Source organism: Bradyrhizobium ivorense (assembly GCF_900696085.1).
GTDB lineage: Bacteria > Pseudomonadota > Alphaproteobacteria > Rhizobiales > Xanthobacteraceae > Bradyrhizobium > Bradyrhizobium ivorense.
In genome coordinates this window covers 1,471,902-1,528,721 of sequence record NZ_CAADFC020000004.1, presented here as the reverse complement: position 1 = coordinate 1,528,721, position 56,820 = coordinate 1,471,902, and the positions used below count along the sequence as shown (strand labels likewise).

Annotated in this window: 50 protein-coding genes (2 of these 50 running past the window's edge); 37 read left to right on the top strand and 13 right to left on the bottom strand. The window is 65.4% G+C overall.

The features are described from left to right. Positions 1 to 811 carry the 3' portion of a cytochrome P450 gene (locus CI41S_RS07910; protein WP_139858299.1) on the top strand. Its footprint begins 392 nt before the window's first position, so the window shows 811 of its 1,203 coding nt (coding positions 393-1,203); its start codon lies off the left edge, out of view; the stop codon is at positions 809 to 811. A gap of 41 nt (positions 812 to 852) precedes the next feature. Then, positions 853 to 2,064 carry an ABC transporter substrate-binding protein gene (locus CI41S_RS07905; RefSeq protein ID WP_139858297.1) on the top strand — a complete coding sequence of 404 codons (1,212 nt, stop codon included), beginning with the start codon at positions 853 to 855 and terminating at the stop codon, positions 2,062 to 2,064. A gap of 254 nt (positions 2,065 to 2,318) precedes the next feature. Here the strand turns inward: CI41S_RS07905 and CI41S_RS07900 are convergent, their stop codons facing one another. Continuing rightward, complete coding sequence (locus tag CI41S_RS07900; RefSeq protein WP_139858295.1) at positions 2,319 to 3,593, bottom strand: NAD(P)/FAD-dependent oxidoreductase; 1,275 nt, start codon at positions 3,591 to 3,593, stop codon at positions 2,319 to 2,321. 114 nt (positions 3,594 to 3,707) lie between these two features. Continuing rightward, positions 3,708 to 5,117 carry an MFS transporter gene (locus CI41S_RS07895; protein WP_139858292.1) on the bottom strand — a complete coding sequence of 470 codons (1,410 nt, stop codon included), beginning with the start codon at positions 5,115 to 5,117 and terminating at the stop codon, positions 3,708 to 3,710. A 182-nt stretch (positions 5,118 to 5,299) separates the two neighbouring features. Here CI41S_RS07895 and CI41S_RS07890 point away from each other — a divergent pair, with 182 nt between their 5' ends. Both CI41S_RS07890 and CI41S_RS07885 read left to right on the top strand, forming a co-directional pair. Next, positions 5,300 to 5,608, top strand: coding sequence for a hypothetical protein (locus tag CI41S_RS07890; protein ID WP_139858290.1), 309 nt, complete (start codon positions 5,300 to 5,302; stop codon positions 5,606 to 5,608). A gap of 35 nt (positions 5,609 to 5,643) precedes the next feature. Then, positions 5,644 to 6,537, top strand: a complete 894-nt coding sequence (locus CI41S_RS07885) for a sigma-70 family RNA polymerase sigma factor (protein ID WP_139858288.1) — start codon at positions 5,644 to 5,646, stop codon at positions 6,535 to 6,537. Positions 6,538 to 6,673: 136 nt separating this feature from the next. Here the strand turns inward: CI41S_RS07885 and CI41S_RS07880 are convergent, their stop codons facing one another. Continuing rightward, a complete protein-coding gene (locus CI41S_RS07880) occupies positions 6,674 to 7,213 on the bottom strand; it encodes a DUF805 domain-containing protein (RefSeq protein WP_139858285.1) in 540 nt (179 codons plus the stop codon). A gap of 391 nt (positions 7,214 to 7,604) precedes the next feature. Between CI41S_RS07880 and CI41S_RS07875 the strand changes: the two genes are divergently transcribed. The 5 genes from CI41S_RS07875 to CI41S_RS07855 all read left to right on the top strand — a co-directional run bounded on the left by CI41S_RS07875 (position 7,605) and on the right by CI41S_RS07855 (position 12,395). Continuing rightward, the gene (locus tag CI41S_RS07875; RefSeq protein ID WP_139858283.1) at positions 7,605 to 8,777 is read left to right on the top strand and encodes an ABC transporter substrate-binding protein; all 1,173 of its coding nucleotides are present in this window, start codon (positions 7,605 to 7,607) and stop codon (positions 8,775 to 8,777) included. 290 nt (positions 8,778 to 9,067) lie between these two features. Next, positions 9,068 to 9,985, top strand: coding sequence for a branched-chain amino acid ABC transporter permease (locus CI41S_RS07870; protein ID WP_139858267.1), 918 nt, complete (start codon positions 9,068 to 9,070; stop codon positions 9,983 to 9,985). Beyond that, the gene (locus CI41S_RS07865; RefSeq protein ID WP_139480366.1) at positions 9,982 to 10,929 is read left to right on the top strand and encodes a branched-chain amino acid ABC transporter permease; all 948 of its coding nucleotides are present in this window, start codon (positions 9,982 to 9,984) and stop codon (positions 10,927 to 10,929) included. Before CI41S_RS07870 ends, CI41S_RS07865 begins: the two co-directional genes overlap by 4 nt. After that, a complete protein-coding gene (locus CI41S_RS07860; protein WP_139858263.1) occupies positions 10,922 to 11,689 on the top strand; it encodes an ABC transporter ATP-binding protein in 768 nt (255 codons plus the stop codon). Before CI41S_RS07865 ends, CI41S_RS07860 begins: the two co-directional genes overlap by 8 nt. Further along, a complete protein-coding gene (locus CI41S_RS07855; protein WP_139858260.1) occupies positions 11,682 to 12,395 on the top strand; it encodes an ABC transporter ATP-binding protein in 714 nt (237 codons plus the stop codon). Before CI41S_RS07860 ends, CI41S_RS07855 begins: the two co-directional genes overlap by 8 nt. Positions 12,396 to 12,583: 188 nt before the next feature. Here CI41S_RS07855 and CI41S_RS07850 read toward each other — a convergent pair whose 3' ends face one another. Next, positions 12,584 to 14,020, bottom strand: a complete 1,437-nt coding sequence (locus CI41S_RS07850) for a glutamine synthetase family protein (RefSeq protein ID WP_139858257.1) — start codon at positions 14,018 to 14,020, stop codon at positions 12,584 to 12,586. A 184-nt stretch (positions 14,021 to 14,204) separates the two neighbouring features. Beyond that, entirely contained in the window at positions 14,205 to 15,563 is a 1,359-nt protein-coding gene (locus CI41S_RS07845) for an aromatic ring-hydroxylating dioxygenase subunit alpha (RefSeq protein WP_139858253.1), read from the bottom strand. 111 nt (positions 15,564 to 15,674) lie between these two features. On the opposite strand from CI41S_RS07845, the gene CI41S_RS07840 reads away from it, so the two are divergent. Continuing rightward, complete coding sequence (locus CI41S_RS07840) at positions 15,675 to 16,460, top strand: IclR family transcriptional regulator domain-containing protein (protein ID WP_139858250.1); 786 nt, start codon at positions 15,675 to 15,677, stop codon at positions 16,458 to 16,460. Between the two features lie 123 nt (positions 16,461 to 16,583). On the opposite strand, the gene CI41S_RS07835 is transcribed toward CI41S_RS07840, so the two are convergent. Beyond that, a complete protein-coding gene (locus tag CI41S_RS07835; protein WP_139480360.1) occupies positions 16,584 to 17,492 on the bottom strand; it encodes a helix-turn-helix transcriptional regulator in 909 nt (302 codons plus the stop codon). Positions 17,493 to 17,650: 158 nt separating this feature from the next. Between CI41S_RS07835 and CI41S_RS07830 the strand changes: the two genes are divergently transcribed. From CI41S_RS07830 to boxB, 4 genes are all read left to right on the top strand, one after another. Next, positions 17,651 to 19,192 (top strand): benzoate-CoA ligase family protein, encoded by a 1,542-nt coding sequence (locus tag CI41S_RS07830; RefSeq protein ID WP_139858247.1) that lies wholly within the window; start codon positions 17,651 to 17,653, stop codon positions 19,190 to 19,192. A 278-nt stretch (positions 19,193 to 19,470) separates the two neighbouring features. After that, positions 19,471 to 20,277, top strand: coding sequence for an alpha/beta fold hydrolase (locus CI41S_RS07825; RefSeq protein ID WP_139858244.1), 807 nt, complete (start codon positions 19,471 to 19,473; stop codon positions 20,275 to 20,277). A gap of 151 nt (positions 20,278 to 20,428) precedes the next feature. Next, positions 20,429 to 22,117, top strand: a complete 1,689-nt coding sequence (boxC, locus tag CI41S_RS07820) for a 2,3-epoxybenzoyl-CoA dihydrolase (protein WP_139858240.1) — start codon at positions 20,429 to 20,431, stop codon at positions 22,115 to 22,117. A gap of 196 nt (positions 22,118 to 22,313) precedes the next feature. Next, the gene (gene boxB, locus CI41S_RS07815) at positions 22,314 to 23,765 is read left to right on the top strand and encodes a benzoyl-CoA 2,3-epoxidase subunit BoxB (RefSeq protein WP_139858238.1); all 1,452 of its coding nucleotides are present in this window, start codon (positions 22,314 to 22,316) and stop codon (positions 23,763 to 23,765) included. Between the two features lie 396 nt (positions 23,766 to 24,161). On the opposite strand, the gene CI41S_RS07810 is transcribed toward boxB, so the two are convergent. Continuing rightward, positions 24,162 to 24,962, bottom strand: a complete 801-nt coding sequence (locus CI41S_RS07810) for an SDR family NAD(P)-dependent oxidoreductase (protein ID WP_139858235.1) — start codon at positions 24,960 to 24,962, stop codon at positions 24,162 to 24,164. A gap of 297 nt (positions 24,963 to 25,259) precedes the next feature. After that, complete coding sequence (locus CI41S_RS07805) at positions 25,260 to 26,318, bottom strand: polysaccharide deacetylase family protein (protein ID WP_139858233.1); 1,059 nt, start codon at positions 26,316 to 26,318, stop codon at positions 25,260 to 25,262. 168 nt (positions 26,319 to 26,486) lie between these two features. Here CI41S_RS07805 and CI41S_RS07800 point away from each other — a divergent pair, with 168 nt between their 5' ends. The 13 genes from CI41S_RS07800 to phoB all read left to right on the top strand — a co-directional run bounded on the left by CI41S_RS07800 (position 26,487) and on the right by phoB (position 38,584). Beyond that, on the top strand, positions 26,487 to 27,881 hold the full coding sequence (locus CI41S_RS07800) for an OmpA family protein (RefSeq protein ID WP_139858231.1): 1,395 nt from the start codon (positions 26,487 to 26,489) through the stop codon (positions 27,879 to 27,881). 2 nt (positions 27,882 to 27,883) lie between these two features. After that, positions 27,884 to 28,180 carry a hypothetical protein gene (locus CI41S_RS07795; protein WP_139858229.1) on the top strand — a complete coding sequence of 99 codons (297 nt, stop codon included), beginning with the start codon at positions 27,884 to 27,886 and terminating at the stop codon, positions 28,178 to 28,180. A 101-nt stretch (positions 28,181 to 28,281) separates the two neighbouring features. Continuing rightward, positions 28,282 to 28,872 (top strand): TetR/AcrR family transcriptional regulator, encoded by a 591-nt coding sequence (locus CI41S_RS07790; protein ID WP_139858227.1) that lies wholly within the window; start codon positions 28,282 to 28,284, stop codon positions 28,870 to 28,872. Continuing rightward, positions 28,869 to 29,780: a haloalkane dehalogenase gene (locus CI41S_RS07785; RefSeq protein WP_139858225.1), complete on the top strand. Its 912-nt coding sequence runs from the start codon at positions 28,869 to 28,871 to the stop codon at positions 29,778 to 29,780. The genes CI41S_RS07790 and CI41S_RS07785 overlap by 4 nt, the downstream gene beginning before the upstream one ends. Before the next feature lie 10 nt (positions 29,781 to 29,790). Beyond that, a complete protein-coding gene (locus tag CI41S_RS07780) occupies positions 29,791 to 30,018 on the top strand; it encodes a SelT/SelW/SelH family protein (protein ID WP_139858223.1) in 228 nt (75 codons plus the stop codon). A 453-nt stretch (positions 30,019 to 30,471) separates the two neighbouring features. Then, positions 30,472 to 31,527, top strand: a complete 1,056-nt coding sequence (locus CI41S_RS07775; RefSeq protein WP_139858221.1) for a lysylphosphatidylglycerol synthase domain-containing protein — start codon at positions 30,472 to 30,474, stop codon at positions 31,525 to 31,527. 82 nt (positions 31,528 to 31,609) lie between these two features. After that, entirely contained in the window at positions 31,610 to 32,914 is a 1,305-nt protein-coding gene (locus tag CI41S_RS07770; RefSeq protein WP_139858219.1) for an ATP-binding protein, read from the top strand. Positions 32,915 to 33,050: 136 nt separating this feature from the next. Continuing rightward, complete coding sequence (pstS, locus tag CI41S_RS07765; protein WP_139480344.1) at positions 33,051 to 34,061, top strand: phosphate ABC transporter substrate-binding protein PstS; 1,011 nt, start codon at positions 33,051 to 33,053, stop codon at positions 34,059 to 34,061. A gap of 224 nt (positions 34,062 to 34,285) precedes the next feature. After that, positions 34,286 to 35,275, top strand: coding sequence for a phosphate ABC transporter permease subunit PstC (pstC, locus tag CI41S_RS07760; RefSeq protein ID WP_172626647.1), 990 nt, complete (start codon positions 34,286 to 34,288; stop codon positions 35,273 to 35,275). A 4-nt stretch (positions 35,276 to 35,279) separates the two neighbouring features. Next, entirely contained in the window at positions 35,280 to 36,125 is an 846-nt protein-coding gene (gene pstA / locus CI41S_RS07755) for a phosphate ABC transporter permease PstA (protein WP_139858217.1), read from the top strand. Next, positions 36,122 to 36,940 (top strand): phosphate ABC transporter ATP-binding protein PstB, encoded by an 819-nt coding sequence (pstB, locus tag CI41S_RS07750; RefSeq protein WP_139480341.1) that lies wholly within the window; start codon positions 36,122 to 36,124, stop codon positions 36,938 to 36,940. Before pstA ends, pstB begins: the two co-directional genes overlap by 4 nt. A 103-nt stretch (positions 36,941 to 37,043) precedes the next feature. After that, positions 37,044 to 37,760, top strand: coding sequence for a phosphate signaling complex protein PhoU (phoU, locus tag CI41S_RS07745; protein ID WP_139480340.1), 717 nt, complete (start codon positions 37,044 to 37,046; stop codon positions 37,758 to 37,760). A 113-nt stretch (positions 37,761 to 37,873) separates the two neighbouring features. Continuing rightward, entirely contained in the window at positions 37,874 to 38,584 is a 711-nt protein-coding gene (gene phoB / locus CI41S_RS07740; RefSeq protein WP_016844067.1) for a phosphate regulon transcriptional regulator PhoB, read from the top strand. 83 nt (positions 38,585 to 38,667) lie between these two features. On the opposite strand, the gene CI41S_RS07735 is transcribed toward phoB, so the two are convergent. Next, the gene (locus CI41S_RS07735) at positions 38,668 to 39,180 is read right to left on the bottom strand and encodes a GcrA family cell cycle regulator (protein WP_139480338.1); all 513 of its coding nucleotides are present in this window, start codon (positions 39,178 to 39,180) and stop codon (positions 38,668 to 38,670) included. Positions 39,181 to 39,665: 485 nt separating this feature from the next. On the opposite strand from CI41S_RS07735, the gene CI41S_RS07730 reads away from it, so the two are divergent. The 3 genes from CI41S_RS07730 to CI41S_RS07720 all read left to right on the top strand — a co-directional run bounded on the left by CI41S_RS07730 (position 39,666) and on the right by CI41S_RS07720 (position 42,906). After that, on the top strand, positions 39,666 to 40,865 hold the full coding sequence (locus tag CI41S_RS07730; protein ID WP_172627941.1) for an aspartate aminotransferase family protein: 1,200 nt from the start codon (positions 39,666 to 39,668) through the stop codon (positions 40,863 to 40,865). Then, a complete protein-coding gene (argF, locus tag CI41S_RS07725; RefSeq protein ID WP_139480337.1) occupies positions 40,865 to 41,791 on the top strand; it encodes an ornithine carbamoyltransferase in 927 nt (308 codons plus the stop codon). The genes CI41S_RS07730 and argF overlap by 1 nt, the downstream gene beginning before the upstream one ends. A gap of 113 nt (positions 41,792 to 41,904) precedes the next feature. Next, positions 41,905 to 42,906 carry an Hsp33 family molecular chaperone gene (locus tag CI41S_RS07720; protein WP_139858213.1) on the top strand — a complete coding sequence of 334 codons (1,002 nt, stop codon included), beginning with the start codon at positions 41,905 to 41,907 and terminating at the stop codon, positions 42,904 to 42,906. 162 nt (positions 42,907 to 43,068) lie between these two features. On the opposite strand, the gene apaG is transcribed toward CI41S_RS07720, so the two are convergent. After that, positions 43,069 to 43,464 (bottom strand): Co2+/Mg2+ efflux protein ApaG, encoded by a 396-nt coding sequence (gene apaG, locus CI41S_RS07715; protein WP_139480335.1) that lies wholly within the window; start codon positions 43,462 to 43,464, stop codon positions 43,069 to 43,071. 312 nt (positions 43,465 to 43,776) lie between these two features. Between apaG and CI41S_RS07710 the strand changes: the two genes are divergently transcribed. The 7 genes from CI41S_RS07710 (at position 43,777) to CI41S_RS07680 (ending at position 51,442) form a co-directional block, all read left to right on the top strand. After that, complete coding sequence (locus CI41S_RS07710; RefSeq protein WP_139858211.1) at positions 43,777 to 45,030, top strand: OpgC domain-containing protein; 1,254 nt, start codon at positions 43,777 to 43,779, stop codon at positions 45,028 to 45,030. Continuing rightward, positions 45,027 to 45,791 carry an SGNH/GDSL hydrolase family protein gene (locus tag CI41S_RS07705; RefSeq protein WP_139858209.1) on the top strand — a complete coding sequence of 255 codons (765 nt, stop codon included), beginning with the start codon at positions 45,027 to 45,029 and terminating at the stop codon, positions 45,789 to 45,791. Before CI41S_RS07710 ends, CI41S_RS07705 begins: the two co-directional genes overlap by 4 nt. 40 nt (positions 45,792 to 45,831) lie before the next feature. Beyond that, complete coding sequence (locus CI41S_RS07700) at positions 45,832 to 46,857, top strand: GDSL-type esterase/lipase family protein (RefSeq protein ID WP_139858207.1); 1,026 nt, start codon at positions 45,832 to 45,834, stop codon at positions 46,855 to 46,857. Positions 46,858 to 47,125: 268 nt separating this feature from the next. Next, positions 47,126 to 48,628, top strand: a complete 1,503-nt coding sequence (glpK, locus tag CI41S_RS07695) for a glycerol kinase GlpK (RefSeq protein WP_139858205.1) — start codon at positions 47,126 to 47,128, stop codon at positions 48,626 to 48,628. 220 nt (positions 48,629 to 48,848) lie between these two features. Further along, positions 48,849 to 49,976 (top strand): penicillin acylase family protein, encoded by a 1,128-nt coding sequence (locus tag CI41S_RS07690; protein WP_244626423.1) that lies wholly within the window; start codon positions 48,849 to 48,851, stop codon positions 49,974 to 49,976. Further along, positions 49,924 to 50,778 carry an AIPR family protein gene (locus tag CI41S_RS07685; RefSeq protein WP_139858203.1) on the top strand — a complete coding sequence of 285 codons (855 nt, stop codon included), beginning with the start codon at positions 49,924 to 49,926 and terminating at the stop codon, positions 50,776 to 50,778. The genes CI41S_RS07690 and CI41S_RS07685 overlap by 53 nt, the downstream gene beginning before the upstream one ends. A 37-nt stretch (positions 50,779 to 50,815) precedes the next feature. Continuing rightward, positions 50,816 to 51,442 (top strand): glutathione S-transferase family protein, encoded by a 627-nt coding sequence (locus CI41S_RS07680; protein ID WP_139858201.1) that lies wholly within the window; start codon positions 50,816 to 50,818, stop codon positions 51,440 to 51,442. 283 nt (positions 51,443 to 51,725) lie between these two features. Here CI41S_RS07680 and maiA read toward each other — a convergent pair whose 3' ends face one another. The 3 genes from maiA to metF form a co-directional block, all read right to left on the bottom strand. After that, positions 51,726 to 52,385 (bottom strand): maleylacetoacetate isomerase, encoded by a 660-nt coding sequence (maiA, locus tag CI41S_RS07675; protein ID WP_139858199.1) that lies wholly within the window; start codon positions 52,383 to 52,385, stop codon positions 51,726 to 51,728. A gap of 161 nt (positions 52,386 to 52,546) precedes the next feature. Further along, the gene (gene metH / locus CI41S_RS07670) at positions 52,547 to 56,398 is read right to left on the bottom strand and encodes a methionine synthase (RefSeq protein ID WP_139858197.1); all 3,852 of its coding nucleotides are present in this window, start codon (positions 56,396 to 56,398) and stop codon (positions 52,547 to 52,549) included. A gap of 3 nt (positions 56,399 to 56,401) precedes the next feature. Then, positions 56,402 to 56,820, bottom strand: the final stretch of a protein-coding gene (metF, locus tag CI41S_RS07665) for a methylenetetrahydrofolate reductase [NAD(P)H] (RefSeq protein WP_139858195.1). It continues 487 nt past the right edge of the window; only the last 419 of its 906 coding nucleotides appear in the window; its start codon lies beyond the right edge, outside the window; the stop codon is at positions 56,402 to 56,404.

The following is a 56,820-nucleotide window of genomic DNA, read 5'->3' as shown; positions in this document are numbered from 1 at the left end:
GGAGAAGCGCCGTTTCGACGCGATCGAGGATCTCGCCGAAGCCTATCCGTTGTCGATCTTCCCCGATGCGCTGGGCCTGAAGCCGGAAGGCCGCGAGCATCTGCTGCCCTACGCGAGCCTGGTGTTCAACGCCTTCGGGCCGCCGAACCAGCTCCGCCAGGAGGCGATCGAGCGGTCGGCGCCGCACCAGGCCTACATTGCCGACCAGTGTCAGCGCGACAATCTCACCCCGGGCGCCATCGGCGCCTGCATCCACGCCCACGTCGACAGCGGCGCCATTACGGCCACGGAGGCGCCGCTGCTGGTGCGCTCGCTGCTGTCGGCCGGTCTCGATACCACCGTCAACGGCATCGGCGCGGCGGTCTATTGCCTGGCGCGTTTCCCCGACCAGTTCGAGAGGCTGCGCGGCGATCCGACGCTGGCGCGCAACGCCTTCGAGGAAGCGGTGCGGTTCGAAAGCCCGGTCCAGACCTTCTTCCGCACCACCACCCGCGACGTGGAGCTCAGCGGGGCCACGATCCCGGAAGGCGAGAAGGTGCTGATGTTCCTCGCCGCCGCCAACCGTGATCCGCGGCGCTGGGACAAGCCCGACAGCTACGACATCACCCGCCGCACCTCCGGCCATGTCGGTTACGGCTCGGGCATCCACATGTGCGTCGGCCAGCTCGTCGCCCGCCTCGAAGGCGAGGTGATGCTGGCGGCGCTGGCGCGGCGCGTCGCCAGCATCGAGATCACCGGCGAGCCGAAGCGCCTTTTCAACAACACGCTGCGCGGGCTCACCAGCCTGCCGGTCGAGATCACACCGGCCTGACGAACTGGCTGGCTCAGGAACGACACAAGGGAGGGGATACGATGAGGGGCTTTGGGATCGGTCTGGCGCTGGCAGTGGCATGTGCCGCGGGCAGCGCGCGTGCGGAAATTTCCGGCGACGTGGTGCGCGTCGGCGTGCTCAACGACATTTCCGGCATCTTCCAGGACACTAACGGCATGGGCTCGGTGGAAGCCGCGCGCATGGCGGCGGAGGATTTTGGCGGCGGCGGCAAGGGCATCAAGGTCGAGATCGTCTATGCCGACCATCAGAACAAGGCCGACGTGGGCTCTGCGATCGCGCGCAAATGGCTCGATGTCGAAGGCGTCGACGCCATCGTCGACGTGCCGAACTCGGCGGTCGGCCTCGCGATCAACACCATCCTGCGCGACAGCAAGATGACGTTCCTGGCCTCGTCGACCGCGAGCTCGGACCTCACCGGCAAAGCCTGCTCGCCGAACACCATTCAGTGGGTCAACGACGCCTGGGCGACCGGCAACACCACCGCGGCCGCGATGATGCAGCGCGGCGGCAAGGACTGGTATTTCGTCACGGTCGACTACGCGCTCGGCAAGGGCATCGAGGCCGAGGCGACCAACTACATCGAGAAGCACGGCGGCAAGGTGCTCGGCTCCAGCAAGCACCCGCTCGGCACCTCCGACTTCGCCTCCTTCCTGCTGCAGGCGCAGAGCTCCAAGGCCAAGGTGATCGGCCTCGCCAATGCCGGCGGCGACACCATCAACGCGGTGAAGCAGGCGGCCGAATTCGGCATCCAGCAGGGCGGCCAAACCATGGTGGCGTTCCTCTTGTTCGTGAACGACATCCACGGCATGGGCCTGAAGGTCGCGCAGGGCCTGCAGCTACTCGAGGCTTTTTACTGGGACATGAACGAGGACACCCGCGCGTTTGCAAAACGTTTTGCGGCGCGCCCCGGCATGAACGGCAAGATGCCGAGCGGCAACCAGGCCGGCGTCTACGCCTCGACGCTCGCCTATCTCAACGCCGTCGCCGCCACCGGCAGCGACGACGCCAAGGCCGTGGTGCCGCAGATGAAGACCTTCAAGGGCAACGACAAGCTGTTCGGCGAGACCACGATCCGCCAGGACGGCCGCGTCATCCACCCGATGTATCTGTTCGAGGTAAAGAAGCCGGAAGAGTCGAAGTACCCTTACGACTACTACAAGCAGATCGCGACGATCCCCGCCGAGCAGGCATTCCGCCCGCTGGCGGACGGCGGCTGCTCGCTGGTGAAGTGAGCAGCGCGTACCGCGGCTCTGCTCTAAGTAAGGAGCGCACCGGCGAGTGGGCTCCCTCCCCCCTTGCGGGGGAGGGTTGGGGAGAGGGGTACCACACGGGTGGTCTCAACATGAGCTTCGACGATACGCGGTTGGAATCGCACGAGCGACGCGTCTATCGATCAACTCACCCGCGGCCACCCCTCTCCCCACCCTCTCCCGCAAGGGGAGAGGGAGCCTGACTATGGTGCTCACCTCACTTGCGCGCGTGACGCCTATTGCGCGACCTTGCTGCTGCCCTGGGTGATCAGCCGCGCGGCGCGCTGGTTGCGGGCGTGGATCCAGAGCCAGTTCAGCGCGACCGCGATGCGGTTGCGCAGGCCGATCAGGAAGTAGATGTGGGCGATGCCCCAGATCCACCACGCCAGCGCGCCGCGCAGCTTCATCCAGCCGAAATCGATCACGGCGAGCCGCTTGCCGATCTGGGCGAGGTTGCCGGCGTGCTTGTAGCGGAACGGCGGCAGCGTCTCGCCGTTGAGCCGCGCCTTGATCAGCGCCGCGGCGTAGCGGCCCTCCTGCTTGGCGGCCGGCGCGATGCCGGGCACCTGCTTGCCGTCGGGGCCCTTGATGGTGACAGTGTCGCCGACCGCGAAAATTTCGGGATGGCCGGGCACGGTCAGATCAGGCTCGACCTGCAGCCGCTGCGCGCGGTCGGCCGGCGCGCCCAGCCATTCGGCGGCGCGCGAGGCACGCACGCCGGCGGCCCAGACGATGGTGCGCGCCGCAAGCTTGTTGCCGCCATAGACCACGCCGTCGGCGGTGCATTCGGTGACGGGCTGACCGAGCACCACCTCGACCCCGAGGCTCTCCAGCGCGCGCTGTGCATAGGCGGAGAGATCATCCGGAAACGCCGGCAGCACGCGCGGGCCGGCCTCGATCAGCACCACGCGCGCCATCCGCGTGTCGATATGGCGGAAGTCGCGCGGCAGCGTGTCCCGGGCGAGGTCGGCGATGGTGCCGGCCATCTCGACGCCGGTCGGGCCGGCGCCGATCACGACAAAGGTCAGCAGTGCCGCGCGCACCTCCGGATCGGTCTCGCGCTCGGCGCGCTCGAACGCGACCAGGATGCGCCGCCTGAGCGTGGTGGCGTCCTCCAGCGTCTTCAGTCCGGGCGCGAACGGCTCCCATTCGTCATGGCCGAAATAGGCGTGGCGCGCGCCGGTGGCGAGGATCAGCGTGTCGTAGGGAACGCTGCCGCCGTCGTCGAGCAGCACGCGCTTGTTCGCCGCGTCGACGCCGCCGACATTGGCAAACAGCGTCGTCACTTCGGGCCGGTCGCGCAGCAGATAGCGGATCGGCCAGGCGATCTCGCTGGTCGCCAGCGACGCGGTCGCGACCTGGTAGAGCAGCGGCTGGAACAGATGATGGTTGCGGCGGTCGATCAGCGTGATCTCGACCGGCGCGCCCTTGAGCCCGAAGGCGGCTTCGAGCCCGCCGAAACCGGCGCCGACGATCACCACGCGATGGGGTCTGGCCGGCGCTTGCGTCATCTGATGTCGCCTCGGTTCCGAACGGCTTCGTCATTCGATTATGTATTCATTCGCAGCCTCATTCCAATACGCATTGCCTGATCGCCCGATAGCGAAAGCCAATCGCTGCAAGCCTTACGCATCCTGCGGCGTGGCGGTGGCGGCGACAACGCGCCGCCGCGTCGGCAGGAACAGTCCCGCGACCGCGCCGGCCAGTGACAGCGTTGCCGCAAGGCTCATCGCCGCCGCGAATCCGCTGCTGAAATGTCCGGATGAATCGGCGGCACCATTGGCGGAGAAACTCGCCACCAGCGCCGCGATGCCGAACATCCCGCCGAGGAAGCGGCCCATGTTGAAGATGCCCGACGCCTTGCCCATCTCGCTGACCGCGACCGCGCTCAGCACCGCGTTCTGCGCGGCCGGCATCGCCATCGACACGCCGACGCCGGCAAGCACCAGCGGCGCGACCAGGGCGGAATAGGATACGGCCGGGCTCACGATCTCGCTGATCCAGCCGAGACCGATCGCCTGCATCAGCAGCCCGGTGACGACCAGCGTGCGCTCGCCGAACCGGTTGACGGCGGCGCCGGCGATCGGCGCCGTGACGAACAATGTCGCGGTCCATGGTACCAGACGGAGCCCGGCGCCGAAGGCGTCGAAGCCGAGCGCGATCTGCAGGAACTGCGGCAGCAGGAACAGAACGCCGTACATCGCGGCATAGAACAGCACGCTGGCAGCTATGCCGGACGCAAACGGTCGTGCCGCGAACAGGCGCATCGGCACCATCGGGCTGCTCGCACGCAGTTCCCACAGCACGAACGTCACAGCCAGCGCGGCGCCGGCGATCAGCGCGCCGGTCACCTCCGCGCTTGCCCATCCGACGCTGTTGCCGCGCAAGAGAGCCCAGACCAGCGCCAGCGCGGCGAGCGCGACCATCGACAGTCCGGCGACGTCGAGCGGCGCTGGCACGCCAAAACTTTCGCGCAGCCGCGCCATCACCAGCGCGATCGCGACCAGGCCGATCGGCAGGTTGATCCAGAAGATCCAGCGCCAGCCGAGATGCTCGGTGATGAAGCCGCCGATCGCCGGGCCGATGATCAACGCGCAGCCGGTGATGCCGCTGAAAATGCCGAGCGCGCGGGCGCGCTCCTCGCGGCCAAACGCGCCGCTGAGGATCGCCATCGCCAGCGGCATCACCAGCGCCGCGCCGGCGCCCTGCAAGGCGCGCGCAGCGATCAGCGCCGCGGCGTTGCCGGCCAGCGCGCAGGCCGCGGATGCCACGACGAACAGCGCGATGCCGGCCGCGAACATCCGGCGCCGCCCGAAACGGTCGCCGAGCGCAGCGCCAGTCAGCAGCAGCACCGCGAAGGTCAGATTGAAGGCGTTCACAGTCCATTGCAGCGTCTCCACCGGGCTGCCGAAATCGGCGCGGATGGTCGCGAAGGCCGTGGTCATGATCATGGCGTCCAGCGCCATCATGAAGGATGCCAGCGCGGTGAGGCCGAGCACCCAGCGCTGTTCGGCGCGCTGCTGAGGGGTCTGCATGGTCGTTCTCCGTTGGCGTGCCGCAGGGTTGCGGCGCGCTTCGTCGGCAAGGACGATCCGGAACGGGCAAAGGATGCGGGGCAAAATTGTTTTTGCCGGACCGCATCCTTTGCCGGCCGGCAAACGTCCTTGGGGGTGACGCGGCCTTTCAGCGGCCGCCAAACCAGGCCAAGGAAGCTGCGATGAGACGGACCCTGATCAGGTACAAGGCGAAACCGGAGATGGCGGAGAAGAATGCCGAGCTGGTTTCGGCGGTGTTCGCCGAGCTGAAGGCGGCAAGCCCGGACGGCGTGCGTTATCTGACGCTGCGGCTGGAGGACGACACCTTCATCCACATGGTCGAGACCGCGGCCGCGGACGGTTCGAGCCCGATCCCGAAGCTGGCCGCGTTCCAGGCCTTCCAGGACGGCATCCGCGATCGCTGCGCCGAGCCGCCGCTGGTTCGCAGTGCGGTGATCGTCGGCAATTATCGTATGCTGGATGAGCCGTGAACCGGCGAGCCATCAACCGATCCGGCGGAGCCATCATGACGTCACCACCTCAGATGCCCCGAGCCGACGTCGACGCGCTGCTCGCGGCGTTGCGGCCCAGGCTGCATCGCTATTGCGCGCGCATGGTCGGCTCGGTGATCGACGGCGAGGATGTGCTGCAGGACGCGCTGATCAAGGCGGTGGAGGCGTTCGCGTCCGCCGCCCCGATCCAGAACGTCGAGGCCTGGCTGTTCCGGATCGCCCACAACACCGCGCTCGATTTCCTCAGGCGGCGCAACCGCCAGGACGCGCTCCACGCGCCGGAGGAGGTGGACATGATGGCCGGAGAGCTTGACGACATCGCCCGCCGCGAGATCGCCGCGAGCAGCCTGCGCACCTTCATGCGCCTGCCGGTGGCGCAGCGCGCCAGCGTGATTCTGATGGATGTGCTCGGTTGCTCGCTGCAGGAGGTCTGCGGCATCATGGACTTCAGCCTGCCGGCAGTGAAGGCGGCGCTGCATCGCGGCCGCACCCAGCTGCGCGTGCTGGCGCAGGAGCCGGACGACGCGCCGCGGCCCGGCCTGTCGGAGGCTGATCGCAGCCGGCTGAACGCCTATGTCAGCCATTTCAATGCCCACGACTTCGATGCCGTCCGCGCCATGATTGCCGACGACATCAGGCTCGAGCTCGTCAACCGGACGCGCCTGAACGGCAAGGCCGAGGTGTCGCGCTACTTCACCAACTATTCACGCGCCACCGATTGGCATCTGGTGCCGGGGCAGGTCGAAGGACGTCCTGCGATTCTTGTGTTCGACCCGGCCGCGCCGGGTGCTGCGCCGAAATCATTCATGCTGCTCGCCTGGTCCGCCGACAAGGTCGCCGCGATCAGGGATTTCCGCCACGCCGCCTACGCCATCGACGGCGCTGATTGGGCGGTGGATGAGGGGTGATCGTCATTGCGAGGAGCGAAGCGACGAAGCAATCCATGCTTCCGCGTATGAGGCTCGATGGATTGCTTCGCGGAGCCTGTCATCGGGCGCGCGTTCGCGCGACCGGTTGGCTCGCAATGACGCGGAAAGAGTCTCGTTACCGCGCCTTGCCGCCGAATTCGCCGCCGGCGATCCGGGCGATGCGGCTCGTGGCTGCGGCTGGTGGCACGCTTGGCCAGGCGCCGTCACTGCCGGCATCGTCCGGCTCCTGTTCCTTGTAGAGGCCGCCACTCGGCCAGAACAGCAGGACGAGATTGAGCGCAGCATTGGCAAGCGCGCCGACCGCCGTGCCGGTGTGCTGGTAGGTCAGGGCATATTCCGGGAATTTTTGCGCGACGGTCCAGTCGATCACCATGAGGGCGATCCACCCGGCCATCACGCAGACCGGATCCCATCCGATGTCGCGCACGCGCATCGATTGCAGCATGAAGCAGATCACGAGCACGCCGTAGAAGGCGAACAGTAGCGGCTGGCTGGCCGATGCCTGCGCCAGCAGCACATCCATCCTGCCGCTCGACGGCACGTTGCCGGTGGCCCCGTAGGCCAGCATCACAAAGCCGACGCCGACCACGAAGGAGGAGAAGAAGAAGGCCAATCGGCCCATCCTGGCGTTGAAGCCGAACAGGTAATTCAACATGTGAAACGCCCCTATCCGGCCGACCCTCGCTTCGGAATGCTTTCCGGACCATGAAGGGACGGCCGGCCGGCGGGGGCGTGGTTTCCGATCGCTTTCCCGAATGCGTAAATCTCGCTCGACCCGCCTCGAGCGGCTTGGGCCTGCGACAATCGTTGCCCTCGCAACCGGCATTATATTTCTTGCCATGGCCGGATTGGACGAATTATGGTGCAAGGTGCTGGGGTATGCGCCGAAGGTTCTAACGCCGGGCCCTCGGTTCGTGCTTGCTGCAGAGTTGCGATTTCGCGCACAAAACAGATCATGAGAACCGCGCGGACAAGCGCGGCGCCAGACCGGCTTCCAAGGGCTGCGAAGGGCTGGCGGGACATTTTGGTTGAGGAGGGGAGTGAATATGAAAAAGGCATTTTGGCTGGCAGGCGCCATGGGTTTGGCGCTGGCGCAGCCCGCGACGGCGGCTGACAGCGTCAAGATCGGCTTCGTCTCGACCTTCAGCGGCCCGACCGCCGTGATCGGCAACGACATGCGCAATTCGTTCGAGCTCGCGCTCGACCATCTCGGGCGCAAGATCGACGGCAAGCCGGTCGAGGTGATCTACGAGGACGACCAGCAGAAGCCCGATGTGGGCAAGCAGAAGACCGAGAAGCTGATCCAGTCCGACAAGGTCGATTTCATCGTCGGCTATATCTGGTCGAACGTGCTGCTGGCCTCGCTGAAGACCGCGGTGGATTCCAAAACATTCCTGATCTCGGCCAATGCCGGTCCGTCGCAGCTCGCGGGCGAATTGTGCTCGCCCTATGTGTTCTCGACCTCCTGGCAGAACGACCAGACGCCCCAGGCCATGGGCACCTACATGACCCAGAAGGGCGTCAAGTCGGCGTTCCTGATCGGCCCGAACTATGCCGCAGGCAAGGACATGCTCGCGGGCGTCAAGAGCACTTTCAAGGGCCAGGTGGTCGGCGAGGAGTATACGGTGTGGCCGAGCCAGCTCGACTTCTCGGCCGAACTGACCAAGGCGCGCAACTCGGGCGCGGAATCGATCTTCGTGTTCTATCCGGGCGCCGCCGGCGTCCAGTTCCTCAACCAGTACACCCAGGCCGGCATCAAGCAGCAGATCCCGCTCTATACCGCCTTCACCATCGACGAAACGACGCTGCCGCTGCAGAAGGACAATGCGATCGGCGTTCCCGGCACCCAGCAATGGGTCAACGACCTGCCGAACGAAGAGAACAAGAAGTTCGTCGCCGACTACCGCAAGAAGTATCCCGGGCTGCGCCCGTCGTTCTACGGTGCACAGGCCTATGATGCGGCCAACCTGATCAACAGCGCTGTCATCGCGGTGAAGGGCGACCTCACCAAGAAGGACGCGATGAAGGCGGAGATGGAGAAGGCGAACTTCAAATCGGTGCGCGGTCCGTTCAAATACGGCAACAACCACATCCCGATCCAGAACTTCTATCTGCAGGACGTGGTCAAGGACGCCGACGGCCAGCTCTCGCTGAAGACGGTTGCGACCATCGTCAAGGACGATCAGGATCGCTTCCACGACAAGTGCCCGATGAAATAACCACTGGGCAATCTTTGGCCCGCGGCTTGCTTTATCTTCACCTCGCCCCGCTTGCGGGGAGAGCATAGGCCGCCTCCGGCGGCCGTTCTTGAAGAAGGACGCCGAAGCATAGCTTCGGCTATGTGCGAAGCAATCGGGTGAGGGGGACTCTCCGCGAATCTAATCTGTGGAGATAGCCCCTCACCCCGCCCTCTCCCCGCAAGAGCGGGGCGAGGGAGAACAACAAGCCGTATAAGCGGCGGCGTGCTCGCGCTGCCGCTGTTTTCATTTGAAGGTGACGTAGCCTCACGATGTATCTTGTCATCGAACAACTGCTGAACGGCCTGCAATTCGGGCTCCTGCTGTTCCTGCTGGCGGCCGGCCTGACGCTGGTGTTCGGCATCATGGACTTCGTCAACCTGGCGCACGGCTCGCTCTACATGATGGGCGCCTATTTCGCCGCGACCTTCGTAGCCTGGACCGGCAGTTTTGTGCTCGGCGCGCTGCTGGCGCTTGGCGCCACGCTGCTGCTCGGCATCGTGCTCGAATTCAGCGCGCTCAGACATCTCTACGGCCGCGACCACCTCGACCAGGTGCTGGCGACCTTCGGCCTGATCCTGTTCTTCAACGACGCTGTCAGGCTGATCTGGGGCCCCGCCGGCCTGGCGCTGCCGCTGCCGACCTGGCTGACAGTGCCGGTGCAGATCATCCCGGGTGTCTACTATCCGGCCTACCGGCTGATGATCATTCTGGTCGCGCTCGCGGTCGCCGCGCTGCTCTACCTCGTCGTGATGCGCACCCGCGTCGGCATGCTGATCCGCGCCGGCGCCTCCAACCGCGAGATGATCGGCGCGCTCGGCATCAACATCAAGCTGCTGTTCACGCTGGTGTTCGGCCTTGGCGCCGCGCTCGCCGGCCTTGCCGGGCTGATGCAGGCGCCGATTCTCACCGTGCAGATCGGCATGGGCGAGAACATTTTGATTTTGGCCTTCGTCATCATCGTGATCGGCGGCATCGGCTCGATCCGCGGCGCCTTCATGGCCGCGATCTTCGTCGGCATGATCGATACGCTTGGCCGCGCCTTCCTGCCGGATCTCTTGCGCAAGGTCTTGAGCGGCGCGGCGGCCTCGACCGCGGCGCCGGCGCTGTCCTCGATGCTGATCTATCTGTTGATGGCGATCGTTCTCGTGGTCCGGCCTGAAGGGCTGTTTCCGGCGGCCAAACGATGAAGCCCAAGCTCAACGCCTCCAGCGCCGTCGCGGCGCTCGTCTGCGCCGCCCTGGTGCTGCTGCCGGTCTATTCGGCGGCGACCGGAAACATCTTCATCCTCACGCTGTTCACCCGCATCGTGATCTTCGCGCTGGCCGCCGCCAGCCTGAACCTGATCATGGGCTATGGCGGCATGATGAGTTTTGGCCACGCCGCCTATCTCGGCATCGGCGGCTATGCGGTCGGCATTCTCGCCGCCGAGGGCATCGGCTCCGGCTTCATCCAGTGGCCGGTGGCGCTCGCGGCCTCGGCGCTGTTCGCGCTGGTGGTCGGCGCGCTCAGCCTGCGCACCCGCGGCGTCTACTTCATCATGATCACGCTCGCCTTCGCGCAGATGGCCTATTACATCACCTCCGGCCTGTCGCGTTATGGCGGCGACGATGGCCTCACCGTCTACAAGCGCAGCGATTTCGCCGGCCTGATCAACCTGTCGGACCGCAACCAGTTCTATTATCTCTGCCTCGCCTGCCTGTTCGGCGGCCTCTATCTGATCTGGCGCATCGTCAATTCGCGATTCGGCCTTGTCGTGCAGGGCGTCCGCTCCAACGAGCAGCGCATGCAGGCGATCGGCTTCCATGCCAACCGCTACCGCCTGGTCTGCTTCGTCATCGCCGGCACCATCTGCGGCCTCGCCGGCGCGCTGCTCGCCAACAACACCGATTTCGTCAGCCCGGCCGTGATGTACTGGACCCGCTCCGGCGACCTGATGGTGATGGTGATCCTCGGCGGCATGGGCTCGCTGTTCGGTCCGGTGATCGGTGCGATCGTCTATCTCCTGCTCGAGGAGCTGCTGTCGCAGTTCACCGAGTATTCGGGACTGATCCTCGGCCCCGTGCTGCTGCTGATCGTGCTGTTCGCGCGCGGCGGCATCATGGGCCTGCTCGGGAGGATGAGCCGTGGTTGAATCATTGCTCCGCGTCGACAATCTGGTGCGCCGCTTCGGCGGCATCACCGCGACCGACAATTTGTCGATGGAAGTCGTGCCGGGCGAGCTGCACGCCATCATCGGCCCCAACGGCGCCGGCAAGACCACGCTGATCAGCCAGCTCACCGGACAATTGATGCCGAATTCCGGCACCATCCATTTCGGCGGCCGCGACGTCACGGGGCTGCCCTCCTACAAGCGCAGCCGGCTCGGGCTGGCGCGCTCGTTCCAGATCACCTCGCTGCTGAAGGATTTTTCCGCGATCGACAACGTCGCGCTCGCAGCCCAGGCGCATGACGGCCACTCCTTCCGCTTCTGGGGCAATGCGCGCAAGGAGAGACATCTGCGCGACGCCGCGCGGGCTGCGCTGGAGCGCGTCGGCCTCGGCAAGCGTGCCGATATCGTGGTGTCGCAGCTCAGCCATGGCGAGCAGCGCGAGCTCGAGCTCGCGGTCGCGCTCGCGACCAAGCCCAAGCTGCTGCTGCTGGACGAGCCGATGGCCGGCCTCGGCGTCACCGAATCGGCGCGGATGGTTTCCCTGCTCAAGGAGCTGCGCAAGGAAGTCACCATCGTGCTGGTCGAGCACGACATGGAGGCGGTGTTCGCGCTCGCGGACCGCATCACGGTCTTGGTCTATGGCCGCGTCATCGCCTGCGACGTGCCGGACGCGATCCGCAAGCACGACGAGGTCAAGCGCGCCTATCTCGGCGAACAGCATGCGGTGACGCGTCATGGCTGACAATCTGCTCGAAGTCGATGCGATCGAGACCTGCTACGGGCTGAGCCAAGTGCTGTTCGGCTTGTCGCTGCAGATCAAGGCCGGCGAGATGGTCGCGCTGATGGGCCGCAACGGCATGGGCAAGACCACGACCATCCGCTCGATCATGGGCCTGACGCCGGCCCGCGCCGGCGCCATCCGCTTCGCCGGCGAGGCGGTGCGCGGCCTGCCGTCCTACAAGATCGCAAAACTCGGCATCGGCCTCGTGCCGGAGGGACGCCAGATCTTCCCGAACCTCACGGTGCGCGAAAACCTCGTCGCCGCCTCGGGCAATCGGCTCGGCGCCTCCGATCCCTGGACGATCGAGAAGATCCACGCCCTGTTCCCGCGGCTCGCCGAGCGCACCAGCAACATGGGCGTCACGCTGTCCGGCGGCGAGCAGCAGATGCTGGCGATCGGCCGCGCGCTGATGACCAATCCGAAGCTCCTGATCCTCGACGAGGCGACCGAAGGCCTCGCGCCCTTGATCCGCGACGAGATCTGGAGCTGCCTGTCGATGCTGAAGGGCCGCGGCCAATCGGTGCTGGTGATCGACAAGAACGTCGAAAACCTCGCCCGCATCGCCGACCGCCACTACATCATCGAGCGCGGCAAGACGGTGTGGAGCGGGACGAGCGAACAGCTGATCGCCGAGCCCGATCTGCAGCACAAGTATCTGGGGATTTAGCCTGAGGCGAAGTCTTTCACCGTCATCCTGAGGCGCGAGCCCTTGCGAGCCTCGAAGGATGCACGGCCACCATCCGGGCCGATTCATCCTTCGAGGCTCGCCGAAGAGGCTCGCACCTCAGGATGACGGGTTGGGCAGTGGTGCAACATACCCCGGCGTCGTCCCGACCTTCGCCGGGACGACAAAACTCAAAACATCTCGAAATATTCGCGCTGCTCCCAGTCCGAGACCTCGGCCTGGAAGCGCTCGATTTCCGCGTTCTTGATGTGGACGTAGTAGTCGACGAACTCCGGCCCCAGTGCCTGGCGGAAGAACGGATCGTCGTCGAGCGCGAACACCGCCTCGCGCAGCGACTTCGGCAGCAGCGCGGCCTTGGTCTCGTAGGGCGTATCGGCCGACGGCCCGGGATCGAGCTTGCGGTCGACGCCGTCGAGGCCGGAGAGGATTTGCGAGGCCATGTAGAGATAGGGATTCGCCGCCGGCTCGCCGATCCGGTTCTCCAGCCGCGTCGCGGAATCGCCGGCGCCGCCGAGCACGCGAATCATCACGCCACGGTTGTCGCGGCCCCAGATCGCGCGGTCCGGCGCCAGCGAATAGGAGCGGTAGCGCTTGTAGCCGTTGATGGTCGGCGTCGTGAACACGGTGGATGCGCGGGCATGCTCGATCAGGCCGGCGAGCCAGGCGCGGCCGAGCGGGCTCAGGGGTTCGCCGGTCTCCTTTGCCATGAACACGTTCTCGCCGCCCGCGCGCGACACCAGCGACTGGTGCAGGTGCCAGCCGGAGGCAAACACATTCAGTAGCTTCGGCCGGCACATGAAGGTGGCGTGAGTGCCGTGGCGGCGCGCGATCTGCTTCACCGCGGAGCGGAACAGCACCATGGTGTCGGCCGGCGCGAGGCCTGTGGTCGGTGCGAAGGTGAATTCGCACTGGCTCGGGCCAAACTCGACCTCGACCGAGCGCAGCGGCAGGCCGAGCGCGATGATGTCGCGGCGGATGCTCTCGAGCGCCGGCTCCATCAAATCGTAGCGCTGCTCGGAAAGATACTGGTAGCCGTGCCACAGCAGGCTGACATCGGGCGGCCGTCCGGGCTGGCCGGCATCCTCCGGCGCCATATGGGCGTCGTTGAGCTTGAACAGATGGAATTCAACCTCGAGGCCGGCGACGAAGTCGTAGCCGCGGCTGGTGAGCTGATCGAGCACCTTGCGGTACAGATTGCGGGTTGCGAACGGCACCGGCCGTCCGTCGCTGAAATGGAGATCGCAGAGCAGCCAGCCGGTGTTTTCGGCCCAGGGCAGCACGCGGAACGTGGTGGGGTCGGCGACCATCAGCACGTCGGCCGCGCCCTCCATCTCCTTCATGCCGAAACCGCCGCCGGCGCTGAACACCGGAAACACCGTCTTGTGCGAGGTGTCCTTGGCCAGCAGCGACGTGGTGATGGAGCAGCCGCCTTCCAGCGCGCGCACCGCTTCGGACGCGATCAGCGTCTTGCCGCGCAAGATGCCGTGCTGGTCGGGGAACGACAGGCGGATGACTTCGAGGTTTTTCTCCTCGACGATGCGGCGGAGGCGGTTGGCCGCCTCCTTCTGCTCATCCGACCACAGCCCATGGCGCTCGACGAAGCTCACGGCGTCGCTCCTTCTTCTCCCTCGCCCCGCTCTTGCGGGGAGAGGGTCGGGGTGAGGGGCTCTCTCCACAGGGGTGATCTGTCGATAGACCTGTACCCCCTCACCCGGATCGCTGACGCGATCCGACCTCTCCCCGCAAGCGGGGCGAGGTGAAGGGGGGAGCGTTGCAGCGCTGAGGTAAACATCACTCGGCCGCCGTCAGATGCTGCACCTTGCCGGCGATCTCGCGCGGCACCGGGGCGGCCCACGGCGCGCCGCGGCGGCGCTTGACGTCGACTTCCATCCAGTAGAGCTCCCAGCCCTGCGTCGGCCCGATGCCGTCCATCGTCGCCGGGCCCTGGATACTGCGCGCGCTGGCCGCATCGAGGAACAGCAGCGGCTTCTCGCCGCCGGCAACCTTCTCGATCTCGGCCCGCAGCAGGCGGCGATACTGCACGATCGCCTTGTCGCTCTGGCCGAGATGCTCGTTGGTGCGGTCCTGGATCGCGCCCATCGATTCCACCGCCCACTGGTCGTGCACGTTGATGTCGGCGCCCATGCCGGTATAGGTCTCGGTCGCCTGCTCGTGCGGATCGAAGCCGTAGTCGTTGCTCTTGTTCTTGCGCGATTTGTAGTCCGGCAGCTCGTAGAGCTCGAGCCGCTGCTCGCGCATCTTCTGCTTGTCGACCGGGTTCGTGAAGCTGGTGAAGATCGCGTACCAGTAGCAGTTCTCGTCATCGACCGGCACATGCCACTGCGTGATCGTCATCTCGGTCGACATCGGCAGCACGAAGCCGTGCGGGAACACCTGGTTGGTTACCCGCACATGGGTGCGCTCCTCGTCGATCTGGCGGAGCGTGATCAAGCGCAGGCCATATTCGGTGTGCTCGACATTGATGATGGGACGGTCGAACTCGCGCATGATCTTGGTCATCGGCATGTCGGTGCCGGCGGAGGCGCCGCGGAACTGCTTGCCGTAGGCGGTCGAGGTGTCCTCGTCCTCGAAGAAGCGATGCAGGAAGGAGGCGTGCGACGGGTCGATGCCGACCTCGAGCGCCTGCAGCCAGTTGCAGCCCCAATGCCCCTTGAACGCAAAGGTGTGGCTGTCGGGCGCGGTGAAGCAGTCGAGCTCCGGAAACGCCGGCGGCTCGCCTTCGCCGAGATAGGCCCAGAGGATGCCGCTCTTCTCGACCACCGGATAGGCGCGCTGCTTGATGCCCTTGCAGAGCTGCGAGCCGACCGGCTCGGCCGGCGTCTCCAGGCATTGGCCGCTGGTGTCGAACAGCCAGCCATGGAAGGCGCAGCGCAGCCCGCCATGCTCGAGCCGGCCGAAGGCGAGGTCGGCGCCGCGATGCGCGCAGTGGCGGTCGATCAGCCCGTAGCGGCCGTCCTTGTCGCGGAACAGCACCAGGTTCTCGCCGAGCAGTTTGACCGGCCGCACCGCCCGCTCGCCCTGCAGTTCGTCCACCAGCGCCGCCGGCTGCCAGTACATCCGCATCAGCTTGCCGCAGGGGTCCTTGCGGCTGACGCGGGTGATCAGATCGTTCTGCTCCTGGCTCATCATGGCGGCGTCTCCTGGTTTAGGTATGTTCGCCTATTGAACGAATGTTCGAATTATGCCATGTCTGTCGCGGACAGCAAGCGTAATTTTTGAACCGTTCAAAGCCGGAAGCCCATGCCCAAGCTGAAACGGACCGACCAGGACGAGCGCGCCACCGACTTCGTCGAGAGCCTCGATCGCGGCCTGCGGCTGCTGCAGGTGTTCGGCACGGTCACGGGACCTGCGACCTTGAGCGATCTCGCCCGCGCCGCCGACCTGCCGCGCGCCACCGCGCGCCGCATCCTTTTCACGCTGGCGCATGGCGGCTTCGTCGCGACCGACGGAAAACTGTTCACGCTGACGCCGCATGTGCTGACGCTGGCCGGCTCCTTCCTGCAATCCAACCAGGTGGTGACGGTGCTGCAGCCGGTGCTCGACCGCATCGCGACGTCAGCACAGGAGATCGCCTCGCTCGCGCTGCTCGACGGCGACGACGTCGTGTTTGTGGCGCGCTCCAGCCCGACGCGGGTGTACTCGGGCGGCCTCGATATCGGCTACCGGCTGCCGGCGTTTTGTACGTCGGTCGGCCGCGCCATGCTCGGCCGCCTTGACGATAACGAGCTCGCGGCGCGGCTGAAGGCGATGCGCCGCGAGCCGGTGACGCCGCAGACCGTGACCGATCCGAAAAAACTGCTCGCCACCATCATGGCCGACCGCAAGCAGGGCTACTCGCTGGTCGACCGCGAGGCCGAGCCGCATTTCCGCTCGATCTCGGTGCCGGTGCGCCGCTACGACGGCACCATCGTCGCCGCCATCAACATGGGCGCGCATGTCGATCGCGTGCCGAAGCAGGAGTTGATCGATCGCTTTTTGCCGTTGCTGCGGGAGGGCGCGGAGGATGTGAAGAGCCGGCTGCTGTGAAGGGTTCACCTCTAAGCCACGTCGTCATTGCGAGCGAAGCGAAGCAATCCATGCATCCACACGCGCGGAAAGATGGATTGCTTCGCTTCGCTCGCAATGACGGGGATAGATGATGCTACAAGACTACAGCGCGACGCTGCGCAGGCCGAACGACCGCGCTTCGTTCTGCAGCACCGGCCGCACGGAATCGATCAGCCGTGCCGCCGCTGCATCCACGCTGAGCCCCGCCGTGTCCACCACCGCCGACGCCCGCGCGTAAAGCGGCTCGCGGCTGACCAAAATGTTGCGCAACTCGGCCATCGCCGAGCGGTCGTCGGCCATCGGGCGGAGGTCGCCCTGGCGGCGGACGCGGGCCATGTGCTCTTCGGGTTCGGCCTTCAGCCAGATCGTGTAGAACGACGACAGGATCAGATCGAAGGTCAGCGCCTCGGAGACGATGCCGCCGCCGGTCGCCAGCACCATCAATTCCTTGCGCGCCAAGAGCTGCGTCAGCGCGGCCTGCTCCATGCGGCGAAAGCCTTCCTGGCCGTACAGCGCGATGATCTCGGCGACCGAGAGGCCGTTCTGCGCCTCGATCTCCTTGTTGAGCTCGACGAAGCTCCAGCCGATCTTCTTCGCCAGCATCCGGCCGAGCGTGGTCTTGCCGGCGCCGCGCAGCCCGATCAGCGCGATGCCGGAGAACGAGGCGCGGCGCGGCGCCAAGGGACTGCTGCCGGCGAGAATGTCCTTGGCCTGCGCGATCTGGCTCGGCGAGGCCTTGCGCAGGAGATCGCGGATCATGGCCCAGTCGGGGATCGGCTCGGCCGAGGGGATCAGGTCCTCGAGATGCGCGCCCATCGCCCCTGCGACACGGCGCAGCAGCACGATCGAGACATTGCCTTTGCCGCTTTCCAGCTGGGCGATGTAGCGTTCGGAAATGCCGGAGACTTTTGCGAGCACCTTGCGCGACATGCCGCGCAGGGCGCGCGTCGTGCGCACACGCTGGCCGAGCTGGTCCAGGAAGCCGGTTTCCGGATCGTTGTCTGCGGTCATGATCCCCGTGCGAGGCGCGGATCCCGATTGAATCGGGACCAAAGCTCTAGGAAACATAGTGCCGATGAGGATTGACAGCAAGCCAATGTAGTGGCTTTGTATGAATTATAATTCTTATATCCACGGGAGAGAGCGGTGGCACGTCTGAGGAGCGGGGCATGACGTACAACGCAGTCACCTGGCTGCTCGACCGCAATGTCGACGAGGGCCGCGGCGGCAAGATCGTCTTCGACGACACGGTCTCCCAGCTCACCTATGGCCAGTTGCAGCAGCAGACCCGCCGGGTCGGCAACATGCTGCGCCGGCTCGGCGTCCGCCGCGAGGAGCGGGTCGCCATGATCATGCTGGATACGGTCGACTTCCCGACCGTGTTCCTCGGCGCGATTCGCGCCGGCGTCATTCCGGTGCCGCTCAACACGCTGCTGACGGCGGAGCAATACGCCTACATCCTCGGCGATTGCCGCGCCCGCGTGCTGTTCGTGTCCGAGGCGCTGCTGCCTGTCGTGAAGGACATCATCGGCCGCATGCCCGACCTCGAGCACGTGGTCGTCTCCGGCAAGGAGGCGCACGGCTACAAGAAGCTGGCCGACGAGATCGCGCGCGAGAACGACGTGTTCACGACCGCGCCGACCCATGCCGACGAGCCGGCGTTCTGGCTCTATTCGTCGGGCTCGACCGGCATGCCGAAGGGCGTGCGCCATCTGCATTCCAACATGGCCGCGACCGCGGAGACCTACGCAAAACAGGTGCTCGGCATTCGCGAGGACGATGTCGGCCTGTCGGCGGCAAAGCTGTTCTTCGCCTATGGCCTCGGCAATGCGCTGACCTTCCCGATGTCGGTCGGCGCCTCCACGGTGCTGAACGCAGAGCGGCCGACGCCGGCCGTGATGTTCGCACTGCTGAACAAGTATCATCCCAGCATCTTCTTCGGCGTGCCGACGCTGTTCGCGGCGATGCTGAACGACGAGGCGATGAAGGGGCAGGGCGGCGGCAAGCGCCTGCGTGTCTGCACCTCGGCCGGCGAGGCGCTGCCGGAATCGGTCGGCAATGCCTGGAAGGCGCGGTTCGGCGTCGACATTCTCGACGGCGTCGGCTCGACCGAGCTGCTGCACATCTTCCTGTCGAACGCGCCCGGCGACATCAAGTACGGCTCATCCGGTCGTCCGGTGCCCGGCTACAATGTGCGGCTGGTCAATGAGCTAGGTGCGGACGTCGCCGACGGCGAGGTCGGCGAACTGCTGGTCGACGCGCCCTCGGCCGGCGAGAGCTACTGGAACCAGCGCGCCAAGAGCCGCGCCACTTTTGAAGGCGCCTGGACCCGCACCGGCGACAAATACATCCGCGACAGCGACGGCCGTTACACCTTCTGCGGCCGAGCCGACGACATGTTCAAGGTGTCGGGCATCTGGGTGTCGCCGTTCGAGGTCGAGAGCGCGCTGATCACCCATCCCGCGGTGCTGGAAGCCGCCGTGGTGCCGGAAGCCGATCCGGAAGGGCTGCTGAAGCCGAAGGCCTATGTGGTGCTGCGGCCCGAGAGCACGAAAGAGGGCCTGCACGAGGCGCTGAAGGAGCACGTCAAGCAGAAGATCGGCCCCTGGAAATACCCGCGCTGGATCGACGTGGTGGAGAGCTTGCCGAAGACCGCGACGGGCAAGATCCAGCGCTTCAAGCTGCGCGACGGCGAGGGCGCCAAGCACTAAAGCACCGGCATGGAGCTTGGCGTGAGCGTGTGTGAGGTGAGCACCCTGGGCGGGCTCCCACCCCCCTTGCGGGGGAGGGTTGGGGAGAGGGGTGAGCCCCGGGCGCTGACGTCAGATATGGGGCGCCATCTCGGCGACGGATTTCGCGGAGAGTGGCGTTTCGCTCCCCGTCGCGCAGCGGAGCAAGCGGCACCCCTCTCCCTGCCCCTCCCCCGCAAGGGGGGAGGAAATGAGAGAGTTGTGCGCGCCTCGCCAGCAAATCGAGAACGGAGCTTCGTATGACACTCGCACCCAACGGCTCCCTCAGCATCGACGGCGCCGAGCTCGAATACCGCATGCTTGGCCCGTCACCCGACTCAGCGCCGACCGTCGTGATGCTGCATGAAGGCCTCGGCTCGGTCGGCCTGTGGGGCGATTTTCCGGAAAGGCTCCAGGCGGCGACCGGCGCCGGCGTGCTGGTCTATTCGCGCGCCGGCTATGGCGCCTCGTCGCCGGCAAAGCTGCCGCGTCCGGTCGATTACATGCATCGCGAGGCGCTCGATGTCCTGCCGAAACTGCTCGACCGGATCGGCTTCCGCCGCGGCCTCCTGGTCGGCCATTCCGACGGCGCGTCGATTGCGGCGATCTATGCCGGTGCGCATCAGGATCATCGCCTGCACGGGCTCGCGCTGATCGCGCCGCACTTCATCGTCGAGGACATCTCGGTGAAATCGATCGCCGAGATCAAGACAGCGTATGAGACCACCAATCTCAAAGAGAAGCTGGCGCGCTGGCACAAGGATGTCGACAACGCGTTCTATGGCTGGAACGGCGCCTGGCTCGATCCGCAATTCCGCGACTGGGATATCTCCGAGTACCTCGCCTATATCCGCGTGCCGGTGCTGATCGTGCAGGGCGTCGACGATCAATACGGCACGATGCGCCAGGTCGAGATTGCCAGGGACGAATGCTACTGCCCGGTCGACGTCGCCGTGGTCGCAGGCGCCGGTCACTCGCCGCATCGCGAGGCGCCGGCGGTGACGCTGGAGGCGGTCACCGATTTCGCCAAAGCGGCGCTGCGCGACGACCGGACGCTGGCGGCCTGACCTTTATTGCCGCGCCAGGTCATTGGCCGGGCGGGTGATTTTCCGAACATGAAACAAAATGCATGTTTTTGCATTTTGAACTAGACCAGATCGAAAACATGCATTATTGTGCATGAAGACATCTGAACCAATAACGGCAAAGGGTGGCCCAATGGCTGGCGACGATCGCGTCCTTGCAGGCGGGGCGAAATACATCGATTTCCAGACCGAGCCGCAGCGCTACCGGCACTGGAAGCTGGACGTCGCCGGTGACGTCGCGACGCTGACCATGGACGTCGACGAGAATGCCGGCCTGTTCGAGGGCTACCAGCTCAAGCTGAATTCCTACGACCTCGGCGTCGACATCGAGCTGGCGGACGCCGTGCAGCGGCTCCGCTTCGAGCATCCCGAGGTCAAGGTGGTGGTGATGCGCTCGGGCAAGAACCGGGTGTTCTGTGCCGGCGCCAACATCCGCATGCTGGCCGGCTCGACCCACGCCCACAAGGTCAACTTCTGCAAGTTCACCAACGAGACCCGCAACGGCCTGGAGGATTCTTCGGAGAATTCCGGCCAGAGCTTCATCTGCGTCGTCAACGGCACCGCGGCCGGCGGCGGCTATGAGCTGGCGCTCGCGACCGATCACATCATGATGGCCGATGACGGCGCCGCTGCGGTGGCGCTGCCGGAAGTGCCGCTGCTCGCGGTGCTGCCGGGCACCGGCGGCCTCACCCGTGTGGTCGACAAGCGCAAGGTGCGCCGCGACCACGCCGACTTCTTCTGCACAATCGAGGAAGGCATCAAGGGCAAGCGCGCCGTGCAGTGGCGGCTGGTCGACGAGATCGCGCCGAACTCCAAGCTCGAGGGCAAGCTCGCCGAGCGCGTCAAGGAATTCGCCGCGAAGTCGAAGCGCAACGGCGCCGGCAAGGGCGTCGCCCTGACCAAGCTCAACCGGACCGTCGACGACAGCGCGATCCGCTACGATTTCGTCAGCGTCGACATCGACCGCAACGCGCGCATCGCCACCATCTCGATCAAGGCGCCGGAAACCGCCGCGCCGGCCGACATCGACGGCATGATCGCGCAGGGCGCCGCGTTCTGGCCGCTGCAGGTCGCGCGCGAGCTCGATGACGCGATCCTGCATCTGCGGCTCAACGAGCTCGGTATCGCGATGCTGGTGTTCAAGAGCCACGGCGACCGCGCCAATGTTGTGTCGTATGACGCGTTCCTTGACGCCAACAAGGCGCACTGGCTGGTCAACGAGATCAGGCACTATTGGAAGCGGGTGCTCAAGCGCATCGACGTCACCTCGCGCACGCTGGTGACGCTGGTCGAGCCTGGCTCCTGCTTCGTCGGCACGCTGGCCGAGCTCGTGTTCGCCGCCGACCGCTCCTACATGCTGATCGGCCAGAAGCAGGGCGACAACCGCCCGCCGCCGGCGATCGAGCTCACCGCGATGAACTTCGGCCCGTATCCGATGAGCCACGGCCTGACCCGGCTGCAGTCGCGCTTCCAGGCCGATCCGTCGGATCTCGAGCGCGCGCAAGGCGCGATCGGCAAGGCGCTCGATGCCGAGGAGGCCGAAGAGCTCGGTCTCGTCACCTTCGCGCTCGACGACATCGACTGGGACGACGAGGTCCGCGTGTTCTTCGAGGAACGCACCTCGTTCTCGCCCGACGGCCTCACCGGCATGGAAGCCAATCTGCGCTTCGTCGGTCCGGAGACCATGGAATCGAAGATCTTCTCGCGCCTGACCGCGTGGCAGAACTGGATCTTCCAGCGGCCGAATGCGGTCGGTGAAGACGGCGCGCTGCGCCGCTACGGCACCGGCCAGAAGGCGCAATTCGACATGACGCGCGTGTAGAGGCGAATACCGCCGTCATCCTGAGGTGCGAGCGCTTGCGAGCCTCGAAGGATGATTGGAGGCGACAGTGCCCAACAGCATCCTTCGAGGCTCGCGCAAAGATGCGCGAGCACCTCCAGCGACAATGGCGAAGCCATTGTGCAGGGATGACGACGGAGCAAGGTGCGATGCGAGCCAGGATGAAAAGGAGCACGCCGTGAACATGAACATCATGAACGTCGATTACTCGACCAAGATCCCGAACAACGTGAACCTCGCCGAGGACCGCCAGGTGCTCAAGGCGCTGGAGGGCTGGCACCCCGGTTACATGGACTGGTGGAGCGACATGGGCCCGGACGGTTTCCAGGAGTCGCTGGTCTATCTGCGCACCGCCTATTCGGTCGATCCGCGCGGCTGGGCCAAGTTCGACTATGTGCGGATGCCGGAATATCGCTGGGGCATTCTGCTTGCCCCGCAGGAAGAGAACCGCGTCATCCCGTTCGGCGAGGACTTTGGCAAGCCGGCCTGGCAGGAAGTCCCCGGTGAGCATCGCGCCATGCTGCGCCGCCTGATCGTGATCCAGGGCGACACCGAGCCGGCCTCGGTCGAGCAGCAGCGCCATCTCGGCAAGACCGCGCCCTCGCTCTACGACATGCGCAATCTGTTCCAGGTCAACGTCGAGGAAGGCCGCCATCTCTGGGCGATGGTCTACCTCTTGCAGAAGTATTTTGGCCGCGACGGCCGCGAGGAAGCCGACGATTTGCTGCGCCGCCGCTCCGGTGACGCGGATTCTCCGCGCATGCTCGGGGCCTTCAACGAGGCGACGCCGGACTGGCTGTCGTTCTTCATGTTCACCTACTTCACCGATCGTGACGGCAAGATGCAGTTGCATTCGCTGGCGCAGTCGGGCTTCGATCCGCTGTCGCGCACCTGCCGCTTCATGCTGACCGAGGAAGCGCATCACATGTTCGTCGGCGAGACCGGCATCACCCGCGTCGTGCAGCGCACTTGCGATGCGATGCGCGAGGCCGGCATCACCGATCCGACCGACATCGCCAAGGTTCGTGCGTTAGGGGTGATCGACCTGCCGACCATCCAGAAGAAGCTGAACCTGCACTATTCGCTGTCGCTCGACCTGTTCGGCTCGGAAGTGTCGACCAATGCGGCCAACGCCTTCAACGCCGGCATCAAGGGCCGCTACAAGGAAACCACCATCGAGGACGATCACCAGCTCAAGAACTCGACCTATCCGGTCATGAAGCTGGTCGACGGCCAGATCAAGATGGTCGACGAGCCGGCGCTGACCGCGCTCAACATGCGGCTGCGTGATGACTACACGCAGGACTGCGTCAAGGGCATGCTGCGCTGGAACAAGGTGATCTCGACCGCGGGCTACGACTACAAGCTCGCGGTGCCGAGCACCGTCTTCCATCGCCAGATCGGCGAGTTCAAGGATGTCCACGCGACCCCCGATGGCCTCCTGATCGACAACGCCACCTGGGCCAAGCGCAAGAACGAGTGGCTGCCGTCGACCGAGGACGGCGACTTCATCGCCTCGCTGATGAAGCCGGTCACCGAGCCCGGCCAGTTCGCCTCCTGGATCTCGGCGCCCAAGGTCGGCATCGACAACAAGCCCGGCGATTTCGAATATGTGAGAATCGAGAGCTGAGAGCGTGATCCGGAAAAGTGTGAAGCGGTTTTCCGACGAGATCATGCTCAAATAAGAGTTCTCTCCTCCCGGAGAGAGACCACGAAAGGGGTGAGCCGAGAAGGTCCTGGCTCGCCCCTTTCTTTTTGCGACGTGCGCTCGCCAGCGCGGGATGACGCAACCTCGAATCGAGCCGCGGACACCGCTTCACCTCGCCCCGCCTGCGGGGAGAGGTCGGAACGCATCGCCAGATGCGTTCCGGGTGAGGGGATTCTCAGCGAGTCCAAATGCCGCCACGTTCTGCGGAGGCAGCCCCTCACCCCAACCCTCTCCCCGCATCCGCCTTCGCCCGAAGGCGGGCGTCGGCGGACAAGAGAGCGGGGCGAGGGAGCGCACCTTCGATGCCGCGCTCGCGGATTACCCCGCGATCTCCAGCCCCGCGGTCGCGTAGACCACGCCGCCGTCGACCGCGATGGTGGTGCCCACCACGTAATCGCCGGCGCGCGAGGCGAGATAGATCGCAGTCCCCGCCATATCCTCGTCGGTGCCGACCCGTCGCGACGGCACGCGCTTTGCGACTTCGTCGGCGTGATCGCGCGCGGCGCGGTTCATATCCGACTTGAAGGCGCCCGGCGCGATCGCGGTGACGTTGATGTTGTCCTTGACGAGGCGCGTCGCCATCCGCCGCGTCAGGTGGATCACTGCCGCCTTGCTGGCGGCATAGGAATAGGTCTCCATCGGGTTGACGAAGATGCCGTCGATCGAGGCGATGTTGATCACCTTGCCCGGTCTGTCGTGCGAGGCCGCCGCGCGCAGCGGCTTTGCCAGCGCCTTGGTCAGGAAGAAGATCGACTTGACGTTGAGGTTCATCACCTTGTCCCAGCCGCTCTCCGGGAATTCGTCGAAATCGGCGCCCCAGGCCGCGCCGGCATTGTTGACGAGGATGTCGAGCTTCGGCTCGCGCTTGATGATTTCCGCGGCGAGCCTGTCGCAGCCCTCCACCGTCGAGATGTCGATCGGCAGCGCGATGCACTCGCCGTCATAGGCGGCGGACAGCTCCTGGGCGGTCGCCTCGCAGGGCCCGGCCTTGCGTGCGGTGATGTAGACCTTCGCCGCGCCCTGCGCGAGGAATCCGGCCGCGATCATCTTGCCGATGCCGCGCGATCCGCCGGTCACCAGCGCGACGCGGCCGTTGAGTGAGAACAGGTCCTTGAACATTGCGTCCCTCCGTTGCGTTGCCGTTGGTTCTGGGCGTGGCCGAGGGGCGAGTCAAGAAACATGGAGGCACCGGTAGCCCGGATCGAGCCAACGGTCGCGCGAACGCGCGCCCGATGACAGGCTCCGCGAAATCCGGGAGAGGTCTATCCGCGGACGCACCTGCCCCGGATTGCGCTGCGCTTCATCCGGGCTACGTGGAGCGGTCAAGCCGCCCGGTCGAACCCCGGCAGCCGCCGGCTACTTTGCATGGGGTTGTTTTCGCTGTTTTGGCTGCACCCGGGCTTCGCAGAAGCGGCTCTACGCCGCGTCGACGCGGCGAAAGCCGTTCCACACCGCGGTGGCCGCGCCGGAGGTCAGGACCGGCAACAGCCGCGGCTGCTGGTAATGGCCGTTGAGCGAGACCCGCTGCAGCGCCGTCATGTGGTCGGCGCTCTCCGGAAACAGCATGCCCGGCCGCGTGGTGACCGCGGTTCGGAAGCCGATCTTTTTGGCGAGCGCGAATTCGCGCTGGCCGGCGGCGATCCGGTCGCCATAGGGATAGGCGAGATGCAGCACCGGCCGCTGCAGCGCGTCCTCGATTCGGGCGCGGCTGGTCGCAAGTTCGAACGCGGCGATCGTCTCGCTCTGCTTGGCGAGATTGCAATGGGTGATGGTGTGCGCGCCGATGGTAACCAGCGGATCGTCGGCAAACGCGCGCAACTCGTCCCAGGACATGCAGAGCTCGCGGGCGATGCCGGTTTGATCGACGCCGTGCCGGGTGCAGAGCGTCGCGATCGCATCCTGCATCTCGGCCTCGCCGGGCAGTGAACGCAGCCATGTATGCATGCGGTTGAAGGCGGCCTGTTTGGCCGGTGCCGTCGCGGTGTCGAGCCGGGTCATCGCGCCGTCGATCGGCACCTCGATCGCGGACGCCGCCGCGATCACCCGCTCCAGCGCGATCCACCACAGCCGGCCGCAACCCTCGGCAAAATCGCTGGCGACATAGACGATCAGCGGCGCGTCGAATTCGCGCATCACCGGCAGCGCATAATCTCGGTTGTCGCGGTAGCCGTCGTCCAGGGTGAAGCAGGCGAAGCGCCGCGAAAAATTCCGTTCGGTGAGACGGCGATGCGCCTCGTCCATGCTGACGACGTCGACGTCGAGCGCGCGCAGATGCGCCAGCATCCTGCGCAGGAAGTCCGGTTCGACCTCGAGATGGCGATTGGGCTGGAACGCGTCGCTACGCGGCGGGCGCACGTGGTGCAGCATGAAGATGGTGCCGACGCCGCCGAAGATCGGCCGCAGCAGCACATGGGCACCCGAGAAATACAGCGCTTCCATCCCGGCGCGGATCACGGCGTTGCGGAGTTGTTTCATGAGGGCGCGGGCCGGCCGATTTGCATTCCGCGCTGAACTTAGCGAAAGACCACTGAAGAAACTGTTATTCCACTCGGACACGGCGGCTCCGCAGGGCAGCGCGATTTGGGGTTTGACAGTCAGCCAAGGGTTTGTTTTCTCTCTGGTTCCCGACCCGCAGGACCCTGAATGCACGGACTTTTCAAGTGGAGTAGCAAGTGGTGGCCGGGTGTGATTCCGCTGGTCATCTTTTGGGGTATCGCGGCCTGGACCAGCACGGCAACGGTTGAGGGCGATCTTGCCGCGCGTTCTAATGCCGCACTCAAGGACACCGTGCTCGACAAGCGCCGCATCAGCGTCGACGGCCGCGACGTCACCTTTGCCGCCAATGCCTTCTCCGAAGACGGCCGCCTCAGCGCGGTGGCCTCGGTCGACGCTGTGCCGGGCGTGCGGCTGGTCAACGATGAAACCCGCCTTGTTCCCGAAGCCAAGCCGTTCGTCTGGTCCGCCGAACGCGACGTCGTGCGCGTGACGCTTGGCGGCAACGCGCCATTGCCGTCGAGCAAGAGCAAGCTGGTGGAGGCCGCGAAGGCCGGTCTCGGCGGCGTCGAGGTCGCGGACCAGATGGCGCTGGCCCGCGGCGCGCCGCAGCGGTTTGACACCGTGGCGCTGCTGCTGCTCGATCAGATCGGCAAGCTGAAGGACGGCAAGATCACGCTGACCGACACCAAGATCGCGCTCGCCGGCATGGCGCGCGAGCTCGGCGGCCGCGAAGCGATCGCGGCGGCGCTGAAGAACCTGCCGGAGGGCTATTCGGTCGCCGCCAACGACATCAAGGCGCCGCCCTATGTGTTCCAGGCCTACAAGGATCCGGTCGCGGTGACGCTGACGCTGACCGGCTACGTCCCGGACAACAACGTGCACGCCGCGCTGGTCGCCGCGGCGGGGCGAAAATTCTTCAGCGAAAAGGTGGTCGACAATCTCAAGGCCAGCGTCGGCGCGCCGTCGGGCTTTGCCGCCGCGGTGGTGCCGGCGCTCGGCGCGCTGTCGCGGCTGTCGACCGGCACGCTGGTGGTGTCGGACCGCGAGGTCAAGCTGTCGGGCGACGCGCTCTATGACGCCGCCGCCGGCCAGATCCGCGACGGCCTCGGCAAGGATTTTCCGCAGGGCTGGCAGTACAAGGCTGAGGTCACGGTCAAGCCGGCGGCGGCGCCGGTCGATCCCACGGTGTGCCAGCAGCTGTTCTCCGAGATCCTCTCCAAGGGCAAGATCCGTTTCGAATCCGGCAAGGCCGACATCGTCCCTGACTCCGCCGGGCTGCTCGACCGCCTGATCGAGACCGCGATGCGCTGTCCCAACGCGACCATTGAGGTCGCTGGCCACACCGACGGCGACGGCGAAGAGGCCACCAACCGCACGCTGTCGGAGCGGCGTGCGCAGGCGGTGGTCGACTATCTGGTGCGCGCTGGGCTACCGGCCAGCCGCTTCGCGCCGATCGGCTATGGCAGCACGCAGCCGGTGGCCGGCAACGACAGCGAAGACGGCAAGGCGCAGAACCGGCGCATCGAATTCGTGGTGAAGTAACGATGATGGCGCTCGCGACATTCTTCTGGGGTTGGCTGCTGGCGGCGCTGCTGCTCGGCTTCGGCATGGGCTGGATCGCCGTGGTGCATCGGGCGCAGGGCGTCTCCCGGATGTGGATGCGGTGGCTGGCGTTGTTGGCCATCGCGCTGCTCGCCGCGTCATTCAGCCGGATCGTGCCCGGCCGCTTCGGCTACTGGCTCGACCTGTTCCTGGTGATGTTCGCGCTCTACCTGGTCGGCTGCGCCATCGGCTCCTGGCTGCGCGACCGGGTGGTGTCGCGCAGCCGGCCGGCGAACTGAGATCCCAATACCTGCCTGACTGAAAAGGACGCGTCGGCGCCGCGCCGGCGATCCCAAATCGCCGCTTGACAGTTAATACGTACGTACGTATTGATAAAGATATGCCCAAACCCTCTCTACGCGAAACCATCCTCGACGCCGGCCTGAAGGCGATGTTCCGCACCGGCTATCACGGCACCAGCGTGCGCGACGTCACCGCGGCCGCCGGCGCGCCGCAGGGGTCCTTCACCAACCATTTCCGCTCCAAGGAGGCCTTCGCCTCCGAAGTGCTTGACCGCTACTTCCTCTATGTCCGCGGCCTGGTCGCGGAAGCGCTGGATGACAGATCGGCGCCGCCGCGGGCGCGGCTCAGGCGCTATCTCGATCTGATCACCGGCAAGCTTGCCAATGACGGCTTTACCCGCGGCTGCCTGATCGGCGACTTCAGCCTCGAGGCGTCAGGTTCGAGCGAGCTGCTGCGCGAGCAGCTCGACGCGATCTTCCGCGAATGGCGTGTGCCGTTCGCCGCCTGCATTGCCGAAGCGCAGGCCAAGGGCGAGATCGCGTCCGACTTCGATGCCGATGAGCTCGCAGATTTCCTGCTGGCATCCTGGCAGGGCGCGATGCTGCGCATGAAGGTCGAGCGCAGCGAAGCCGCGCTGGCGCGTTTCAAGACGATCGCATTCCAAACCGTATTCAAGGAGCTGCCATGAGCGTGTCTGCCGACATCAGCCTGCATCACCGGCCCGTGCGCGGGACCACGATGGCCTATCGCGAGATCGGTTCGCGCGAGGCGCCGCACGTGGTGTTCCTGCACGGCAATCCGACCTCGTCCTACATCTGGCGCAACATCATGCCGCTGGTCGCGCCGGTCGGGCACTGCGTCGCGCCCGACCTGATCGGCTATGGGCAATCCGGCAAGCCGGATATTGCCTACCGCTTCTTCGATCATGCGGACTATCTCGACGCGCTGATCGATGACCTCGATATCCGATCGGCCTATCTGGTCGCGCAGGATTGGGGCACGGCGCTGGCGTTTCATCTTGCCGCGCGCCGCCCCGACTTCGTGCGCGGGCTTGCCTTCATGGAATTCATCCGCCCGATGCGCGACTGGTCGGATTTCCACCAGCATCAGGCCGCGCGCGACACGTTCAGGAAATTCCGCACGCCGGGCGAGGGCGAGGCGATGATCCTCGACAACAATGCCTTTGTCGAACGCGTCTTGCCGGGCTCGATCCTGCGCCAGCTCAGCGCGGAGGAGATGGACGCGTACCGCGCGCCGTTCACGACGCGCGAGAGCCGCAAGCCGACCTTGATGCTGCCGCGCGAACTGCCGATTGCGGGCGAGCCCGCCGATGTCGATCAGTCGCTCACGGCGGCCCATGCGGCGCTCGCCGCGTCGACCTATCCAAAGCTGCTATTCGTGGGAACGCCCGGTGCGCTGGTCTCGCCGGCATTCGCCGCGGATTTTGCCGCGACGCTCACGCACTGCGCCGTCATTCAGCTCGGCGCCGGTGCGCACTATCTGCAGGAAGACCATCCGGAGGCCATCGGCCGCTCGGTGGCGGGCTGGATCGCCGGCATCGAGGCCGCGTCCGCGCAACCGCGCTTTGCGGCATGAGGAGGCTGACATGACGGAGATCTCGATCACCTATTGCCGACCCTGCGGCTACGAGAAGCGTGCAAAGGAGGCCGCCGCGCTGTTGCGCACGCGCCTCGGGCTGGAGGCGACGTTGGTCCCCGGCAGGGGCGGCATCTTCGAAGTCAGGCTTGGCGACAAGGTCCTCGCCAAGCGCGCCAAGGGGCATTTCCCCGATGCCGCAGAGATCGTCGCGGCGGTGGCCGCCGCGCGGGCGTGACGAGGCGCGCGGCCACGTCCGCGCCAATCTGCCGACCGACGATCTCGCGGCGGCGGCTGCGGCGAATTGCAGCCTGGGCTGATCATTCTGAAGGCAGTATCGGGCCGGGAGCTGCGCTGCGCGGTCGCTTCTGGTCGGAAAGCGCCGGCAAAGCCGTGCAACATCGCCGCCCGGCGCCGCGCCAATGCCGTAGTTTCCCGGATTCACACGCCGATGGTTGGGTGAGTTATCTCCCACACGCGCACCGCGAAGCTTGGTCGCAGGTGACGGGAAACGCTCAAATTTGTGCATCCACTGTCATGAATCATCCCTAATATCTTGAAGATGCGCGTTTTATTGTCTTTTGACGAATTCCACTGCGGCTTAAAACACGCTACACGGGGCAGGGAACAGCGGAGCGTCGGCGGGGTTCGCCCGGGAGCCGCCGTCGCGGGATCGCAACTCGAGGTCTAGATGCTGGAAGCAATACGCAGGGCGATGGCGTTTCTGCGCCAGAAGCAGATCCTGCATAGGCTGGGTGTTGTCATCAGCATCGCCGTCATCGGCATCGCCTGCTACGTCCTCTACCATATGCTGCGCGGCATCGACACCAACGAGGTGCTCGAGGCCATCAAGAGCACCGAGCCGCGCCAGATCGCGCTGGCCGCGCTGTTCGTCACCGCCGGCTACTTCACGCTGACCTTCTACGATTTGTTCGCGGTGCGCGCGATCGGCCACGCCCATGTGCCCTATCGCATCAACGCGCTCGCGGCCTTTACCTCCTATTCGATCGGCCACAATGTCGGCGCCAGCGTCTTCACCGGCGGCGCGGTGCGCTACCGGATCTATTCGGCCTGGGGCCTCAACGCGATCGACGTCGCAAAGATCTGCTTCCTCGCCGGCCTGACCTTCTGGCTCGGCAATGCCGCCGTGCTCGGGCTCGGCATCGCCTATCACCCGGAGGCCGCCGCCAACATCGACCAGCTGCCGCCCTGGCTGAACCGGACGCTGGCGTTTGCGATCATCGTCGCCCTGGTCGCCTATGTGGTCTGGGTCTGGACCCAGAAGCGGGTGGTCGGCCGCGGGCCCTGGACGGTCACTCTGCCGGGTGGGCCATTGACGCTGCTGCAGATCGCGATCGGCATCGTCGACCTCGGGTTCTGCGCGCTGGCGATGTACGTGCTGGTGCCGGACGAGCCCAATCTGGGGTTCGTCGTGGTCGCCGTCATCTTCGTGTCAGCGACCCTGCTCGGCTTCGCCAGCCATTCCCCCGGCGGCCTCGGGGTGTTCGACGCCGCCATGCTGGTCGGCCTCTGGCAGATGGACCGCGAGGACCTGCTCGGCGGTATGCTGTTGTTCCGCCTGCTCTACTATATTGCCCCGTTTGTCATATCTGTAATCTTGCTGACGTTTCGGGAGGTTATCGTCGGCGCCCGACTCAAACGGCTGCCGCAGGCTGATTCGGGTCCCCGCGCCGAGCCGCAGCACGAGGCGGTTTTTGTCCGCAAGCGCGGTGACTCCGGCGCCTGACGAAGCGGCCAGCCAGCTCCTGGCGCGAGGTCGATGGGACCTCCACTGAGCGAGGCACGAACCGAAGGGAAACGCCGCCGCGATGGCAATCGACGACTCGCCTTCCTCCATCTTCTCGCCATGGCCCGACCGCCTGCGCCATGCCGCGCTGATCCTGCTCGCCGCGGCGCTTGCGCTCAGCGTGGTGGTCGCGCTCGGTGAATTGTCGCTGGTGCGTGCCTGCGCGGTGTTCGCCTGCATCGCGGCCGCAGCGCTGGTGCCGTGGCGGCTGCACGATGCGACCGCCTCGCGCGAGGATGTCCGCGGCGTCAATCCGGTCGAGGCCAATGCGGTCAGCGCCGTCGTCGCCGGCATGCCGGATCCGGCCGTGCTGCTCGATCGCGCCGGCCGCGTCATCCACCTCAATGCCGCCGCCGCCGAGCTCGCGCCGGCACTGCGCAAGAACGAACTTGCGCAATTTGCCCTGCGTTCGCCGGAGATTATCACTGCGCTGCGCGAGGCGATCGCGACTGCCGAGCCGCGCCGCGCCACCTACACCGATCACGTGCCGGTCGATCGCTGGATGGAACTGGTGATCACGCCGGTGCCGGTGCCGACCCAGTTCGGCGGCACCGACAAGTGCATGCTGATGACCTTCCACGATCTGACGCCGCTGCGCCGGGTCGAGGAAATGCGCGCCGACTTCGTCGCCAATGCGAGCCACGAATTGCGCACGCCGCTCGCCGCCTTGTCCGGCTTCATCGACACGTTGCAGGGGCCGGCGCGCGAGGACGCGCGGGCGCGCGAGCGCTTCCTCGGCATCATGCACACCCAGGCCACCCGCATGGCGCGGCTGATCGACGATCTGCTGTCGCTGTCGCGGGTCGAGCTCTCGGCCCATGTCCGGCCCGAGGCCTCGATCGATATCGTGCCGATCATCCGCCAGGTGGTCGACGGGCTCGAGGCGCTGGCCGCCGAGCGCCAGGTCGAGATCGATGTCGACCTGCCGGAGACGCCGGTCGCGATCGCCGGCGACCGCGAGGAACTGCTGCGGCTGTTCGAGAACCTGATCGAGAACGCGCTCAAATACGGCGCCTCGGGCGGCCGCGTCATAGTGTCGCTCAGCCAGGCGGCGTCGGGGGACCCGTCGCCCGAAATCCGGGTCATGGTCCGGGATTTCGGCCCCGGCATCGCCCCGGAGCACCTGCCGCGGCTGACCGAGCGGTTCTACCGGGTGGATGTCGGCGACAGCCGCAACCAGGGCGGAACAGGCCTCGGATTATCGCTGGTGAAACATATTCTTAACCGTCATCGCGGGCGGCTTCTGATCGAAAGCGTGCCGAAAAACGGCGCCACTTTTACCGCCTGTTTTCCTCGCCCGAAGACCCTGGTACCGACACAAAGCTAAGCATTTTCAGCAGCTTGGCGCTGTCATCCAACTGTCATCTAACCTTTATAAAACCAGCACCGACCGCTCCTAGATGGACCGGCGTGAGCGCGATCGGGCGCATTCGGCGCTTCGCTCACAAGATGGAGACGACCCCATGAATTTCATCAAAGCAATCGTCGCTGCCGGCATGGTCGCCGCTTCGACGTCGGCCTTCGCTGCCGATATTACCGGCGCGGGCGCGACGTTTCCGTTCCCGATCTATTCGAAATGGGCTGACGCCTACAAGAAGGAGACCGGCAACGGTCTGAACTATCAGTCGATCGGCTCCGGCGCCGGCATCAAGCAGATCCAGGCCAAGACCGTGACCTTCGGCGCCACCGACGCGCCCCTCAAGGCCGAGCAGCTCGAGAAGGACGGCCTCGTCCAGTGGCCGATGGTGATGGGCGCGATCGTTCCGGTCGTGAACCTCGAAGGCGTCAAGCCGGGCGAGCTGATCCTGTCGGGCGAAGTGCTCGGCAACATCTATCTCGGCAAGGTCACCAAGTGGAACGACGAGTCGATCGCCAAGCTCAATCCGAAGCTGAAGCTGCCGGCCGACGCCATCACCGTCGTGCGCCGCTCGGACGGTTCGGGCACCACCTTCAACTTCACCGACTATCTCTCCAAGTCGAACGCTGACTGGAAGTCCAAGGTCGGTTCGGGCACCGCGGTCGAATGGCCGGTCGGCGTTGGCGCCAAGGGTAACGAAGGCGTCGCCGGCAACATCAGCCAGACCAAGAACGCGATCGGCTATGTCGAGTACGCCTACGCCAAGCAGAACAAGCTGACCTATGCCGCGCTGGTCAACAAGGCCGGCAAGACCGTGCAGCCCACCATGGAAGCCTTCCAGGCCGCTGCCGCGAACGCCGACTGGGCCAAGGCTCCCGGCTACTACGTGATCCTGACCGACCAGCCGGGCGATGCCTCCTGGCCGATCACCGCGGCGACCTTCATCCTGATGCACAAGGATGCGACCGACAAGGCGGCCTCGCAGGAAGCCCTCAAGTTCTTCAAGTACGCTTTCGAGAAGGGCGACAAGGCGGCTGAAGAGCTCGACTACATCCCGATGCCGGATTCGGTCGTCAAGCTGATCGAGAAGACCTGGGCCGCGGACATCAAGAGCTAAGTCGCAACGTTTCGAATGAGGCCTGTGCCGCCCAACGGCGGCACAGGTTGAAGTGCCAAGAGCCTGCTCCGCCACGACCCATAAAACCATGGAGCTTGGGCTCGCGCGTCCTTCGGGTCGCAGCCGGAATGACGCCCGGCCCAAAAGCGTCGGTGAAGATCGCTTCGGGGGCGTAGCGGTTTGCGTTGCTTTCACATAGTAGAGAGGGGATAGGCGTGGCAGACATGGCTGTTCAGGGCGATGTGATGGAAGCTGCCGGTCCGTATGATCGCGCCAAGGCCCTCAGCGCGTTCAAGCTCGGTGATGCCACCTTCTACTGGATCACCCGTATCTCGGCGATCTCGGTCCTCCTGATCCTCGGCGGCATCATCCTGTCGCTGATCGTCGGCGCTTGGCCGGCGATGCGGGAATACGGCTTCGCCTTCCTGTTCACGCAGCGCTGGGCGCCCTCGGCCGATCCGCCGGTGCTCGGCGCGCTCGGTCCGATCTACGGCACGCTGATCACCTCGGTGATCGCGATGATGATCGCGATTCCGGTCGGCATCGGCATTGCCGTGTTCCTCACCGAGCTGTGCCCGCAATGGCTGCGCCGCCCGATCGGCATCGCGATCGAGCTGCTCGCCGGCATCCCCTCGATCATCTACGGCATGTGGGGCTTCTTCGTGCTGGGCCCGTTCCTCGCCAACACCTTCCAGCCCTTCATGATCCGGATCTTCGAGGGCGTGCCGGTGCTGGGCGCGATCTTCGCCGGCCCGCCGTCCTATCTCAGCCTGTTCAATGCGGCGCTGATCCTGGCGATCATGGTGCTGCCCTTCATCACCGCGATCTCGGTCGACGTGTTCAAGACCGTGCCGCCGGTGCTCAAGGAGGCCGCCTACGGCATGGGGTGCACCACCTGGGAAGTCGTCAAGAACGTGGTGATCCCCTACACCCGGGTCGGCGTGATCGGCGGCATCATGCTGGCGCTCGGCCGCGCGCTCGGCGAGACCATGGCGGTGACCTTCATCATCGGCAACTCGTTCCGCATCTCATCGTCGATCTTCGCGCCGGGCACCACGATCTCGGCGGCGATCGCCAGCGAATTCGCCGAGAGCGACGGGCTGCATCAGTCCGGCCTGATCCTGCTCGGCCTGCTGCTGTTCGTGTTGACCTTCTTCGTGCTCGCCGCGGCGCGTCTGATGCTGATGCGGCTTGAGAACAAGGCGGGGAAGTGACGTCATGAACCCGATCTACAAATCCCGCCGCCGCAACGACATCATCATCCGCGCGCTCTGCTTCGGTGCCGCCGCGTTCGGCGTCACCTGGCTGGCGCTAATCCTGATCACGCTGCTCTACAACGGCCTTGCCGGCATGAGCGTGCAGTTGTTCACCCAGAACACGCCGCCGCCCGGCTCGACCGAAGGCGGCCTGCTCAACGCCATCGTCGGCTCGGTCATCATGACCGTGATCGGGGTCGGCATCGGCGCGCCGCTCGGCCTGTTCGCCGGCACCTACCTTGCCGAATACGGCAAGCATGACAAGCTGACCTCGGTGATCCGCTTCATCAACGACATCCTGCTCAGCGCCCCCTCGATCATCATCGGCCTGTTCATCTACGGCGCGGTGGTGGTGCCGATGCGCGGCTTCTCGGCGATCGCCGGCGCGCTCGCGCTCGCCGTCATCGTCATCCCGGTCGTGCTGCGCACCACCGAGGACATGCTGCTGCTGGTGCCCAATCCGCTGCGCGAGGCGGCAAGCGCGCTCGGCCTGCCGCGTTCGCTGGTGATCAAGCGGATCGCCTACCGTGCCGCGCGGTCGGGCCTGATCACCGGTGTGCTGCTGGCGACCGCCCGCGTCGCCGGCGAGACCGCGCCGCTGCTGTTCACCGCGCTGTCGAACCAGTTCTTCAGCCTGAGCCTGAACAAGACGATGGCCAACCTGCCGGTGACCATCAACAACTTCGTGCAAAGCCCCTACGCCTACTGGAAGGAGTTGGCCTGGAGCGGCGCACTGCTCATCACCTTCACCGTGCTCGCGCTCAATATCGGCGCGCGTATCCTTGGTGCCGAAAGGGCCGCAAAATGACCGAGCTTTCCATTTCGACCACCGCCGCCGGCCACGTTCCCCAGGCGCCGCTGCCGGAAGCCGCGCCGAAGGTTACGGCGCGCAACCTCAACTTCTATTATGGCGAGCACCACGCGCTGAAGAACATCAACCTGACGCTCGGCACCAACCGCGTCACGGCGTTCATCGGCCCGTCGGGCTGCGGCAAGTCGACCCTGCTGCGCATCTTCAACCGGATGTATGATCTCTATCCGGGCCAGCGCGCGGTCGGCCAGCTGATGCTGGACCAGACCAACATCCTCGACCCCAAGCTCGACCTCAACCTGCTGCGGGCCCGGGTCGGCATGGTGTTCCAGAAGCCGACGCCGTTCCCGATGACGATCTACGAGAACATCGCCTTCGGCATCCGCCTTTACGAGAAGATCTCGAAGTCGGAGATGGACGGCCGGGTCGAGAAGGCGCTGCGCGGCGGCGCGCTGTGGAACGAGGTCAAGGACAAGCTGAACGCCTCCGGCCTGTCGCTGTCCGGCGGCCAGCAGCAGCGCCTGTGCATCGCGCGCACGGTGGCAGTGCGGCCCGAGGTGATCCTGTTCGACGAGCCGTGCTCGGCGCTCGATCCGATCTCGACCGCCAAGGTCGAGGAGCTGATCCAGGAACTGTCCGAGGACTACACGATCGCGATCGTGACCCACAACATGCAGCAGGCGGCGCGCGTCTCCGACAAGACCGCCTTCATGTATCTCGGCGAGTTGATCGAGTTCGACGACACCAACAAGATCTTCACCTCGCCGAGCGATCGGCGCACCCAGGACTACATCACCGGTCGGTTCGGCTAACGCCTGATCGGAAAAAAGCGGGGATGGTTTCCCGCCGAGATCAGGCTGAAATGAAGGCATGAGATCGTGATCCTCTTGGGATTATGATCGAAGGAGACAAGCGATGGCTTCTGAACATACCGCCAAGGCATTCGACAGCGACCTGCAGGAGTTGACCCGCCTGGTCGCCGAGATGGGCGGCCTGGTCGAGCGCATGATCACCGAGTCGGTCGATGCGCTGATCCGCCGCGACGTCGCGCTGGGCAAGCGCGTGGTCGCCGCCGACATCGAGATCGACAGCCTGCAGCGCGTCATCGAAGAGCGCGCGGTGCTGACGATCGCGCGGCGCCAGCCGATGGCGATCGACCTGCGCGAGATCGTCAGCGCGATGCGGGTGGCCACCGACCTCGAGCGGATCGGCGACCTCGCCAAGAACATGGGCAAGCGCGTCGCGGCGCTGGAGAGCGATTTCCAGCCGCTGAAGCTGATCCGCGGCCTGGAGCACATGACCGACCTCGTGCTGTCGCAGGTCAAGTCGGTGCTCGACGCCTACGCCGCGCACGATTTGCCGGCGGCGATGAACGTCTGGAAGGGCGACGAGGAGGTCGACGCGATCTGCACCTCGCTGTTCCGCGAGCTGCTCACCTACATGATGGAAGATCCGCGCAACATCTCGTTCTGCATCCACCTGATGTTCTGCGCCAAGAATATCGAGCGGATCGGCGACCATGCCACCAACATCGCCGAGACCGTGTTCTACATGATCGAGGGCCAGCAGATCACCGACAAGCGCCCGAAGGGCGACATGACCAACTTTGCGACCACGGTGCCGGGTAACTGAAGCACGATCCGGAAAGTGGGTACCGGTTTTCCGACAAGATCGTGCTCATCAGGACGATGAGCGTTTCGGTTTTGCGTCTGGGCAACGGATCAAGATAGAGAGAACTTAGACCGATGAGCGCACGCATTCTGGTAGTCGAAGACGAGGAAGCGCTGACAACGCTGTTGCGCTACAACCTCGACGCGGAAGGCTACGATGTCGAAACGGTCGGGCGCGGCGACGATGCCGACACCCGCCTCAAGGAGCGCGTTCCCGATCTCGTGGTGCTCGACTGGATGCTGCCGGGCCTGTCCGGCATCGAGCTCTGCCGCCGCTTGCGGGCACGTCCCGAGACCAAGCAGCTGCCGATCATCATGCTGACCGCGCGCGGCGAGGAGAGCGAGCGGGTGCGCGGGCTCGCCACCGGGGCCGACGATTATATCGTCAAGCCATTCTCGGTGCCGGAGCTCTTGGCGCGGGTGAAGGGCCTGCTGCGCCGCGCCAGCCCCGAGCGGCTCGCCACCGTGCTGACCTATGGCGACATCGAGCTCGACCGAGAGAAGCGCCGCGTTGCGCGCTCCGGCCGCCCGATCGATCTCGGCCCGACCGAATATCGGCTGCTCGAATTCTTCCTCGAGCATCCCGGCCGCGTGTTCAGCCGCGAGCAGCTGCTCGACAGCGTCTGGGGCCGCGACATCTATATCGACGAGCGGACCGTCGACGTGCATATCGGCCGCCTGCGCAAGCTGCTCAATCCGGGCCGCGAGCAGGATCCGATCCGCACCGTGCGCGGCGCCGGCTACGCCCTCGACGACCGCTTTGCCAAGGCCGAGCCGCAGCCGTAAGGCCCGGTCCGACCGCTGCAACAAAAAAATCCCCGCCTTCGCGGGGATTTCTTTTTTGACGTCTTTGCTGGTTTCGTCGTCGCCTATTTGAGCTGCGGCTTGTTCGACGGCCGGCGGCGATCGCCGGCGGGCTGGTAGGCGACGCGCGAGTGATGCGCGCAATAGGGCAGGCCGGTGAGCGCCTTGCCGCCGCAGAAGAAGAATTCCGGGCTCGAGGGATCGCCGACCGGCCAATGGCAGGTGGCCTCGTTCAGCTCCAGCAGCGACAGCCGCTGGCTCATCGGCACCACGTTGTCGTAGGCGATCGGATCCGGCTCGAGTTCGACCTCGAAGGCCTGCGCCAGCGCGGTGTTGCCGCGCGAGACCGGGCGCGCCACCCGCATCATGTGCTGGGCGGGACGGGCCTTGCGCTGCCGCGGCGCGGCGGTGGAGGGCGCCTTGGCGCGGCCGGACAGGCCGAGCCGATGGACTTTGCCGATCACGGCGTTTCGCGTCACATTGCCGAGTTCCGCCGCGATCTGGCTGGCGGAGAGGCCACTCTCCCAGAGCTTCTTCAGCTGCTCGACGCGATCGTCGGACCAGGTCAATACCGTCATCGCATTCTTCCTTTCGCGGTGCGCCGGCCGGTGATGGGAGCGGCGCTGCGAGCCAAATCTGTCAAAATCCCCGCGGTCAGAATCCCTTAGCCCTCGCCGGGCGTGCTGTTGCGCCCGAACGTTCACGCAGAACAAATGGCTACTAAGAGGGTCCAGTACTGCCGCACGAGATGTCGTACCCGACAGGCCAAACGCTACAATATGGCGTGACTCTGGCGCAAGAGTCCGCGGCAGCGCGTCCACATGTTCCCAACATTTAAGCCTTGCAATCAGGCTTTTCCACTGCTCCGGAATACTCCGGATTGCATGCGTTTCGCATTGCAGGAAGGCCACTTCGTGGCGATTGACACGGACCGGGCGCAGCATAGAATGCCCCGCACGTGCTGCCCGCAAGGCGGCACGTTTTTGTTTTCCGAAGCTGGCCGTTGCTGCGCTGGCGTCAAGGCGCGCGGCAATTGTCGGCCTCAAACCCGTCAGTGATCGCCATGACCGCCACTTCGCATCTGCTCCCTGTGTTTGCCCGGATCGATCTCGGCTTCGAGCGCGGCGAGGGCGCCTGGCTGATCGCAACCAACGGCGACCGCTATCTCGATTTCACCTCGGGCGTCGCGGTGAACGCGCTCGGCCATGCCCATCCGCATCTGGTCAAGGCGCTGCAGGAGCAGGCGACCAAGCTCTGGCACATGTCGAACCTGTTCAAGAGCCCGGACGGCGAGGCGCTTGCGGCGCGGCTGTGCGAGCAGAGCTTTGCCGACTACGTGTTCTTCTGCAATTCCGGCGCCGAGGCGATGGAGGGCGTGATCAAGCTGGTGCGCCACCACCATTTCTCCAAGGGACATGGCGAGCGCTACCGCATCATCACCTTCGAAGGCGCGTTCCACGGCCGCACGCTGGGCACGCTCGCGGCGACCGGCTCGGCGAAATATCTCGAAGGCTTCGGCCCGCCGATGGACGGCTTTGACCAGGTGCCGCATGGCGACATCGAGGCGGTGAAGAAGGCGATCGGCCCGCACACCGCCGGCATCCTGATCGAGCCGGTGCAAGGCGAGGGCGGCGTGCGCGGCGCGCCGCAGGCCTTCTTCAAGGCGCTGCGCCAGCTCTGCGACGAGCACGGCCTGCTGCTCGCCTTCGACGAGGTGCAGACCGGCATGGGCCGCACCGGCGAGTTGTTCGCCTACAAGCGCACCGGCGTCACGCCGGACGTGATGTCGCTGGCGAAGGCGCTCGGCGGCGGCTTCCCGATCGGCGCGGTGCTGGCGAGCGCCGAGGCCGCCGAGGGCATGGCGCCCGGCTCGCACGGCTCCACCTTCGGCGGCAATCCGCTCGCGGTCGCCGCGGCCAATGCCGTCCTCGACGTCATGCTCAAGCCCGGCTTCTTCGAGCACGTGCAGAAGGTGTCGCTGCTGCTCAAGCAGAAGCTTGCCTCCGCGGTCGACCGCTTTCCCGGCGTGCTGTCGGAAGTGCGCGGCGAGGGCCTTCTGATCGGCGTCAAGGCGGTGGTGCCGTCGGGCGATCTGATTGCCGCGCTGCGCAGCGAAAAACTGCTCACCGTCGGCGCCGGCGACAACGTCGTCCGCTTCCTGGCGCCGCTGATCGTCACCGAGGCCGAGATCGACCACTCGATCGCCGCGCTGGAGCGCGCCTGCGCTGCGCTGTCGGCGCAGCCGAAGAAGGCGGCGGGGTAATGAGCAAGTCGGTCCGTCACTTCCTCGACATCAACGAATTGCCGCTCGCCGAGCTGCGCAACATGCTGTCGGCCGGCGCCGCCATGAAGGCGCAGCGCAAGGCGCACGAGAAGGCCAGGAAGCCGCTCGAGGGCAAGACGCTGGCGATGATCTTCGAACGCCCGTCGACCCGCACGCGGGTGTCGTTCGACGTCGGCATGCGCCAGCTTGGCGGTGAATCCATCATGCTGACCGGTGCCGAGATGCAGCTCGGCCGCGGCGAGACCATCGCCGACACCGCGCGCGTGCTGTCGCGCTATGTCGACGCGATCATGATCCGCATCCTCAATCATGATGCGCTGCTTGAGCTTGCCGCCCACGCCACCGTTCCCGTGATCAATGGGCTGACGCGGCGCTCGCATCCCTGCCAGGTGATGGCCGACCTCATGACCTATGAGGAAAACCGCGGCTCGATCGAGGGCAAGACGGTGGCCTGGACCGGCGACGACAACAACGTGCTGGCCTCCTGGGCGCACGCCGCCGAGCGCTTCAAGTTCCAGCTCAATGTCGCGACCCCGCCGGAGCTCGCGCCGAAGAAGCCGATGCGGGACTGGATCAAGGCGACGAATGCGCCGATCGTGCTCGGCACCGACCCGGAGGCCGCCGTGCGCGGCGCCGACTGCGTCGTCACCGACACCTGGGTGTCGATGGGCGACAAGGAGGGCGAGCACCGCCACAACGTGCTGCGGCCCTATCAGGTCAATGCCAAGCTGATGTCGCTGGCGAAGCCCGACGCGCTGTTCATGCACTGCCTGCCCGCGCATCGCGGCGAGGAGGTCACCGACGAGGTGATCGACGGCCCGCAATCCGTCGTGTTCGACGAGGCGGAAAACCGCCTGCATGCGCAAAAGGGCATTCTGGCCTGGTGTTTCGACGCGGTGGCGTAGCAATAACGCTGTCGTCCCGGCCTAGTGCGCAATTGCGCACTAGGCCGGGACGACCATCTCTCTGTTCGCGTGAACCCCTTTATTTCATGGTCCGAGACCCCAGATAGAGCGCCATGGTTTCACAATCCCCCGACATCAAAATCACGGCCGAGGCGCCAATCCGCGCGCCATCGGCGGTTCCTGTTGACGATGCCGTGCTGGCTTTCGAGGTCGGCGCGCTGGATCTGCGCGGACGGCTGACCCGGCTCGGCCCCGCGCTCGACGAGGTCCTGCACAAGCACGATTATCCGCCGCCGGTCGGCAAGCTGCTCGGCGAGGCGATCGTGCTGACGACGCTGCTCGGCTCCTCCGTGAAGTTCGAGGGCCGCTTCATCCTGCAGACCCGGACCGACGGTCCGGTCTCGCTGCTGATCGTCGACTTCCAGGCGCCGGACCGGCTGCGTGCCTATGCGCGCTACGATGCGTCACGCATCAAGAACGGCCAGACCTCGGGCCAGCTACTCGGCAAGGGTCATCTGGCGATGACCATCGATCAGGGCGCCAACACCAGCCGCTACCAGGGCCTGGTGGCGCTCGACGGCGGCAGCCTCGAGGACGCCGCGCACGAATACTTCCTGCGCTCCGAGCAGATCCCGACCCGGGTGCGTCTTGCGGTCGGCGAGGAGATGCGCGGCGGCGAGCGCGGCAAGCTGCACTGGCGCGCAGGCGGCATTTTGCTGCAATTCCTGCCGAAGTCGCCGGAACGCGCCAAGCAGGCCGATCTGCATCCCGGCGACGCGCCGGAGGGAACGGTTGCGCACGCGGTGCCGGACGACGACGCCTGGGTCGAAGGCCAGTCGCTGATCTCGACCGTCGAGGATGTCGAGTTGATCGATCCGGATCTGTCCGGCGAACGGCTGCTCTACCGCCTGTTCCACGAGCGCGGCGTCCGCGTCTTCACCCCGCAGCAGCTGCGCGCGCAGTGCTCCTGCTCGCGCGACGCGGTGTCCGCGATGCTGAAGAGCTTTGCGCCAAAAGACCGCGCGGACATGGTCAAGGACGGCAAGGTCGTCGTGACCTGCGAGTTCTGCTCGTCGGTATATGAATTCACGCCGGACGAAGCCGGCGTGGAGTAGGACGCTCGTTAACGTAGCCCGGATGCAGCGAAGCGAAATCCGGGGCGCTCCAACCGCGAATGATGCTGTTCCGGATTGCGCGGCGCTGCATCCGGGCTACGCAGCTTATTTGAAGCGATGGATTGCCGGGTCAAGCCCGGCGATGACGCGCGGTGATGCGCGTCAGTTCAACACCCGCTTGCCGTCCGGGCTCGGGCTATCCAGCGAAAACGTCGGCACGTCGATGTCGAACCGCTCGCCGCTTTCGTTGACCATCTGGTAGCTGCCGGTCATGAAGCCGGAGGCCGTCGACAGCGGCACGCCGGAGGTGTACTCGAAGCGCTCGCCGGGCGCGAGCACCGGCTGCTCGCCGACCACGCCCTCGCCGCGCACCTCCTGGCGGCGACCGGTGGCATCGGTGATGATCCAGTGCCGGGTACGCAGCTGCACCGTCTCCGGGCCCGAATTGGTGATCACGATCGTATACGACCAGAAATACTCGCGCCCCACCGACGAGCGATCCGGCATGAAGTTCGGCTCGACGGTGACTTCGATCTGGCGGGTGACGGCACGGTACATCAGGCTCAATCCGGTGGTCTCAAAGCACGATTCGGAAAGCGCGGTGCGGTTTTCTGTTGCGATCGTGCTCAAACAGGCGGCTTATCATAGCGAATTCGTCCACCGGAACCAATCGCTTGGCTGGCCGTGAAAAACCGGACGAAAAGCCGGGGCAAAAAGCCGGTCCGGGCCGCGCCTGCAATCGCGGTTTCAACATAGTTCCGTCCTAAAGCCCCGCCGGCATGCCGCCGCACTCAGTGCTTTGTCCGCAAATCGCGGACCGATATTATCTTTTCAGGGCGCGCCCGACTTCCAGAGCCGCTTTGGTGCTTGATGAGCTCGATTGCCGATCCCATAGCCGGTTCGCCGGTGGCTGAGGCCAAAGCCGAGGCGAAGGCAAAGGCCGTCGCGGCGTCGCCGGCGATCACGCTGCCCGCGGCGGGCGAGCGCGAGCTCCGGCTCGACCTGTTTCGCGGCCTCGCACTATGGCTGATCTTCATCGACCACTTGCCGACCAATCTCCTGACCTGGCTGACGATCCGCAACTACGGATTCTCCGACGCCACCGAGATCTTCATCTTCATCTCCGGCTACACCGCGGCCTTCGTCTACGGCCGCGCCATGCTGGAGGCGGGCTTTTTGATCGCGACTGCGCGCATCCTGCGCCGGGTCTGGCAGATCTACGTCGCCCACGTCTTCCTGTTCACGATCTTCCTCGCCGAGATCTCCTATGTCGCGACCTCGTTCGAGAACCCGCTCTACACCGAAGAGATGGGGATCATGGACTTCCTCAAGCAGCCCGACGTCACCATCGTGCAGGCGCTGCTGCTGCGCTTCCGCCCCGTCAATATGGACGTGCTGCCGCTCTATATCGTGTTGATGCTGTTCCTGCCGCTGATCCTGTGGCTGATGAAGTGGAAGCCCGACGTCACGCTCGGCCTGTCGGTCGTGCTCTACGCGGTGACCTGGCAGTTCGACCTCTATCTGTCGGCCTATCCGAACGGGTTCTGGGCGTTCAATCCGTTCGCCTGGCAATTGCTGTTCGTGTTCGGCGCCTGGTGCGCGCTCGGCGGCGCGCGGCGGATGTCGCGCATCCTGTCGTCGAACATCACGATGTGGATCTGCATCGCCTATCTGGTCGCGGCGTTCTTCGTGACGCTGACCTGGTACGTGCCGCAGCTCGGCCACATCGTGCCCAAGGTGATCGAGCAGTGGATGTATCCGATCAACAAGACCGACCTGGACGTGTTGCGCTTCGCGCACTTCCTGGCGCTCGCGGCGCTGACCGTGCGCTTCCTGCCGAAGGACTGGCCGGGGCTGAAATCGCCCTGGCTGCGACCTTTGATCCTGTGTGGCCAGCATTCGCTTGAGATATTCTGCCTCGGGGTCTTCCTCGCCTTTGCCGGTCATTTCGTGCTTGCCGAAGTGTCGGGCGGTGCCGTGCTGCACGCCTTGATCAGCGTCGCCGGCATCCTCATCATGTGCGGCATGGCGTGGATCATTTCGTGGTACAAGCACTCTGCCGACAAAGGCGCTTCGAAAAAAGGCGCCGGCGGCAACGCCGATCTGGCGGGAGGGGAAGCATGAAGTCCGCATGGACGATGCTGGGCCTGACGCTGCTTGCCGCCTCGCTGGCGGCCGCGCCCGCGCGCGCCGGCGACACCGCCGAGCCGCCGCCTCCCTGCGAAGTGCCCGCCTATCTCCTGTCCACCGAAAACGCGCTGCCGAAGGTCACGGAGGCCGTCAAGGCCAACCGGCCGCTCAGCGTGCTCGTGGTCGGCAGCCGCTCCTCGACCATCCTCGGCAACGAGCCGAGCGCCTACCCGGCCAAGCTGCAGGCGGCGCTGAAGGAGGCGTTGCCGTCGGCCACGGTCGATCTATCCGTAGAACTACAGGGAAAGAGCACCGCCGAGGATACCGCAGGAACTCTTGTTAAGCTTGTTGAGGCTAAGAAGCCTACTTTGGTTATCTGGCAGACCGGAACGGTCGATGCTATGCGAGCGATTGATCCCGACGATTTCCGTGCCGCCATCCACGATGGCCTTGCTGCGTTGCGGAACGCCGGGACCGACGTGGTGCTGGTCAATCTGCAGTACAGCCCGCGTACCGAAACCATGATCTCGGCGCCGCCCTATCTGGACAACATGAAGGTGGTGGCGACGCAGCTTGAGGTGCCGCTGTTCGACCGCTTCGCGATCATGAAGCAGTGGAGCGATGCGGGGTATTTTGACCTGTTCAGCACCTCGCACGGTGTCGACCTGGCCAAGAAGGTGCATGCGTGTCTCGGCCGCGCATTGGCGAAATTCGTCATCGATGCGGCCCATCTCGGCCCGGTGCAGCAGAATTAGAGCGTACTGGAATTAGAGAGAGTTAGAGGAAGTAGAGTTGATGCGTTTTGACTTCCCTTTTCGTCTGATCACATCGCGAGCCGCGTGCGCGGTCGCCGCGCTCGCGCTGCTGATGCCGGTCGCACCATCGTGCGCGCAGACCGCGCAGGCGCAGGTCGATCAGCACGCGGCGCTGGCGCCGGGCGCCAAGCCTGAATCCGTTAAGGCCGAGGCCGCCAAGCCTGACGCAACCAAACCTGACGCGACCAAGCCCGACGCCGCCAGTTCGCCGCATCCGGGCATTGCCGAAAAGGCGCTCGACAAGTTCAAGCAGGCCGCGAAATCCGCCACCGATATCTTCCACCGCGTGCCCTGCCAGCAGCCCAAGGGCGTGCCGAACACCACCGGCTCGCTGCCGCATGTCGCGGCCAAGCTCGCGGCTGGCAAGCCGGTCGTCATCATCGCGTTCGGCTCGTCCTCGACCGAAGGCTACGGCTCGTCGGCGCCGGAATTCACCTATCCGAACCGGCTCGCGGCGCAGCTGAAGCGGCAATATCCGTCGGCCGACATCACCGTGCTCAACCGCGGCAAGGGCGGCGAGGACGCACCGGAGATGATGCGGCGGCTGCAGACCGAAGTGATCGACGTGCATCCCGACATGGTGATCTGGCAGGTCGGCACCAACGCGCTCTTGCGCAACCTCGATCCGGCCGAGACCGGCAAGCAGGTCGAGGACGGCGTGGCGCGCATCCAGGCCGCCGGCGCCGATGTCGTGCTGGTCGATCCGCAATATTCGCCGCGTGTCACCGAGCGGCCCGAGAGCGCGCGCGGCATGGTCAAGCTGCTCGGCCGCATCGCGGCGCTGCGCCATGTCGGCCTGTTCCCGCGCTTCGAGGTGATGCGCGACTGGCACGAGAAGCAGGCGATCCCGATCAACGATTTCGTCACCGCCGACGGCCTGCACATGAACGACTGGGGCTACGCCTGCTTCGCGCAGCTGCTCGGCGACGACATCATCCGCTCGGTCGGCCAGATCAAGATCGGCGTCAACGTGCCGGCGGATGTGCGGACCTACCGGCCGATGTGAGCGGGTCTTCGCCCGCTCTTTCACCGTCACCCTGAGGTGGCCGCTTCTTCAGCGGCCCTCGAAGGGTCGACGGCCCCGCTGGTGGCCGTGCATCCTTCGAGGCTCGCAAGAGCTCGCGCCTCCAGCGACAAAGGCGAAGCCTTTGCGCGGGGATGACGGGTTGGAGTGTCGCAGTCGACGCAACAGCGTCGCTCCTGCTTGACGTTGCCGCGGTAATCCGCTCCCTTGGCCCCTGATAAAATCCCGTCGAGACCAAGGGAAAACGCCCATGTCTTTCGTGCTGGCCATCGATCAGGGCACCACCTCGTCGCGCGCCATGGTGTTCCGCAGCGACATCTCCATCGCCGCCGTCGCGCAGCAGGAATTTCCGCAGCATTTTCCGGCCTCCGGCTGGGTCGAGCACGAGCCGGAGGACATCTGGACCTCGACCGTGATGGTGTGCCGCGACGCGCTGGAGAGGGCCGGCCTCAAGGCCAAGGACATCGCCGCGATCGGCATCACCAACCAGCGCGAGACCACCGTGGTGTGGGACCGCGCCACCGGGCAGGCGGTGCACCGCGCCATCGTCTGGCAGGACCGCCGCACCGCCGACATCTGCGCCAAACTCAAGGCCGAAGGCCACGAGCCCGCGATCTCGGCCAAGACCGGCCTGATCATCGATCCCTATTTCTCGGGGACAAAAGTCGCCTGGATCCTCGACCACGTGCCGGGTGCGCGCGAGCGCGCCGAGCGCGGTGAATTGCTGTTCGGCACCGTCGACTGCTATTTGCTGTGGCGCCTCACCGGCGGCAAGGTGCACGCGACCGATGCCACCAACGCCTCGCGCACGCTGCTGTTCAACATCCACACCGGCACCTGGGACGACGAGCTGACAAAGCTGCTGCGCGTGCCGCGCTCGATGCTGCCCGAGGTGAAGGATTCGTCGGCGCGCTTCGGCGAGAGCACCGCCGATCTGTTCGGCGGCCCGATCGCGATCTCCGGCATCGCCGGCGACCAGCAGGCCGCGACCATCGGCCAGGCCTGCTTCGAGCCCGGTATGATGAAGTCGACCTATGGCACCGGCTGCTTCGCGCTGCTCAACACCGGCACCACGCCGGTCGCCTCGAAGAACAAGCTGCTCACCACCATCGCCTATCAGCTCGGCGGCAGGCGCACCTACGCGCTGGAAGGCTCGATCTTCGTCGCCGGCAGCGCGGTGCAGTGGCTGCGCGACGGTCTCGGCATCATCAAGCAGGCCGCCGAGACCGGGCCGCTTGCCGACAAATCCGATTCCATGCAGAGCGTCTACCTGGTGCCGGCCTTCGTCGGCATGGGCGCGCCGTACTGGAATCCGCGCGTGCGCGGCGCGCTGTTCGGGTTGAGCCGCAACACCGGCCCCGCCGAGTTGGCGCATGCGACGCTGGAGAGCGTCTGCTACCAGACCTTTGACCTGTGGGCCGCGATGCGCACCGACTGGCCGGAGGCCAACGCCGCCAACACGGTGCTGCGCGTCGACGGCGGCATGACCGCCTCCGACTGGACCATGCAGCGTCTTGCCGACCTGCTCGACGCTCCGGTCGACCGTCCGATGATCCAGGAGACCACGGCGCTGGGCGCCGCCTATCTCGCTGGCTTCGAGGCCGGCGTCTATCCGGAGCCGGCAAAGTTCGCCGACAACTGGCGGCTCGAGCACCGCTTCAAGCCGGCGATGAGCCAGGCGACGCGCGAGCGTAAGCTCGCCGGCTGGGCCCGCGCGGTGAAGGGCGTGCTGGCGAGCGACGAGGGGGAGTAGTGAATTCGTGCGGCATGCTCGCTGCACCTCTCCCGCTTGCGGGGGAGGTCGTATCGCATCGAAAGATGCGATACGGGTGGGGCTCTCGCCGCATAATGACTGATCCCCTTCGCGGCGATACCCCCACCCCAGCCCTCCTCCGCAAGCGGGAGAGGGGGCGCACCGCCGCCGCGGCTAACATCTCGTAACAACCAACAACAACCCTGAGGGAGCAAACAACATGAACACGGATCTCAACCGGGTCGCCAAGCTGCTGAGTGCTGCGCTCTGCGCCGCGCTGCTGGCTTCACCAGCCGCGGCACGCGACAAGGACAACGCGCTCTCTGCCGCGCGCCAAATCAAGACCGACGTCGCCGGGCTGAAGGCGCCGGCCCAGATCCTGGTCGATGTCTGGGGCATCCCGCACATCTATGCCGGCAACGAGCACGACCTGTTCTTCCTGCAGGGCTTTAACGCCGCGCGCGACCGGCTCTGGCAGATCGATCTCTGGCGCAAGCGCGGGCTCGGTCTGCTCGCCAAGGATTTTGGTCCGGCCTATGCCGCGCAGGATAAGGCGCTGCGCCTGTTTCTCTATCGCGGTGACATGAATGCGGAGTGGGCCGCGTACGGCCCGAAGGCGAAAACCTATGCGGAGGCGTTCGTTGCCGGCGTCAACGCCTATGTCGCCGACGTCAGGGCGGGCAAGCGTCCGCTGCCGATCGAGTTCAGGATCGCCGGCACCATGCCGGACCCGTGGACCGCGGAGGACGTCGTGCGGATCAGAAGCCACGGCCTGACCCGCAACGTCGCCTCCGAGGTCAAGCGCTCGTTGGTCGCCTGCGCTGCGGGCCTCGAGGCCGACCGCTTCCGCGTCAAGCTGGAGCCAGCCTGGACCACGAAAATCCCCGACGGGCTCGATCCCTGCAGCGTGCCGAAGGCGGTGCTCGCGGCCTACGATCTTGCCACGCGCCCGGTGAAGTTCGCCGCGCCAAAGGACCAGAAGGCCGCGCAGGCGCATGATCCCGATACGTTTCTCGCCGAGGCCGACCAGCAGCGCGACACCATCGGCTCCAACAATTGGGTGATCGCGCCACAGCGCACCGCGACCGGCCGCCCGATCCTCGCCAACGATCCGCATCGCGAGCACTCGGTGCCGTCGCTGCGCTACATCGTCGGCCTCAACGCGCCCGGCATTTCCGTGATCGGCGCCGGCGAGCCGGCGCTGCCGGGCATCTCGATCGGCCACAACGGCACCATCGCGTTCGGCCTCACCATCTTCAACGTCGACCAGGAAGACCTCTACGTCTACGAGCTCATTGCCAGATACAACTATCAAATATACGCTAAGTCGAATCTTCAACGAGAATAAGCCGGAAGCTGAATCGAACTTCAAAGGCAAAGAAGTTCTGACCAAGATCATCACTCTCACGCCACGAAACCCAGAGAAAAATACATCAGTAGATAGATTGAGGTTGATAGAAGAGATTTCGGTCGCTTCTAACAGACAGACCCCGGTCAATAACGCCGATCGTGCGTCGAGCGACTCGATGTATCCAATCCTCCAGAAGGCGCTTTTTGAGAAGTGCGGCGTGTTTTTTGAAAGAAAGCGAGGGGAATTCAGTGACGGCCTGCGAGCCGGTTATATTGACCGTCGCAAAATCCTAGAACGCAATCTGTTTCTTCGTGTCTTTCTGGCGTCTCGCGGAGATCTAAGAGAGGCGGGCAAAAAGAGAATATTTATTCAGCACAAACTGACCCTCAATGAGTTGGCGGATGCAGCGGCGTTGGACGTCTTTGCTGACGCGTTCGATCTCTTCAATGCCATCGCTCCACGCAATGCGAGCAACAATGTTAACAATGCTAAACGATATAGAGACGTGCTTGCGAAGCTCTACATTGGTGTAGCAAAAACGGATCGCTCCGCGCCTGTTGCAGATAGAATTGCAATCATTGATTCGCTTTGGGGACGACTGTTACGCCTGGCCGCAGCCTCGGGGAAACACATCCGACATGTTCTTGACGAGGGAACCGGAGAACGTAGAAAAGCATTTGCACCTGAAAAATGGATGACCAGTGCTGATTTTGATTACGATGTAATCACCTTCATTAAAACCGGAAGTCTGATTCCTCGCAAGAAGACCCCGGAAGCGGAAGCTGAGCAGATGCGCTAGTAGTCAAAAGATTGATTGAAGTGCGGACCCAAGACAGATGTTCCTGATCGGCCAATACGACTCGCCCTTCGTCCGCCGCACCGCGATCGCGCTGCGGCTCTATGGGCTTCCTTTCGAGCACAAGCCGTGGTCGACCTTCGGCGATGCCGAGCAGGTCGCCGCCTACAATCCGCTGCGGCGGGTGCCGACCTTGGTGCTCGATGACGGCGAGGCGTTGATCGAGAGCGGCGCGATCCTGGATTATCTCGACGAGCTGGTCGGGCCGGCGCGGGCGATGCTGGCGCGGTCCGGCGCGGAGCGGCGCCGGCATCTGCGCATCATTGCGCTCGCGACCGGGCTCGCCGACAAGGCGGTGAGCCTGATCTACGAGCGCGTGCTGCGCAAGGAGCAGTTGAAACTCTGGGTCGAACGCTGCGAGGCGCAGATTTCGGGCGTGCTCGGCGTGCTGGAGCAGGAGCGCGCGGCCGTGACTGCGCCATACTGGTTCGGGACGGGCATCGGCCACGCCGACATCGCGGTTGCCTGCGCGCTGCGCTTCACCGGCGAAGCCCATCCGCATCTGTTCGACGCGCGCTATCCCGCGCTGAAGGCCCACGCCGCCCGCTGCGAAGCGCTGCCGCCGTTCCAGGAAATCGTGCAACCGCTGGCGCCGCCGAGCGGTTAGGGGATCGGTTGCGTCCCCATCCAAAACTGTCATCGCCCGGTTTAACCGGCGATCCAGTACGCCGCGGCCTATCCGCTCAAGCACAATCGCCTCTGGAATACTGGATCACCCGGTCAAGCCGGGTGATGACACCGAGCAAGCTGAGCAAGCCAACCCGTCATCCTGAGGTGCGAGCTCTTGCGAGCCTCGAAGGATGAATCGGCCACCAGCGGGGCCGTGCATCCTTCGAGGCTCGCCGAAGAGGCTCGCACCTCAGGATGACGGGACTCATAGTGGCGCGCGCCTACTTCGCCCGCATCGCCTCCGGCGTGTCGGGCTGCGCGGACGGATGGGCTTTCGCAAACGCCGGCAGCGCCATGGCGGTTTCATGGATGCGCTTCACGGTCGGCCACGGCGCGAGGCTGATCTGCTGATTGACCGCCGCGGTGACGTGGCTGACCAGGCAGATGTCGGCGAGGCTGGGCGCATCGCCGTGGCAGAACTGGCGGGTCGCCTTGTGGCCGGCGAGGTGGCCTTCGAGCGCGGCCAGCGTTTCGACCGTCCAGTGCCGGCGCCACGCGCTTTGCTGGCCGTCGCGCAGATCGAGCTCGCGGTCGAGATAGCGCCGCACCCGCGGCGTCAGCAGCGGATGGCCCTCGCAGGCGACGATCAGCGCCAGGCCACGCACCCGGGCGCGGCCGAGCGCGTCGGCCGGCAGCAGCGGCGGGTTCGGAAACGTTTCGTCGAGATAGTCGATGATGGCGAGCGACTGGAACAGCACATCGCCGCCGTCCGTCACCAGCGCCGGCAGCGCCATCTGCGGATTGACCTTGCGATAAGCGTCAGCGCGATGCGCGTCGGCGTCGATGTCGACGAACACGACTTCGGCCGGCACCTGTTTCAGATTGAGCGCGATGCGCACCCGAAAGCTCGCCAGCGACCGCCAGAAGGAGAAGAATTTCATGGGGGATGTCCCTCTGCACCACACGACGGCATTCGTAGCCCGGATGAAGCGCTAGCGTAATCCGGGGCCAGTCGTCGTTCGGTCAGAGCTTACCCCGGATTGCGCTTCGCTGCATCCGGGCTACGGTTCTTCGCCTTCTCCCACAGGGGAGAAGGGAAGAGCTACCCCGCGCCGACCGCCTTCTTGCGCCAGGCCAGATGCACGGCGCAGGTGCAGCCCTTCGGGTGCGAGGCGAGGTCGGCGGCGTCGTTGGCGGGCGTGGCGGCCGGCGCGATCTCCTTCGCGCCGTCCTGCGCGGGGATGTAGTTCAAGACCGGCGCGAGCCAGCGCTCGACCTCGGCGACACTCATGCTCTTGCGCGCGGCATAGTCCTCGACCTGGTCGCGCTCGATCTTGCCGACGCCGAAATAGAAACTCTCGGGATGGCTGAAATAGAGCCCGGAGACCGACGATCCCGGCCACATCGCAAAGCTCTCGGTCAACTTGACGCCCGCGGTGTTCTCCGCGTCGAGCAGCGCGAACAGCGTCTGCTTCTCGGTGTGGTCGGGCTGCGCCGGATAGCCGGGTGCGGGGCGGATGCCGTCGTATTTCTCGAGGATCAGCTCGTCCGACGAGAAGGTCTCGCCGGGCGCGTAGCCCCAGAACTCCTTGCGCACGCGCTGGTGCATGCGCTCGGCGAAGGCTTCCGCAAGGCGGTCGGCCAGCGCCTTGCACAGGATCGAGGAGTAGTCGTCATTGGCGTTCTTGAAGCGGTCGGCCACCGCGTCCTCGCCGATCCCGGCGGTGACGACGAAGCCGCCGACATAATCAGCCACGCCGGTCTCCTTCGGCGCAATGAAGTCGGACAGCGCGGCGTTGAAGCGGCCCTCGCGCTTCTCGAGCTGCTGGCGCAGCGTGTGGAAGGTCGCGATCTTCTGCTTGCGGGTGTCGTCGGCATAGACCTCGACGTCGTCGCCGACGGCGTTCGCCGGCCAGAAGCCGATGGTGGCGCGGGCGGTGAACCATTTTTCCGCGATGATGCGACCCAGCATCTTGCGCGCGTCGTCATACAGCGAGCGGGCGACCTCGCCGACCTTGGGATCGTCGAGGATCGCCGGAAAACGCCCGGTCAGTTCCCAGGTCTGGAAGAACGGCGTCCAGTCGATGTAGTCGGCGAGCTCGGCAAGATCGTAGGCATCGAAGCTCTTCAGCCCAAAGAACGCCGGCTTGGTCGGCGGCGCCTTGGCAAAATCGATCGCGACCTTGTTGGCGCGGGCCTCAGCGAGCTTGAGCCGCTTCTTGTCGGCCTGGGCACGGAAATGTGCCGCGGAAATCTTGGCGTATTCGGCGCGCACCTCTGCGGCGTAAGCCTGCTTTTTCTCAGCCGACAGCAGCGAGGAGGCGACGCCGACCGCGCGGCTGGCGTCGTTGACATGCACCACCGGCCCGCTCTTGTAGTTCGGGTCGATCTTCACCGCGGTGTGCACCCGGCTCGTGGTGGCGCCGCCGATCAGCAGCGGCACGTTCATGCCCTGGCGTTCCAGCTCGCCGGCGAGAAAGCTCATCTCGTCGAGCGAGGGCGTGATCAGGCCGGACAGGCCGATGATGTCGGCGCCTTCGGCCTTGGCGGTCTCGATGATCTTGGTCGCGGGCACCATGACGCCGAGGTCGATGACCTCGAAGTTGTTGCACTGGAGAACGATGCCGACGATGTTCTTGCCGATGTCGTGGACGTCGCCCTTCACGGTCGCGAGCACGATCTTGCCCGCGGCGTTGCGGCCGCCGGTGACGCCATTGGCGAGGTTTCGCGCCTTCTCCTCCTCCATGAACGGCATCAGATAGGCGACGGCCTGCTTCATCACGCGGGCCGACTTCACGACCTGCGGCAAGAACATCTTGCCGTCGCCGAAGAGATCGCCGACCACGTTCATGCCGGCCATCAGCGGCCCCTCGATGACGTCGAGCGGGCGAGCGGCGTTCTGCCGCGCGGCCTCGGTGTCTTCCTCGATGAACTCGGTGATGCCGTGCACCAGCGCGTGGCTCAGCCGCTTCTCGACCGGCCATTCGCGCCAGGCGAGATCGGCTTCCTTGGTCTGCTTCTCCTTGCCGCGGAATTTCTCCGCCAGCGCCAGCAGCCGCTCCGAAGCGCCGGGATCGCGGTTGAGGATGACGTCCTCGCAAGTCTGGCGCAGCTCGGGGTCAATGTCGTCATAGACGATCATCTGCCCGGCATTGACGATGCCCATGTCCATGCCGGCATGGATAGCATGGTAGAGGAACACCGAGTGCATCGCCTCGCGCACCGGCTCATTGCCGCGGAACGAGAACGAGAGATTCGAGACGCCGCCCGAGATATGCGCGCCAGGCAGGTTCTGCCGGATCCAGCGCGTCGCCTCGATGAAATCGACGCCGTAATTGTTGTGCTCCTCGAGCCCGGTCGCGATCGCGAAGATATTCGGATCGAAGATGATGTCCTCGGGCGGAAAGTCGAGCCGGTTAACCAGGATGTCGTAGGCGCGCTTGCAGATTTCGGTCTTGCGCTTGAACGTGTCGGCCTGGCCGGTCTCGTCGAACGCCATCACCACCACGGCGGCACCGTGCCGCTTGGCGACGGTCGCCTCGTGCACAAACTTTTCCTCGCCTTCCTTCAGCGAGATCGAGTTCACGATCGGTTTGCCCTGGATGCACTTCAGGCCGGCCTCGATGACGTGGAATTTCGAGGAGTCGACCATCACGGGCACGCGCGCGATATCCGGCTCGGCGGCGACGAGGTTGAGGAACGTCACCATAGCGTTCTCGGAATCGAGCAGGCCCTCATCCATGTTGACGTCGATGACCTGGGCGCCATTCTCGACCTGGTCGCGTGCCACCTGCAGCGCGGCGGTGTAGTCGCCAGCGGTGATCAGCTTGCGGAAGCGGGCCGAGCCGGTGACGTTGGTGCGCTCGCCGACGTTCACGAACGGGATCGCGTCCGTCAGCGTGAACGGCTCGAGGCCCGACAGCTTCAGTCGCGGTTCGATCTCGGGCACGGCGCGCGGCTTGTGCGGCGCGACGGCCTTGGCGATCGCGGCGATATGATCGGGCGTGGTGCCGCAGCAGCCGCCGACGATGTTGACGAGGCCGGCGGCGGCGAACTCGCCGATCAGCCGCGCCATGTAGTCCGGCGTCTCGTCATACTGGCCGAACTCGTTGGGCAGGCCGGCATTCGGATACGCACACACCAGTGTATCGGCGACGCGGCCGATATCGGCGATGTGGGCGCGCAGATCCTCGGCGCCGAGCGCGCAGTTGAACCCGATCGTCACGGGCCTCGCGTGCCGCACCGAGTGCCAGAACGCCTCCGGCAACTGGCCGGAGAGCAGGCGGCCGGACTTGTCGGTGATGGTGCCGGAGATCATCACCGGCACGTCGATGCCGCGCTCCTCGATGATCTCGGCGATCGCATACAGCGCCGCCTTGGCGTTCAGGGTATCGAAGATGGTCTCGACCAGCAGCAGATCGGCGCCGCCGTCGAGCAAGCCACGCGCCTGTTCGCCATAGGCCTTGCGTAGATCGTCGAAGGTGACCGCGCGATAACCGGGATTGGAGACGTCGGGCGAGATCGAGGCGGTGCGGTTGGTCGGGCCGAGCGCGCCGGCGACGAAGCGCCGCTTCCCGTCTTCGGCCGACACGCGCTCGGCCGCGGTGCGGGCAAGTCGGGCGCCCTGCAGGTTCAGCTCATAGGCGAGGTCCGACATGTCGTAGTCGGCCTGCGCGATCGTGGTCGAGGAGAAGGTGTTGGTGGCGACGATGTCGGCGCCGGCGCGCAAATAAGCGGCGTGGATGTCCGTGATCGCCTCGGGCTGGGTCAGGATCAAAAGATCGTTGTTGCCCTTGATGTCGCGATGGAAGTCCGCAAAGCGCGCGCCGCGGAACGCGGCCTCGTCGAATTGCAGACCCTGAATCATCGTGCCCATGGCGCCGTCGAGCACCAGGATGCGCTCGCGGGCAGCCGCGAGTAAAGCAGAACGCTTGGGAGAAACGGGTACAGTCATGGTTCAGGCGGCTTTCTGGGCGCCATGCGGCCGGATGCCGAGCAGATGGCTGATCGCGAACACCAGGTCCGCGCGATTCATGGTGTAGAAGTGGAAGGTGTCGACGCCGTGCTTGGCCAGCTTCTGCACCTGGCCGGCGGCGACCGTCGCGGCCACCAGCTTGCGGGTCTCGGCGTCATTGTCGAGGCCGTCGAATTTCTCCGCGAGCCAGTCCGGCACGCTGGTGCCGGCGCGGGTCACGAAATTGCGCGCCTGCTTGAAATTGTGCATCGGCATGATGCCCGGCACGATCGGGATATCGATGCCGCGCGCGCGCACCCGGTCGACGTAGCGGTAATAGAGATCGTTGTCGAAGAACACCTGGGTAATCGCGCGGTTCGCACCGGCATCGACCTTGGCCTTGAGCGTGTCGATGTCGGTAT

What these genes read in the sequence shown, in the direction of transcription:
- CI41S_RS07840 (WP_139858250.1), top strand. Translation starts at nt 15,675, where the DNA reads ATGCCCAAGCTGAAACGGACCGACCAGGACGAGCGCGCCACCGACTTC.
- pstB (WP_139480341.1), top strand. Translation starts at nt 36,122, where the DNA reads ATGACCGAGCTTTCCATTTCGACCACCGCCGCCGGCCACGTTCCCCAG.
- CI41S_RS07705 (WP_139858209.1), top strand. Translation starts at nt 45,027, where the DNA reads ATGAAGTCCGCATGGACGATGCTGGGCCTGACGCTGCTTGCCGCCTCG.
- CI41S_RS07900 (WP_139858295.1), bottom strand. Translation starts at nt 3,593, where the DNA reads ATGACGCAAGCGCCGGCCAGACCCCATCGCGTGGTGATCGTCGGCGCC.
- CI41S_RS07885 (WP_139858288.1), top strand. Translation starts at nt 5,644, where the DNA reads ATGACGTCACCACCTCAGATGCCCCGAGCCGACGTCGACGCGCTGCTC.
- CI41S_RS07795 (WP_139858229.1), top strand. Translation starts at nt 27,884, where the DNA reads ATGATGGCGCTCGCGACATTCTTCTGGGGTTGGCTGCTGGCGGCGCTG.
- CI41S_RS07825 (WP_139858244.1), top strand. Translation starts at nt 19,471, where the DNA reads ATGACACTCGCACCCAACGGCTCCCTCAGCATCGACGGCGCCGAGCTC.
- metH (WP_139858197.1), bottom strand. Translation starts at nt 56,398, where the DNA reads ATGACTGTACCCGTTTCTCCCAAGCGTTCTGCTTTACTCGCGGCTGCC.
- CI41S_RS07835 (WP_139480360.1), bottom strand. Translation starts at nt 17,492, where the DNA reads ATGACCGCAGACAACGATCCGGAAACCGGCTTCCTGGACCAGCTCGGC.
- CI41S_RS07780 (WP_139858223.1), top strand. Translation starts at nt 29,791, where the DNA reads ATGACGGAGATCTCGATCACCTATTGCCGACCCTGCGGCTACGAGAAG.
- CI41S_RS07880 (WP_139858285.1), bottom strand. Translation starts at nt 7,213, where the DNA reads ATGTTGAATTACCTGTTCGGCTTCAACGCCAGGATGGGCCGATTGGCC.
- argF (WP_139480337.1), top strand. Translation starts at nt 40,865, where the DNA reads ATGAGCAAGTCGGTCCGTCACTTCCTCGACATCAACGAATTGCCGCTC.
- boxC (WP_139858240.1), top strand. Translation starts at nt 20,429, where the DNA reads ATGGCTGGCGACGATCGCGTCCTTGCAGGCGGGGCGAAATACATCGAT.
- glpK (WP_139858205.1), top strand. Translation starts at nt 47,126, where the DNA reads ATGTCTTTCGTGCTGGCCATCGATCAGGGCACCACCTCGTCGCGCGCC.
- CI41S_RS07680 (WP_139858201.1), top strand. Translation starts at nt 50,816, where the DNA reads ATGTTCCTGATCGGCCAATACGACTCGCCCTTCGTCCGCCGCACCGCG.
- CI41S_RS07730 (WP_172627941.1), top strand. Translation starts at nt 39,666, where the DNA reads ATGACCGCCACTTCGCATCTGCTCCCTGTGTTTGCCCGGATCGATCTC.
- CI41S_RS07720 (WP_139858213.1), top strand. Translation starts at nt 41,905, where the DNA reads ATGGTTTCACAATCCCCCGACATCAAAATCACGGCCGAGGCGCCAATC.
- CI41S_RS07830 (WP_139858247.1), top strand. Translation starts at nt 17,651, where the DNA reads ATGACGTACAACGCAGTCACCTGGCTGCTCGACCGCAATGTCGACGAG.
- CI41S_RS07790 (WP_139858227.1), top strand. Translation starts at nt 28,282, where the DNA reads ATGCCCAAACCCTCTCTACGCGAAACCATCCTCGACGCCGGCCTGAAG.
- CI41S_RS07895 (WP_139858292.1), bottom strand. Translation starts at nt 5,117, where the DNA reads ATGCAGACCCCTCAGCAGCGCGCCGAACAGCGCTGGGTGCTCGGCCTC.
- CI41S_RS07690 (WP_244626423.1), top strand. Translation starts at nt 48,849, where the DNA reads ATGAACACGGATCTCAACCGGGTCGCCAAGCTGCTGAGTGCTGCGCTC.
- CI41S_RS07785 (WP_139858225.1), top strand. Translation starts at nt 28,869, where the DNA reads ATGAGCGTGTCTGCCGACATCAGCCTGCATCACCGGCCCGTGCGCGGG.
- phoB (WP_016844067.1), top strand. Translation starts at nt 37,874, where the DNA reads ATGAGCGCACGCATTCTGGTAGTCGAAGACGAGGAAGCGCTGACAACG.
- CI41S_RS07800 (WP_139858231.1), top strand. Translation starts at nt 26,487, where the DNA reads ATGCACGGACTTTTCAAGTGGAGTAGCAAGTGGTGGCCGGGTGTGATT.
- CI41S_RS07710 (WP_139858211.1), top strand. Translation starts at nt 43,777, where the DNA reads ATGAGCTCGATTGCCGATCCCATAGCCGGTTCGCCGGTGGCTGAGGCC.
- maiA (WP_139858199.1), bottom strand. Translation starts at nt 52,385, where the DNA reads ATGAAATTCTTCTCCTTCTGGCGGTCGCTGGCGAGCTTTCGGGTGCGC.
- CI41S_RS07865 (WP_139480366.1), top strand. Translation starts at nt 9,982, where the DNA reads ATGAAGCCCAAGCTCAACGCCTCCAGCGCCGTCGCGGCGCTCGTCTGC.
- apaG (WP_139480335.1), bottom strand. Translation starts at nt 43,464, where the DNA reads ATGTACCGTGCCGTCACCCGCCAGATCGAAGTCACCGTCGAGCCGAAC.
- phoU (WP_139480340.1), top strand. Translation starts at nt 37,044, where the DNA reads ATGGCTTCTGAACATACCGCCAAGGCATTCGACAGCGACCTGCAGGAG.
- CI41S_RS07890 (WP_139858290.1), top strand. Translation starts at nt 5,300, where the DNA reads ATGAGACGGACCCTGATCAGGTACAAGGCGAAACCGGAGATGGCGGAG.
- pstS (WP_139480344.1), top strand. Translation starts at nt 33,051, where the DNA reads ATGAATTTCATCAAAGCAATCGTCGCTGCCGGCATGGTCGCCGCTTCG.
- CI41S_RS07855 (WP_139858260.1), top strand. Translation starts at nt 11,682, where the DNA reads ATGGCTGACAATCTGCTCGAAGTCGATGCGATCGAGACCTGCTACGGG.
- CI41S_RS07905 (WP_139858297.1), top strand. Translation starts at nt 853, where the DNA reads ATGAGGGGCTTTGGGATCGGTCTGGCGCTGGCAGTGGCATGTGCCGCG.
- CI41S_RS07770 (WP_139858219.1), top strand. Translation starts at nt 31,610, where the DNA reads ATGGCAATCGACGACTCGCCTTCCTCCATCTTCTCGCCATGGCCCGAC.
- CI41S_RS07775 (WP_139858221.1), top strand. Translation starts at nt 30,472, where the DNA reads ATGCTGGAAGCAATACGCAGGGCGATGGCGTTTCTGCGCCAGAAGCAG.
- CI41S_RS07805 (WP_139858233.1), bottom strand. Translation starts at nt 26,318, where the DNA reads ATGAAACAACTCCGCAACGCCGTGATCCGCGCCGGGATGGAAGCGCTG.
- CI41S_RS07810 (WP_139858235.1), bottom strand. Translation starts at nt 24,962, where the DNA reads ATGTTCAAGGACCTGTTCTCACTCAACGGCCGCGTCGCGCTGGTGACC.
- CI41S_RS07875 (WP_139858283.1), top strand. Translation starts at nt 7,605, where the DNA reads ATGAAAAAGGCATTTTGGCTGGCAGGCGCCATGGGTTTGGCGCTGGCG.
- pstA (WP_139858217.1), top strand. Translation starts at nt 35,280, where the DNA reads ATGAACCCGATCTACAAATCCCGCCGCCGCAACGACATCATCATCCGC.
- CI41S_RS07700 (WP_139858207.1), top strand. Translation starts at nt 45,832, where the DNA reads ATGCGTTTTGACTTCCCTTTTCGTCTGATCACATCGCGAGCCGCGTGC.
- pstC (WP_172626647.1), top strand. Translation starts at nt 34,286, where the DNA reads ATGGCTGTTCAGGGCGATGTGATGGAAGCTGCCGGTCCGTATGATCGC.
- CI41S_RS07735 (WP_139480338.1), bottom strand. Translation starts at nt 39,180, where the DNA reads ATGACGGTATTGACCTGGTCCGACGATCGCGTCGAGCAGCTGAAGAAG.
- CI41S_RS07845 (WP_139858253.1), bottom strand. Translation starts at nt 15,563, where the DNA reads ATGATGAGCCAGGAGCAGAACGATCTGATCACCCGCGTCAGCCGCAAG.
- CI41S_RS07870 (WP_139858267.1), top strand. Translation starts at nt 9,068, where the DNA reads ATGTATCTTGTCATCGAACAACTGCTGAACGGCCTGCAATTCGGGCTC.